The organism is Paenibacillus sp. BIHB 4019, from assembly GCF_002741035.1.
In the GTDB taxonomy this organism is placed as follows: domain Bacteria; phylum Bacillota; class Bacilli; order Paenibacillales; family Paenibacillaceae; genus Pristimantibacillus.
Map to the genome: position 1 here is coordinate 288,223 of NZ_CP016808.1, position 57,671 is coordinate 345,893.

At 49.7% G+C, this 57,671-nt stretch carries 59 protein-coding genes (1 of these 59 running past the window's edge); 15 read left to right on the plus strand and 44 right to left on the minus strand.

The window, feature by feature from the left end:
- From BBD42_RS01270 to BBD42_RS01315, 10 genes are all read right to left on the minus strand, one after another.
- On the minus strand, positions 1-91 hold the 5' portion of the coding sequence (locus tag BBD42_RS01270; protein ID WP_099516663.1) for a ThuA domain-containing protein. 632 nt of this gene lie to the left of the window's left edge; the window shows 91 of its 723 coding nt (coding positions 1-91); its start codon is at positions 89-91; the stop codon falls past the left edge of the window.
- A gap of 266 nt (positions 92-357) precedes the next feature.
- Complete coding sequence (locus BBD42_RS01275; protein WP_099516664.1) at positions 358-840, minus strand: DUF456 domain-containing protein; 483 nt, start codon at positions 838-840, stop codon at positions 358-360.
- Positions 841-847: 7 nt separating this feature from the next.
- Complete coding sequence (locus BBD42_RS01280; RefSeq protein ID WP_099516665.1) at positions 848-1,600, minus strand: Cof-type HAD-IIB family hydrolase; 753 nt, start codon at positions 1,598-1,600, stop codon at positions 848-850.
- Between the two features lie 188 nt (positions 1,601-1,788).
- On the minus strand, positions 1,789-2,661 hold the full coding sequence (locus BBD42_RS01285) for a metal ABC transporter permease (protein ID WP_099516666.1): 873 nt from the start codon (positions 2,659-2,661) through the stop codon (positions 1,789-1,791).
- Complete coding sequence (locus BBD42_RS01290; RefSeq protein ID WP_099516667.1) at positions 2,658-3,596, minus strand: metal ABC transporter permease; 939 nt, start codon at positions 3,594-3,596, stop codon at positions 2,658-2,660. Before BBD42_RS01290 ends, BBD42_RS01285 begins: the two co-directional genes overlap by 4 nt.
- A gap of 7 nt (positions 3,597-3,603) precedes the next feature.
- Positions 3,604-4,383: a metal ABC transporter ATP-binding protein gene (locus BBD42_RS01295; RefSeq protein WP_099516668.1), complete on the minus strand. Its 780-nt coding sequence runs from the start codon at positions 4,381-4,383 to the stop codon at positions 3,604-3,606.
- 28 nt (positions 4,384-4,411) lie between these two features.
- Positions 4,412-5,338 (minus strand): metal ABC transporter solute-binding protein, Zn/Mn family, encoded by a 927-nt coding sequence (locus BBD42_RS01300; protein WP_237163323.1) that lies wholly within the window; start codon positions 5,336-5,338, stop codon positions 4,412-4,414.
- Positions 5,339-5,578: 240 nt separating this feature from the next.
- Positions 5,579-7,639 (minus strand): peptidoglycan D,D-transpeptidase FtsI family protein, encoded by a 2,061-nt coding sequence (locus BBD42_RS01305; protein ID WP_172455354.1) that lies wholly within the window; start codon positions 7,637-7,639, stop codon positions 5,579-5,581.
- Positions 7,640-7,657: 18 nt separating this feature from the next.
- On the minus strand, positions 7,658-8,836 hold the full coding sequence (locus BBD42_RS01310) for a transglutaminase-like domain-containing protein (RefSeq protein WP_099516670.1): 1,179 nt from the start codon (positions 8,834-8,836) through the stop codon (positions 7,658-7,660).
- Positions 8,837-8,889: 53 nt separating this feature from the next.
- Entirely contained in the window at positions 8,890-9,351 is a 462-nt protein-coding gene (locus tag BBD42_RS01315) for a hypothetical protein (RefSeq protein ID WP_237163324.1), read from the minus strand.
- A gap of 227 nt (positions 9,352-9,578) precedes the next feature.
- On the opposite strand from BBD42_RS01315, the gene BBD42_RS01320 reads away from it, so the two are divergent.
- Positions 9,579-10,745, plus strand: a complete 1,167-nt coding sequence (locus BBD42_RS01320; RefSeq protein ID WP_099516671.1) for an MFS transporter — start codon at positions 9,579-9,581, stop codon at positions 10,743-10,745.
- 164 nt (positions 10,746-10,909) lie between these two features.
- Positions 10,910-11,266, plus strand: coding sequence for a ribonuclease M5 (locus BBD42_RS01325; RefSeq protein ID WP_099521389.1), 357 nt, complete (start codon positions 10,910-10,912; stop codon positions 11,264-11,266).
- Here BBD42_RS01325 and BBD42_RS01330 read toward each other — a convergent pair.
- The 3 genes from BBD42_RS01330 to cyoE are packed head-to-tail and all read right to left on the minus strand — an operon-like array spanning position 11,263 to position 13,770.
- Entirely contained in the window at positions 11,263-12,207 is a 945-nt protein-coding gene (locus BBD42_RS01330) for an AEC family transporter (RefSeq protein WP_099516672.1), read from the minus strand. The genes BBD42_RS01325 and BBD42_RS01330 overlap by 4 nt on opposite strands.
- Before the next feature lie 2 nt (positions 12,208-12,209).
- On the minus strand, positions 12,210-12,830 hold the full coding sequence (locus BBD42_RS01335; RefSeq protein ID WP_099516673.1) for an SCO family protein: 621 nt from the start codon (positions 12,828-12,830) through the stop codon (positions 12,210-12,212).
- Between the two features lie 40 nt (positions 12,831-12,870).
- The gene (gene cyoE / locus BBD42_RS01340) at positions 12,871-13,770 is read right to left on the minus strand and encodes a heme o synthase (RefSeq protein WP_099516674.1); all 900 of its coding nucleotides are present in this window, start codon (positions 13,768-13,770) and stop codon (positions 12,871-12,873) included.
- A 212-nt stretch (positions 13,771-13,982) separates the two neighbouring features.
- Between cyoE and BBD42_RS01345 the strand changes: the two genes are divergently transcribed.
- Complete coding sequence (locus BBD42_RS01345) at positions 13,983-14,405, plus strand: cell wall hydrolase (protein ID WP_099516675.1); 423 nt, start codon at positions 13,983-13,985, stop codon at positions 14,403-14,405.
- Positions 14,406-14,458: 53 nt separating this feature from the next.
- Positions 14,459-15,001 carry a spore coat protein GerQ gene (gene gerQ, locus BBD42_RS01350; protein WP_099521390.1) on the plus strand — a complete coding sequence of 181 codons (543 nt, stop codon included), beginning with the start codon at positions 14,459-14,461 and terminating at the stop codon, positions 14,999-15,001.
- Between the two features lie 47 nt (positions 15,002-15,048).
- On the opposite strand, the gene BBD42_RS01355 is transcribed toward gerQ, so the two are convergent.
- On the minus strand, positions 15,049-15,339 hold the full coding sequence (locus BBD42_RS01355) for a hypothetical protein (RefSeq protein WP_099516676.1): 291 nt from the start codon (positions 15,337-15,339) through the stop codon (positions 15,049-15,051).
- Positions 15,340-15,445: 106 nt separating this feature from the next.
- On the opposite strand from BBD42_RS01355, the gene BBD42_RS01360 reads away from it, so the two are divergent.
- The gene (locus tag BBD42_RS01360; protein WP_099516677.1) at positions 15,446-16,432 is read left to right on the plus strand and encodes a metal-dependent hydrolase; all 987 of its coding nucleotides are present in this window, start codon (positions 15,446-15,448) and stop codon (positions 16,430-16,432) included.
- 160 nt (positions 16,433-16,592) lie between these two features.
- On the opposite strand, the gene BBD42_RS01365 is transcribed toward BBD42_RS01360, so the two are convergent.
- A complete protein-coding gene (locus BBD42_RS01365; protein ID WP_099516678.1) occupies positions 16,593-16,799 on the minus strand; it encodes an alpha/beta-type small acid-soluble spore protein in 207 nt (68 codons plus the stop codon).
- A gap of 137 nt (positions 16,800-16,936) precedes the next feature.
- Here BBD42_RS01365 and BBD42_RS01370 point away from each other — a divergent pair, with 137 nt between their 5' ends.
- Complete coding sequence (locus BBD42_RS01370; RefSeq protein WP_046228554.1) at positions 16,937-17,119, plus strand: DUF5325 family protein; 183 nt, start codon at positions 16,937-16,939, stop codon at positions 17,117-17,119.
- Here the strand turns inward: BBD42_RS01370 and trpS are convergent.
- Positions 17,116-18,105: a tryptophan--tRNA ligase gene (gene trpS, locus BBD42_RS01375; protein ID WP_099516679.1), complete on the minus strand. Its 990-nt coding sequence runs from the start codon at positions 18,103-18,105 to the stop codon at positions 17,116-17,118. The genes BBD42_RS01370 and trpS overlap by 4 nt on opposite strands.
- Before the next feature lie 446 nt (positions 18,106-18,551).
- Between trpS and BBD42_RS01380 the strand changes: the two genes are divergently transcribed.
- Both BBD42_RS01380 and BBD42_RS01385 read left to right on the plus strand, forming a co-directional pair.
- Positions 18,552-19,640, plus strand: coding sequence for a permease (locus tag BBD42_RS01380; RefSeq protein ID WP_099516680.1), 1,089 nt, complete (start codon positions 18,552-18,554; stop codon positions 19,638-19,640).
- A complete protein-coding gene (locus BBD42_RS01385) occupies positions 19,637-20,539 on the plus strand; it encodes a TIGR03943 family putative permease subunit (RefSeq protein WP_099516681.1) in 903 nt (300 codons plus the stop codon). The genes BBD42_RS01380 and BBD42_RS01385 overlap by 4 nt, the downstream gene beginning before the upstream one ends.
- A 123-nt stretch (positions 20,540-20,662) precedes the next feature.
- Here the strand turns inward: BBD42_RS01385 and BBD42_RS01390 are convergent, their stop codons facing one another.
- The 3 genes from BBD42_RS01390 to BBD42_RS01400 form a co-directional block, all read right to left on the minus strand.
- Positions 20,663-21,082, minus strand: coding sequence for a hypothetical protein (locus tag BBD42_RS01390; RefSeq protein ID WP_056039207.1), 420 nt, complete (start codon positions 21,080-21,082; stop codon positions 20,663-20,665).
- Between the two features lie 201 nt (positions 21,083-21,283).
- Complete coding sequence (locus BBD42_RS01395; RefSeq protein ID WP_099516682.1) at positions 21,284-22,087, minus strand: (2Fe-2S)-binding protein; 804 nt, start codon at positions 22,085-22,087, stop codon at positions 21,284-21,286.
- On the minus strand, positions 22,080-23,054 hold the full coding sequence (locus BBD42_RS01400) for an alpha/beta fold hydrolase (protein WP_099516683.1): 975 nt from the start codon (positions 23,052-23,054) through the stop codon (positions 22,080-22,082). Before BBD42_RS01400 ends, BBD42_RS01395 begins: the two co-directional genes overlap by 8 nt.
- Positions 23,055-23,195: 141 nt before the next feature.
- Here BBD42_RS01400 and BBD42_RS01405 point away from each other — a divergent pair, with 141 nt between their 5' ends.
- Positions 23,196-24,050 (plus strand): polysaccharide deacetylase family protein, encoded by an 855-nt coding sequence (locus BBD42_RS01405; RefSeq protein WP_237163326.1) that lies wholly within the window; start codon positions 23,196-23,198, stop codon positions 24,048-24,050.
- Positions 24,051-24,180: 130 nt separating this feature from the next.
- Here the strand turns inward: BBD42_RS01405 and BBD42_RS01410 are convergent, their stop codons facing one another.
- From BBD42_RS01410 to yicI, 8 genes are all read right to left on the minus strand, one after another.
- On the minus strand, positions 24,181-24,876 hold the full coding sequence (locus tag BBD42_RS01410; protein ID WP_099516684.1) for a 3D domain-containing protein: 696 nt from the start codon (positions 24,874-24,876) through the stop codon (positions 24,181-24,183).
- A 106-nt stretch (positions 24,877-24,982) separates the two neighbouring features.
- Entirely contained in the window at positions 24,983-25,780 is a 798-nt protein-coding gene (locus BBD42_RS01415; RefSeq protein WP_099516685.1) for a CAP domain-containing protein, read from the minus strand.
- 366 nt (positions 25,781-26,146) lie between these two features.
- On the minus strand, positions 26,147-27,094 hold the full coding sequence (locus BBD42_RS01420; RefSeq protein WP_099516686.1) for a DUF4097 family beta strand repeat-containing protein: 948 nt from the start codon (positions 27,092-27,094) through the stop codon (positions 26,147-26,149).
- Positions 27,091-27,651, minus strand: a complete 561-nt coding sequence (locus tag BBD42_RS01425) for an HAAS signaling domain-containing protein (RefSeq protein ID WP_099516687.1) — start codon at positions 27,649-27,651, stop codon at positions 27,091-27,093. Before BBD42_RS01425 ends, BBD42_RS01420 begins: the two co-directional genes overlap by 4 nt.
- A complete protein-coding gene (locus tag BBD42_RS01430; protein WP_046228543.1) occupies positions 27,648-27,968 on the minus strand; it encodes a PadR family transcriptional regulator in 321 nt (106 codons plus the stop codon). The genes BBD42_RS01425 and BBD42_RS01430 overlap by 4 nt, the downstream gene beginning before the upstream one ends.
- Before the next feature lie 482 nt (positions 27,969-28,450).
- Positions 28,451-29,470: a Gfo/Idh/MocA family protein gene (locus tag BBD42_RS01435; protein ID WP_046228542.1), complete on the minus strand. Its 1,020-nt coding sequence runs from the start codon at positions 29,468-29,470 to the stop codon at positions 28,451-28,453.
- 59 nt (positions 29,471-29,529) lie between these two features.
- Positions 29,530-30,300 (minus strand): sugar phosphate isomerase/epimerase family protein, encoded by a 771-nt coding sequence (locus BBD42_RS01440; RefSeq protein ID WP_056039181.1) that lies wholly within the window; start codon positions 30,298-30,300, stop codon positions 29,530-29,532.
- 265 nt (positions 30,301-30,565) lie between these two features.
- Positions 30,566-32,887: an alpha-xylosidase gene (yicI, locus tag BBD42_RS01445; RefSeq protein WP_099516688.1), complete on the minus strand. Its 2,322-nt coding sequence runs from the start codon at positions 32,885-32,887 to the stop codon at positions 30,566-30,568.
- Positions 32,888-33,037: 150 nt separating this feature from the next.
- Between yicI and BBD42_RS01450 the strand changes: the two genes are divergently transcribed.
- On the plus strand, positions 33,038-34,021 hold the full coding sequence (locus BBD42_RS01450; RefSeq protein WP_099516689.1) for a helix-turn-helix transcriptional regulator: 984 nt from the start codon (positions 33,038-33,040) through the stop codon (positions 34,019-34,021).
- Between the two features lie 237 nt (positions 34,022-34,258).
- The gene (locus tag BBD42_RS01455) at positions 34,259-34,486 is read left to right on the plus strand and encodes a hypothetical protein (protein ID WP_046228538.1); all 228 of its coding nucleotides are present in this window, start codon (positions 34,259-34,261) and stop codon (positions 34,484-34,486) included.
- 244 nt (positions 34,487-34,730) lie between these two features.
- On the opposite strand, the gene BBD42_RS01460 is transcribed toward BBD42_RS01455, so the two are convergent.
- Both BBD42_RS01460 and BBD42_RS01465 read right to left on the minus strand, forming a co-directional pair.
- Positions 34,731-35,795, minus strand: a complete 1,065-nt coding sequence (locus BBD42_RS01460; RefSeq protein WP_099516690.1) for an anthranilate phosphoribosyltransferase — start codon at positions 35,793-35,795, stop codon at positions 34,731-34,733.
- 12 nt (positions 35,796-35,807) lie between these two features.
- Positions 35,808-36,428, minus strand: a complete 621-nt coding sequence (locus BBD42_RS01465; protein WP_099516691.1) for an ANTAR domain-containing response regulator — start codon at positions 36,426-36,428, stop codon at positions 35,808-35,810.
- A 301-nt stretch (positions 36,429-36,729) separates the two neighbouring features.
- On the opposite strand from BBD42_RS01465, the gene nirB reads away from it, so the two are divergent.
- The 4 genes from nirB to cobA all read left to right on the plus strand — a co-directional run bounded on the left by nirB (position 36,730) and on the right by cobA (position 41,286).
- Positions 36,730-39,165, plus strand: coding sequence for a nitrite reductase large subunit NirB (nirB, locus tag BBD42_RS01470; RefSeq protein ID WP_099516692.1), 2,436 nt, complete (start codon positions 36,730-36,732; stop codon positions 39,163-39,165).
- A gap of 18 nt (positions 39,166-39,183) precedes the next feature.
- On the plus strand, positions 39,184-39,495 hold the full coding sequence (gene nirD / locus BBD42_RS01475; protein ID WP_056039167.1) for a nitrite reductase small subunit NirD: 312 nt from the start codon (positions 39,184-39,186) through the stop codon (positions 39,493-39,495).
- A gap of 100 nt (positions 39,496-39,595) precedes the next feature.
- Entirely contained in the window at positions 39,596-40,477 is an 882-nt protein-coding gene (locus BBD42_RS01480; RefSeq protein ID WP_099516693.1) for a formate/nitrite transporter family protein, read from the plus strand.
- A complete protein-coding gene (gene cobA / locus BBD42_RS01485) occupies positions 40,477-41,286 on the plus strand; it encodes a uroporphyrinogen-III C-methyltransferase (RefSeq protein WP_099516694.1) in 810 nt (269 codons plus the stop codon). The genes BBD42_RS01480 and cobA overlap by 1 nt, the downstream gene beginning before the upstream one ends.
- 340 nt (positions 41,287-41,626) lie before the next feature.
- On the opposite strand, the gene BBD42_RS01490 is transcribed toward cobA, so the two are convergent.
- From BBD42_RS01490 to BBD42_RS01560, 15 genes are all read right to left on the minus strand, one after another.
- Entirely contained in the window at positions 41,627-43,333 is a 1,707-nt protein-coding gene (locus tag BBD42_RS01490) for a GMC family oxidoreductase N-terminal domain-containing protein (RefSeq protein ID WP_099516695.1), read from the minus strand.
- On the minus strand, positions 43,326-43,985 hold the full coding sequence (locus tag BBD42_RS01495; RefSeq protein WP_099516696.1) for a hypothetical protein: 660 nt from the start codon (positions 43,983-43,985) through the stop codon (positions 43,326-43,328). Before BBD42_RS01495 ends, BBD42_RS01490 begins: the two co-directional genes overlap by 8 nt.
- Before the next feature lie 149 nt (positions 43,986-44,134).
- The gene (locus tag BBD42_RS01500) at positions 44,135-44,848 is read right to left on the minus strand and encodes a hypothetical protein (RefSeq protein ID WP_099516697.1); all 714 of its coding nucleotides are present in this window, start codon (positions 44,846-44,848) and stop codon (positions 44,135-44,137) included.
- A gap of 131 nt (positions 44,849-44,979) precedes the next feature.
- On the minus strand, positions 44,980-46,086 hold the full coding sequence (locus BBD42_RS01505; RefSeq protein ID WP_099516698.1) for a rhamnogalacturonan acetylesterase: 1,107 nt from the start codon (positions 46,084-46,086) through the stop codon (positions 44,980-44,982).
- A 94-nt stretch (positions 46,087-46,180) separates the two neighbouring features.
- A complete protein-coding gene (locus BBD42_RS01510) occupies positions 46,181-47,437 on the minus strand; it encodes an MFS transporter (protein ID WP_099516699.1) in 1,257 nt (418 codons plus the stop codon).
- Between the two features lie 159 nt (positions 47,438-47,596).
- Complete coding sequence (locus tag BBD42_RS01515; protein ID WP_150131493.1) at positions 47,597-47,983, minus strand: hypothetical protein; 387 nt, start codon at positions 47,981-47,983, stop codon at positions 47,597-47,599.
- Positions 47,984-48,019: 36 nt separating this feature from the next.
- A complete protein-coding gene (locus BBD42_RS01520) occupies positions 48,020-48,595 on the minus strand; it encodes a TetR/AcrR family transcriptional regulator (protein WP_099516701.1) in 576 nt (191 codons plus the stop codon).
- A gap of 57 nt (positions 48,596-48,652) precedes the next feature.
- Entirely contained in the window at positions 48,653-49,375 is a 723-nt protein-coding gene (locus BBD42_RS01525) for an MBL fold metallo-hydrolase (protein WP_099516702.1), read from the minus strand.
- A gap of 203 nt (positions 49,376-49,578) precedes the next feature.
- A complete protein-coding gene (locus BBD42_RS01530; RefSeq protein WP_099516703.1) occupies positions 49,579-50,235 on the minus strand; it encodes an SGNH/GDSL hydrolase family protein in 657 nt (218 codons plus the stop codon).
- 26 nt (positions 50,236-50,261) lie between these two features.
- Positions 50,262-51,080: an AraC family transcriptional regulator gene (locus tag BBD42_RS01535; RefSeq protein WP_237163327.1), complete on the minus strand. Its 819-nt coding sequence runs from the start codon at positions 51,078-51,080 to the stop codon at positions 50,262-50,264.
- 1 nt (position 51,081) lies between these two features.
- Positions 51,082-51,945, minus strand: coding sequence for a sugar phosphate isomerase/epimerase family protein (locus BBD42_RS01540; RefSeq protein ID WP_099521392.1), 864 nt, complete (start codon positions 51,943-51,945; stop codon positions 51,082-51,084).
- 63 nt (positions 51,946-52,008) lie between these two features.
- On the minus strand, positions 52,009-53,079 hold the full coding sequence (locus BBD42_RS01545) for a Gfo/Idh/MocA family protein (protein WP_099516705.1): 1,071 nt from the start codon (positions 53,077-53,079) through the stop codon (positions 52,009-52,011).
- A 41-nt stretch (positions 53,080-53,120) separates the two neighbouring features.
- Positions 53,121-54,281, minus strand: a complete 1,161-nt coding sequence (locus tag BBD42_RS01550; RefSeq protein WP_099516706.1) for a Gfo/Idh/MocA family protein — start codon at positions 54,279-54,281, stop codon at positions 53,121-53,123.
- Positions 54,282-54,526: 245 nt separating this feature from the next.
- Positions 54,527-56,122 carry an extracellular solute-binding protein gene (locus BBD42_RS01555; protein WP_099516707.1) on the minus strand — a complete coding sequence of 532 codons (1,596 nt, stop codon included), beginning with the start codon at positions 56,120-56,122 and terminating at the stop codon, positions 54,527-54,529.
- 85 nt (positions 56,123-56,207) lie between these two features.
- On the minus strand, positions 56,208-57,101 hold the full coding sequence (locus tag BBD42_RS01560; protein WP_056033995.1) for a carbohydrate ABC transporter permease: 894 nt from the start codon (positions 57,099-57,101) through the stop codon (positions 56,208-56,210).
- Positions 57,102-57,671 lie beyond the last annotated feature (570 nt).

Sequence of the window (57,671 nt, forward strand, 5' to 3'; positions counted from 1 at the left end):
GAGCATTATGTATCCCATCCGGATAAATGCGCTGCACCTCTTCGTGCACCTTCTCATGCAAAAACTCATTCCAAACCGTCACCTTAATCATCGATTGTCAGCTCCCCCAATTATAATAAAACGATTTCAAAACGTTGTTGGCCATGTTGTTGATGAAAAGGGCGGAGCGGAGTAAAAGGTTTGGATTTGAGAAGCGGAGCGTTCGTCCAAAGCTTTCCGTAGGAAAGCAGCATCATTAGCAGACTCCTATGCCCCAGAAATTATACCGCTGAGCGGATATATTCAAAATTTCTGGGGCAACAGCTATCGAAAATCAAACCTTTTACGCAGCGCAGCACTATTTTCATCAATCGCCCTTTAAACAACCAGCCAAATAATAAAGAGCACAATCATGATGGATTGCAAAATAACCTTTACCACCACGCTCGACAGCAGCCCGACCAGCGAGCCGAAGCCTACCTTCGTTACATGCTTCCATTCCTGAACGACGAACAGCTCGCCGATAACCGCACCTACGAACGGACCGATTATTAGACCGAATGCAGGAATAACGAATGGTCCCAAAATAAGGCCGATGGTACTGCCGATTATAGAGGCTTTGGAGCCGCCATATCGCTTGACGCCCCAGGCGCTGACCGCATAATCCGCTACGAACAAGGCAACGACGATGAGCGTCTGCAGCGTCCAAAAGACCCAGCCGAACGGCTCAAACGTAATGCACAGCCCGTACGCAAAAAAAGCGGCGTAAATAGCAAGCGCTCCCGGCAAAATCGGATAAACCGTCCCCGCCATGCCGACAATAAATAAAATAATAACGAGCGACCAGCCTAAGATGTCCAAGCTGTTTTCATCCCTTCAATACATAATTCTTAATAATTTCGGCAACGCCATGCTCATTATTCGACAATGTAATGACGTCAGCTGCTTCCTTAACGGCATCTTGGGCATTGCCCATTGCCACGCCAAGACCAGCATCGCGAATAGCAGCGATATCGTTCAAGCTGTCGCCGACCGCAACGACCTGTGACATTTCGATGCCCATTACTTCGCAAAGCTCGCTCAGCGCGCTTGCTTTCGTAATGCCTTTCGGATTCATCTCCCAGTTGCTCGTGGAGGAATTCGTTATTTCAAGCGCATTCCACTCGCTGACTTCCTCGTAAATCTTCTTAAGTACGACATCATCTTCGGTGTAGTAACCGAATTTGAGCCAATGATGAGCTTCATAATCATCCGCTGGCGTAATCCATTTTTCCAAATTATAAATGTCCTTCGTGCTGTACGCCCAAAACCAGGTGCCTGCGTGCTTCTGGGCAATTTTATGCAGCCTTTGCACATAATCTGGATCAAGCAGCGCTCTGCGGTGCAGCACATGCGGCTTCTTCCAGATCTCTCCACCGTTTACTGTAATCATTGGCGTTTCAAGCTGTAATTGCTCGGCAAACGGCAAGGCGCTGCGGAAGCCTCGTCCCGTCGAGAAGCTGACCGTTATACCCGCATCAAGCGCCTTTCTAATCCACAAAGCATTTTCATCGCTAATTTCACTCAGTTCATTCAGCAGCGTCCCATCCATATCGAGTGCTACTAATTTATAATCTGCCATCGTTACCTCCTGCATTTGCTGCATAACATCATATCTTGATGCAATACAGCCATTTTATCATATTTTAAGCGTAAGCCAAACGATCCTGCTCCACTTCAAAAAAATAAAGGCCAACCGCAAAAATCCGGTTGACCTTCATCCCCGCTGCGTTTTTTAACGCAGCTGCAGAAAAGTTCGCATATCGCGTACTATTGTGCTAAACGGCGCAAACGCCATTTTTTCCAAATGACGCCATGGCTAGGCGAGAACAGCAGTGCCAAGATGAACAGCACGCCGGCAGCACTAACGATACAGCCGGCAATCGAAGCATCAAGCACAGTCGCCACGCCATAACCAATGAACGTGCTGACGATGCCGACACCCGCGCTCATCGCGATCATAACGCTCAGCCGTTCCGTTAATAAATAAGCGGTCGCAGCAGGAATAACCAGCAGCCCGACCACGAGAATCGCTCCAACGCTCTCGAAGGAGCTGACCGTCGCCATCGACACGAGCCCCATCAATAAATAATGGAACAAGGCAACGGGAATGCCGCAAGCAGCCGCAAGCGCAGGATCAAAGGCGCATAGCTTGAACTGCTTATAGAACAGCCCAATAACGACTAAAATGACCGTTAACGTAATGCCCAGCAGCCAAACCGCTATCGGCCCCATACTGACGCCGTTCAGCGACCACGTATTCCAATGCACATAGGCAATTTCCCCATATAAAATCGCATCCTGATCGAGATGCACCTGGCGGGCATACAGGCTCACCAGCAGCACCCCGGTAGCGAACATCGCGGTAAATACAACGCCAATGGAAGCATCCGATTGAATGCCGCTTTGCTGAAACAGCTGGATCAGGAACACAGCAAGCAAGCCGCAGGCCATCGCAGCCAGCATCATGACGAGCGAATCCCGCGAGCCGCTGATCAGAAACGCAATCACGATACCCGGCATAACCGAGTGGCTAATTGCATCGCCGATCATCGCCATTTTTCGCAACACGAGGAAAGCTCCCAGTATGCCGCAGCAGCTGGCGACAAGCGAGCCCGTCAGCAATATCCAAAAATCGCTCATAACGCCGCTCCCCCTTTCAGCTGCCGCTCCTTATGCCCTTGCTCCTCCTGGATGGTCCGTGCAACTTTGAGCCGCAGCATCCGTTTGGCGAGCAGCCCTCTGCGAGGGCCGAACAAAATCGATATTAAAAATAATGCCGTTGCCGCAAGCACCGTCAGCGGACCCGTTGGCAAATTCGAGCCAAGCGAGCTCACAATCGTGCCGATTCCGCCGCTCAAAGCGCCAAACACGCCAGAGATGACCACCATAAAGCCGAGCTTATCCGTCCAATAACGAGCCGACACTGCCGGTGTAATAATCAGCGCCGCCACAAGCACAACACCAACCGCTTGAATGCCTACGACTACCGCCACGACCATCAAAAACATAAGCAATTGCTCAATTAAAGCAACCGGATAGCCCAGTCCGCGCGCAAAGCCGGGATCGAAGGATACTAGCTTGAATTGCTTGAAAAATAACGTACAGATGGCGATGAGCGATAAGCTTACAATCGACATCGTAAGCACATCGGAGCCGACCATCGCAGCCGCCTGACCGAATAAAAACTTATCCAGTCCCGATTGATTGCCATATTCGCCATGCTGGATGATCGTCAATAATACGATACCGAAGCCGAAAAAGCTGGATAACACAATCCCCATTGCCGCATCATGCTTAATCCGCGAATTTCGCGTAATCCAGCCGATGCCGAACGTCGCGACAAGGCCGGCTGCCCCTGCTCCGAGCAGAAAAAACAGCAGCGATTTTGTGCCTGTCAGCATAAAAGCTATACATATGCCAGGCAGCGCCGCATGCGCCAGCGTATCGCCCATCAAGCTTTGCTTGCGCAAATAGGAGAAGCAGCCGATAACGCCACTGCTTAAGCCAAGCAGCGTACAGCTTAGAAAAATCCACTGCATATTTGGATCTTGAATTAGTCTCCACAACGTTTCCATCTCAGCCTCACCCTTTCGTGACAGCAAGCCGGGCATTTCCGCCACGCTCAAGAAAGGCAAGCCGACCGCCATAGGTTTGCTGGAGCATTTGCTGGGTAAATACTTGCTCGGTTTTGCCATATGCCTGAAGCTCCACATTGAGCAGCAGCACAGAGTCAAAATATTCCTCGACCGTCGCCAAATCGTGATGGACGACGATAACCGTTTTGCCCTGCCGCTTCAGTTCTTGCAGCAAAGTAATAATCGCCTTCTCGGTTGCCGCATCAACTCCTGCGAACGGTTCATCCATGAAATACAGCTTGGCGTCCTGCACGAGCGCCCGCGCCAGAAATACCCGCTGCTGCTGGCCGCCGGACAGCTGGCTAATTTGCCTTGTGGCGAAATCCGCCATGCCGACCTTCGCCAAACATTCCATCGCAAGCCTGCGCTCCTTCGCGCCCGGGCGTCCGAACAAGCCCAGATGGCCGTAACGGCCCATCATGACCACATCCAGCGCATTCGTTGGGAAATCCCAATCAACCGACTCCCGCTGCGGCACATATCCGATTAGCCTGCGCTGCTGGCGGTACGGCTTTCCGTAAATGAGCACTTCCCCGCTGAGGCGAGGAATAAGGCCGAGCGCCGCTTTCATGAGCGTGGACTTGCCTGCTCCATTCGGCCCGATTACGCCGATCAGCTCCCCTTCTGCTACGGAGAAAGATACGCTGCGCAGCACCGGTTTTTTCTGGTAAGCTACGCTTAAGCCTTCAATGGTCAAAGGAGCTGCCGTTTTCAAATGATTTTTCATAGTCGCCATCGCCTCTCACTGCTTCTTGTTATTTGAGTGCATTAACAATTGTATCTACGTTATGTTTAACCATACCAATATAAGTACCTTCTACCGTTCCCGGATCACCCATTGCGTCAGAGAACAATTCGCCGCCAATCGTTACCTCATGTCCTAATTGGCGTGCACCCTCAATAACGGAATCGATGGATTTGCGCGGAACGCTGGATTCAATGAATACCGCTTTAATTTGTTTTTCAACGAGGAAATCCCTCAGCTCGCTCACATCTTTCGATCCATACTCCGACATCGTATTCATTCCCTGCAAGCCTGTGACCTCTAGGCCATATGCAGCACCGAAATATCCGAAGGCATCATGCGCCGTTACGAGAATTCTGCCATTCTCAGGAATCGTTGCGATTTGCTCACGGGCATATTGGTCAAGCTCTTCAAGCTTTGCGAGGTAAACCTCCGCCCGTTCCTTGTAGCCCGCCTCATTCGCTGGGTCCTTCTCCACTAGCGTATCGCGTATCACTTCGGTGGCCGACATCCACAGCTTTACATTGAACCAGATATGCGGATCATGTGTAGTGGTGTCGCCGTTCGGATTGCCATGCAGCTCCGCTTCTGGAATTTGCGAGGAAACCGCTACCGTCGGTTTTTGCTTCTCCAGCTTCTCGAACATCTCTCCCATTTTCCCTTCCAAGTGCAAGCCGTTATAAAAAATAATATCCGCCTGATCCAGCTTCTTTACATCGCCTTGGGATGCTTTGTATAAATGGGGATCGATGCCCGACCCCATAAGTCCTGTTACAACAACATCGTCTCCGCCAACCTCTGCCGCCACATCCGCAATCATTCCGGTCGTCGCCGTTATGTTTAACTTTCCATCCCCGCTCGCCGTTTCGCTTCCATTGCTGCCGCTTGCACAGCCCGCCATTATAACTGCGGATAAAGCCAAAAACATCAACATCATAATTAACCTCTTTAACGCCGAATTCATTTTACGCTCCTTCTTCATGTTTCCAATCCCCTGCCTATCTATTTGTTTTGTTAGCGTTGATTTATTTTGCCTATGCGAATTTAAGTTAGCTAAGCGCCTCTTTGTTTATATTATACAAAAAAGTTTCTCTAGTGCAACATTTATTTTAAAAAAAGGCCTTTCCAAGCAGCAGCGCTGTTGAAAAGACCCTTTAGAATAAGCTATTCATCTAGATTATTGCACCGTTGTTTCCGTTCCGGCAGCACCTGTCTCAGCCGAAGTTGCGACATCCTTTGCCTTTCCAGGAGTGCCGTTCAGACCAACCTCATAATCATAGGCATCAAAAATTTTGCGGGCAACCGGCGCTGCCGCCCAGCCGCCAAAACCGCCGTCCGGCATAATGACTGCAACCGCGAGCTTAGGATTGTTAGCAGGAGCATACGCGATAAACACACCGTTATCCGCCGTTCTGCCTTTAACGGACGATTGTGCCGTCCCTGTTTTACGATTAAAGGTGTAGCTTACGCCATCGAAGCCTTGCACGCCAACTTTCCCCATGCCTGTCTCGATTTCTTTCCAATACGCATCAGGAAGGTCTACTGTATTGAGCACCACTGGCTCAAACGCCTGCACAACATTGCCCGAGGAATCCTTGATTTCATTCACAAATTGAGGCTTCATGCGCTTGCCATGATTAGCCAGCATCGAAACATATTGTACCAATTGCAAGGCGGTATAACGAGCCTGTTGGCCGAATGAAGCACGAATAAGTGCGGATTGCGCACTTGCCGTCTCAAATTCGTGATAATAATCGACGCTGCCTTTTTTCTCCATGCGAAGTCCGCTTTCTGTAGACACGCCTAACCCAAATTCCTTCATGTATTTATCCCAAACATCGATACCCTCGACACCGGGATATTTTTGGTTCAGCCTGCTGCCGACCATCGCCGCCATGAAAGGATTAGATGACTTTTCAATCGCTCTTGCCGGATCAAGCGCCCCATAGACGTGACCGCCCGCATTTCGGATTGGAACCTCATGGCCTGCTTTACCAAATGTAAATAAACCCGTATCGTTGTAAACAGACTCGGTTGTAAACAACCCTTCGTTTAGGCCAATTAGAACGGAAAGCGGCTTGAGCGTCGATCCCGGCGGGACGAGGGAAGAAGGATGGCTTTTGCGTTCCTCATCCGAATCGTACTTAGGATATACCTCCGTAATCGTTCCGTTGTTTACTACATTTTCAATATTGTCATAATCCTTTTGGCTAATGCTGCCGCCAGCCCAAATGTTCGGATCATAGTCCGGCATGCTAGCCATTGCGACTACTTTGCCCGTCTCTACTTCCATCGCGACTGCAAAGCCGATTTTCGCATAAGGCGCCCGTTCAGCAGATAATGATGAAGTACTGATTTTCCTAATCTGATCCATAATGGCCTGCTCTGTCGTTTGCTGCACGCCCCGATTAATCGTCAGGTAAAGGTCATCGCCTTTTTCCGGATTCGTAATTTGCACAGGACCAACGATAACCTCCTGGTTGTTGACCGGATAGCTCTTCAGCCCATTTTTGCCACGCAAAATATCCTGGTACAATAACTCGAGTCCGTCAAACCCGACCTCTTCATCCTCTAAATATTGGAGCTGCGGGTCTTTTTCCTGAGCTTTCTCCCCATAAAAATCCAAGTTTTCTCTTACACCTTTATATTTTTTCAAGTAACCGACCAGTTGGACCGCAGTCGTATCCTGACTATAGTGACGTACGCTTTCCTCCATAATATCTAGACCGACAAAGCTGCTTTTATTGCCGAGAAAATAAGCAATTTCATCATTCGTCAGCCCCGTTTTAATCCGTCTTGGCGTTGAAATCGTATTGAGCCTAAACCCTAAATCCATCTGCATAATGACATCTTCCACTGTCATTTTCAATTCTGAATCTCCGTATTTATCAAAAACTTCTACGAGCCTGGTCGCTTCCTCAGTAGCAAGCTTCTTAAGCTCTGCCGTTTTATAATTCGGCGGAATGCTGAAATAAAGCGACTGTGTCGAAGTCGAATACGCAATGGCTTTCCCTTCGGAGTCGTAAATATTGCCGCGGATCGGCGCGATTTTCACATTGCGTGTGCTTTTCTTGCTGCCCGCCGCACTAAGCGTCGGTCCTTCCACAAACTGCAAAATTGCCAATTGAATAATCAATACGCTGAACAAACCGAAGACGATAAAGAAAAATAAGTTCAGGCGAAAGGAGAAATGGCGTTTATTATTAATTTCCCTTTTCTGTGGATCATCCGTCAACATGCTCACCTCAATTATGAATTAAATACTCAGCTGCTTATCCCGGATATGCGTCTGTTCAAAGTCCGGCGAATTAAACCAATCGCCCGAAGAAGCCCAAGTGGCATCCAGCGGCAGCCATTTCCCATTAATCAACACTTCATTCCATGCATGGGGGCCAAAGCCGCCCTTCCCATCTGCGCCAAGCCCCGTTACGACCCGTACCTCGACGTCTATCGCTCGCGCCATCATGTCATACAATCTCGCAACATCGATGCAAACACCTTTTCTCGTATCGAATGTGTTTTGCGGCGATTGCTCCTGCCAAATGCCCTGTTCCTCATAATTGCGGGCCTTGTCCCAATCATAAGCAATTCGCGTACCTATCCACGCATACAGCGCTCTTGCCTTCTCCTCATCGGTCGCTGCATCCTTGGCGACCTGCACCGCCGCCTGCTCAATGTCTGCAGGAATGGCATAATCGATCACTTCGTATTTTCGCTGTAAAATGTTTTGGAATTCCGCCTGCATCGCCTCAGCCAAAACAGGACCGCGTCCAGCGAGCATATCGCCCGCAACCGGCTCAAGCAGCACTGCAGCCTGCGTATACAGAGGCGATTGCTTTATCGTCTGTGCCCCAACCCCATTAGGCAGCAAGGATACATACACGAACAGGACGCCAATGATTATGGAGGCACGGCCTGCGCCATGGATGCCTCCTAACACAGCTCCAAAAACGCGGCTTGCCGCCCGCTGCCTCGGAAGCGCCATTCGCCGCTCCTGCTGTTGCCCATCCCCGTCTAGATGAACCCTTCGCCTAAATATAAGCTCAAACAGCGGGTTCAGCCCGGAGGCAGCTACTCGCAGCAGCAAATAAATGAACAAAAACAGCACGACATAACGTAGCAGCGCAAAATCCCTTATGCTCGTTATCAACGTGTACCAAACCTGCTCAATTGACCCCAGCGCTCTTCCAGGGACGATAACATGCTTCCTCAGCATATCGGCTGCGACTGGAGAAAGCTTTCCCGCCCAATGCGACGCGAGAACAAGACAAGCGACGATGACGATGCTTTCCCACACAAAAAAGAAAAGACGCCTCGCCGATCCCGATGCGCCTCTAATCAAACCCTGAATGAGCGAGACGAGGAGCACCAGGAGTACGGCAGCAGTGACAGGCTCCATCATGCTTTGGCCGCCTGTCTGAATCCATTCCGTCATTCCGATAATCCCCCTCGTTCATTGCTCAAAAACTTTATTTATAGTAAAAGTGCTTATTGTTTGTTTTGTTTGGCTTGATCAATAATCGATTGAATCGTCTCGTCAATTTGCAGCTTAAACAAGTCATTGCCGCGGTAAGATACGGAAACCTCATTCGTTCCCGGCACGCCAGTCAGTGCTACGCTATCTGTAGCTACCGTATAGGAGCCATCTTCATTTGTCGTAAACTTGGCGTTCTTCGCTTCGCCGATCATAGCCGAAATCGCTTCCTGCTTAAGGCTTCCCGTTGTTTCCTCCAGCTTTGTGCCAAATGCCTTCAAATCCTCCATCGTATACCCGCTATAGACGATAACGCCAAACACTATGACGGCGACTAAAGCCCATTTCACAACGGTTTTGACGATACGGATAACAAGCAGCAGCACAACAAGGGCAATAGCGAGCACAAACCAATGGTCCTTCAAAAAATCGCTCCAAGTATTCCAATCATAACTTGAAAAATCCAGAAACTCCAACCTGACCCCTCCTATTATAACGTGCGGACACTGCTATTATCAAACATTATACCCCAGCTGCAATCCAGCGTAAACGCTAGACGCCTTGCTTTATGCAGACATATCCTGTCCGACCTTGGCGTACAAGTAAATTATATGGCTCAGGGGCATGGCCTATGAATGGAACGAGCGTTACCGTCATCGATGCACGCCCTGCTAAGCTGATAACAATCTGGAGGTGAAGCCTGATGAAAACCGCCATCTGGCTCTATTTTTTTCTGTTCGTCGCCTTTTTTGATTTGCATGCTCAATATCCGATTTTGACGCCTTTCGCCATCTCGCTTGGCGCAGCGCCCTCGTTCATTGGGCTGATGATGGGCATGTATTCCATTACGCATCTGCCTGGCAATCTCATTGCCGGCTATGGCGTGGACCGCTTTGGCAGCAGGCTGTTTATCGTGTTCAGCTTGCTTGGAGCCGGGGTCATCCTTTTGTTTCAAGCCCAAGTGACGAATCCTTGGCAGCTGCTTGTCCTTCGCTCCATAAGCGGCTTCGTGCTCGCCTTCCTCTCCCCAGCCTGCCTTGCCTTGCTTGCCCGCATGACTAGCAATCGCACCGAGCAGGGCAAGCTCATGGCCGGCAATGGGCTCGTACATACGCTGGCAACCGTCGTTTCCCCAGCAGCAGGCGCTTATATGGTGGCTAAAATCGGCTTCACCACCGCATTTTATATGCTGGGCTGGATATTAATCGTTACTGCGATATGCGCGCTGTTTTTCATCCGCGACATCCCGGCAGCTGCCGTTCCTGTCACTTCTGCCGCAGCGCAATATCAGAAATTGCCTTCCCCAGCAGCCTCCGATTCAAAGTCGGTTTCTTGGCTGATTTATGTATTGCCGGTCGGCATCAGCTGTGCACAGGGCATCCTGTCCTTCGAGCTGCCGCTCATGGCGACGACGACTGCGGGCATGCTGACGACAGGCTTGCTTTTTTCCGTGGTCAGCCTCGGTGCATTAATTACGCTCAGCATGCTGTTTCTCAACCGCTTCTCCGCCTATCGCCGTACTTTATGGGGAGCGCTCGCACTGGCTTTAATTTATTTCACAATAGCCGCTGATTCGCCGCTGCCCTTCGCCGTCATGCTGCTGCTGGTTGGCATGGCCAAAGGCATTGTCATTCCCGCCATTTCAATATTGCTTATTGAGCTAAGTGGCGGGGCACGCTATGGACGAACCTTCTCTACTCTGTCCATTGCCTATTCGATTGGAGCCTTTCTCGGCCCGATGCTTGCTGGTCAGCTGCGCAACTATATGTCGCCGTACTATATTGCATTTCTAGTCCTGATGCTCGCTGTGTCGATTCTCCCTTTCCACCGCCGCAGCCCGCTCGTTACACGAACCCATTTTTCATCATGACCGCTGCAAGCTTTTCCCCTTGTAATTTGATACACTGGAAGCAAGGTGAAACGGCTGTCGCCGTCTTTTGGCGGCGCGGCGCGTTTCAGTCCGGCAAATATAAGCCCATCTATAGTGTGAAGCTTATATGTGGTTATATTAAAAAAAACAAGGTGATCAGCATGATAAACATTGCGATTATTGTGGAAGGCAAAAATGATAAAAGCCGAGTTAGGCGCGTGCTTGACGAAAGCATTCCGATCTATTGCACCTACGGCACCCCGGGAACGGAGCAGCTTGAGAAGCTGCGCAAGCAAATCGCCGAGCGAGACGTTTATATTTTCACAGACAATGATTCCTCAGGAAAACGCATTCGGGGCATGCTGCGTGATGTATTCCCTGATGCCGAACATATTTATACGCGGCGCGGCTATTCAGGCGTTGAGCATACACCCGAGGAATACGTTATCGCCCAATTGGAAAAAGCGGGATTAGAGGAACATATTCTGTATCCTCCTCCCGCTCCTGCCCCGCATGATTAAATATGAAGTATAAAAATAACGAATGATACCGTCACAATACTGAACACCGTTGATAAAAATACCGCCTGTGAAGCAAATTCCGGCTCATTGTCGAATTCCACCGCCAGCAGCACGCTGCTCAGCGAGGTCGGCACCGAGGCCGAAACGATTAGCGCCGCTGTCGTCAGCCTGTCGAATACGAACAGTCCTGTGGCGCTAATCAACCAAATAGCAAGAGCTGCCAGCAGCGGGCCTCCTATTAGCCGAAGCACGTTCGACAGCAGCACATTTCCAAGCAGGCGCTTGTCAAACCGCCACTTCATGCTGCCCAGCTGGACGCCGAGCGTAATGAGCGCTGTTCCAATAAATCCGTTTGCCAAATATTCAATCGGCGTTTGCAGCGGCTGCGGCATCTCTACGTCCAGCCCTTTTAATAAAAAAGCGAGCGGAATGACATAAATAATCGGCATCGAAAAAATCGTCTTCAGCGTATCGCGCCATGACAGCTTATGAGCATTCACGCTGTAAATGCCGAACGTATTCGGCAAAAAGGACTGTGTCGTCATGACCAATATTTGCACCGCCAGCGTCATCGGGTTCCCCGCAAACGCCAGCTGATTGAGCGGTATGCCGTAATTGGCACTATTGTAGAACAGCACGCTGTTGCGCATGGAGCCGCGCATGCCACCTTGCAGCCCTCGCATTTTCACAACGACCTCTACCGCTAAAGCTTGCAGCAGCATGAAAATAACGACAAACAGCAGCACCTTCCATATTAGGCTCATTTCCAGCTCCGTCGTACGCAGCAGCTGAAAAATAACGGCCGGCGAAAAAACATAAAAATTCAGCTTGGATAAGGTTTTGATGTCCAAAGAAAAAAGCCGCTGCATTGAGAAGCCAATAGCTATCATCAATGTAAGCGGCGCAACATTACTCCATAAAATATGATAAAAGATAGCCATCGCTATTCCTTCGCAAGCCGCTTCATATCCGCAACGATGCTTTCCGGCGTCAATTCTTCATCGCTTCCAGAAATCCATTTGCGAATTTGGCCTGTTTTGTCCACCAGAGTAATGACATTCATATGCGTAAAGCCGGTTCCTTCTTTGTCCTTAATGGCACTGGCGCCAAAATCCTGGGCAAGCTTGATGGCCGCCTGCGGATCATCCCCCCGCAAAAACGTCCAGCCTTCATTCAGCTTCGCATAATTGCGCTCCGCGAACGCCTTAATAACCTCCGTCGTATCACGCTCGGGGTCGAACGTAATCGAGATCATTTCGGCATCTGTGCCAAGTATGCCTTCCTTCTCCAACCCTTCCTGCACCTGTGACAACAGGAACGTCGTTGGCGGACATACATCCGGGCAATTGGCAAAATAAAAATAAACCAATCTCGCTTTGCCATTCGTCGATTCCTTCGACACCGTGTTGCCGTCCAAATCCGTAAGCTCAAAGGCCGGCGCTTCTTGCAGAACCGGCATCGGCGCTTCCGGTTTAAATACATTGGTCATTAATAAATAAATGCCCATCCCCAGGCAAAGTGCCAGCACAGCGATTTTGAAGCTATGCTTTTTCAAAAAATCCATAATCCCCATCCTCCCATGAAGCTTGTCCAGAAATGATGCGCTATTTCACCGTATTAACAATCATGACGATGAAAATAACCATTAGATAGTTAACCGAAATGAGAAAATTCGTTTTCGCCCATTTCTCCGTATCCTTCGCCTTCAAGCCGCGAATGGTGTGAACCGCCCACAGCACACTGCCCGCAATGGACAGAATGAGAAACACATATCCAGTGTATCCATAATAAAACATGAGAAAGCAAGTAGGTATAAGCAGCGCTACATAAGGAATCATTTGCAGCTTAGTCCGTCTAATCCCTTTCACAACCGGCAGCAGCGGGAAGCCGGCTGTGCGGTATTCCTCCACCCGTCTAATGCCGAGCGACCAGAAATGAGCGGGCTGCCATAAAAATAATAAAGCGAACATGAGCCAAGCTCCTGCATCCACTTCATTCGTTACTGCGCAATAACCGATAACTGGAGGCATCGCACCGGAAATTCCGCCAACCGACGTGCTCCATGTGGAGCTGCGCTTCAACCAAATCGTATAAATCACGATATATACGAACCATCCTAAAAGTCCAAGCCAGCCTGTAAGCGGATTGACCGCTAAAAACAGCACCAATTCCCCTATGATGCCAAGCACAAGGCCATATCCGAGCACAAACATCGGGCTCATTCTGCCGGTTGGCAAGGCGCGTCCTTTCGTTCTTTCCATCTTCTGATCCAGCTCACGATCCCAATAATTATTAATAACGCAAGCGGAAGCCATTGTGAGCGTGGAGCCAATCAGCATCCAAAGCAGATCAAACCAGGCAATATGCCATTTGGAAGCTACCCAAAAGCCGCCAACAGCTGCAAACATATTGAGCCGGAGCAACCCTGGTTTTGTCAATGCTATCAAGTCTTTAAACACGAAGCGAGCCTCCCAGGTATGTGACACGGCGCACGTTGCGCCCATACATTCATTGGTCAATCGTTCTTAATCATACAGAAAAAACCACGTTATGACAACGCTCAAGCTTATAATTCATCAATTTGCCACTCAAAATGTGACAATAATTTTGGAACCCTTTCTCTGGGCTCACAATACACTAAGTATGTAGTTTAACGCCCATGATCATTCGCCTATCGATCGGCGGAGCGTCATTGAGGGTTGAAAGGAGCCTGCCTGTGGCAGTCATCAAGACAAATGCAGAGGATACGAAAATGCTGGCTAGGCTGATGCGCGCAGAAGCGGAAGGGGAAGGCGAGCTTGGCATGCTGATGGTAGGCAATGTTGGCGTCAACCGCGTTCTGGGCAACTGTCTCGACTTTAGAAATATTCGTTCCATTCCGCAGATGGTGTTTCAAAGCCCCGGAGGCTTTGAGGCTACACAGAAGGGATATTTCTATCAAAAAGCGCGCGATCGCGACATCCGGCTCGCCGAGCGTGTCATTGGCGGGGAACGGCAGCATCCGGCGTCGAATGCGCTGTGGTTTTTTAGGCCGGCCGCAGGCTGTCCTGACACCTGGTACAATCAATCGAACAGCGGCCGCTACAAGGCCCACTGCTTCTTCGTACCTACAGCAGCTGATTGTCCTAGTGTGTATTAGCAATATCGCAAATGGAGCAAATGATTTTTTATTTGGAGAGCGAGGAATTTCACATGACGAATGGTTATGGTTACAAAACAGCAGTTAGTCCGGCAAACACAGGGGGCTATGGCTACCCTTATCAGATGGGCGCGCAGCCGATGCCAATGCCAACACCAATGCCAACACCGTTGCCGGCGATGATGGGTGGCCAAATGCCCGCCATGCAGGTAGCGGGCATGCAGGCGATGCAGACGATGCCGGTTAACGTTCCTAGCGGTTCCTTCGTTACACCTTCCGGAGGCAATGTGGTTACTGTTCCGATCGTAGAGGAATCATACGTAGAAAACATTTTACGGCTTAACCGCGGCAAGATGGCTACCTTCTATATGACATATGAGAACAACCGCGAATGGAACGCCAAAACGTTTCGCGGCATTATAGAGGCAGCTGGCCGTGACCACATTATTATTAGCGATCCAACAACAGGCATGCGTTATCTGCTGCTTTCCATTAACCTTGATTATGTCACCTTTGATGGCCCAATCAATTATGAATATCCATTCCAAGGCGGCAAAATTACAAACACTACACCGCTGAGCACCAGCCGCGAATAAGGCTAACAACCCGCCGCTAATGGCAGCCTTCTATTATCACGCTTCTTTTATTGCGGCGCAGCGACTGGCTTAAACGTCCACACATGCACCTTCGCTGCGCCTCCCGGCACCCAATCGGCCATTTGGGCCCAAGAAGAACGCTCATTCAGGCGTTCTTTTTTTATTTGCTCCGCCTCCTCTGCGCTTTCTGCCTGCCATACCTCAACGAATAAATCAGGCTGATCTGTTCCTTCATAAACACGAAGGGCGGCATTCGCTGTTTTCATTTGCTCTATATAATGTAAATACTCGATTTTGCATTCGGTTTTAATGCGATATTCCGCAAAGCAAATATACATCGTTACATCCCCTTATCATTTCCTAAACTCTCCTTCATAAATCAGCTTTCAGCCGTCGATACTACCGTATACGGACGCTTGAATGAAGATACAGGAGGTTGCTACCGTGGATACAGGAACACATCTAGTTATAGGCATTGGCCTTGCGGGCCTTGCCACCATCGACCCCGTTATTGCAGCGGATCAAACGCTGCATACGGCAGTCTTGATTGGAACGGTTGTTGGGTCGCAAGCTCCTGATGCCGATACGCTGCTGCGGCTGAAGGGCAATGCCAGCTATATCCGCAATCATCGCGGCCTTTCACACTCGATTCCAGCCATAGCCATTTGGACTATCGTTATTACTGGATTATTGGAGCTTTTTTATCGTGGCAGCCTGCCATGGCTCCATGTAGGAGGCTGGGTGCTGCTTGCCGTGTGCGTCCATGTGCTAAGCGATCTATTTAATGCATATGGCACACAAGCGATGCGGCCATTCACGGAAAAATGGATTTCATGGAACATTATACACATTTTTGACCCCGTAATCTTCATTACCCACATCATTGCTATTTTATTGTGGGCAATCGGGGCCTTCAGCCCAACCATCATTTTTCCAATTCTTTATTTATTTACAGCGGCTTATTTTGTATGGCGAACGCTTGCCCAACGGACGATCATGCGGAAGCTGCCTGCGCTGGATAAAGAAAATCTTTCGGCAGACGGATATTTGCTCATTCCGACCGTATCGCTCAGCATATGGAATGTGGTCAAGCTGATGAAGGATGGCAGCTTTGCAGTTGGCGATTTGCGTAATGGCTCGCTCCGCTGGGTCGATCGGGTCAAATGCTCGGATCATCCCGCAGCTGCCAGGTCCAAAAGCGATCCCGCCATTCGCTCCTTCCTTTATTTAACCAAGTTTGCCTGTGCCGATGTTACTGAGCATGAGTGGGGCTATGAGGTGCGCTGGTCCGATGTCCGCTACAGGCATCGCAAGCAATACCCTTTTCTCGGCGTCTTATTAATGGACAAGGAGTACAAAACCTTAGGCTCTTACGTTGGCTGGCTAAGCGATGAACGGCTAATGAAACGGCTGCGAATGAATACTTATTAATAGCCCAGTCTTTATGGGTTGACGGCGGAAAGCTCCTTCCTTCACAATAGAAGGAAAGAGCTTTTCTTTGTTTTGTGCCTGCGTGCCAATGGACGAAGAAGAAGCCCAGGGTTTCCCCTGAGCTCCTGCTTGTGTGTTGCTTTGTGTATAGAAAAAACGATTAACGGTAACCGCCAGACAATTGTTGTTCGGCAATTTGAACTAGTTTTTTCGTAATATATCCACCCAGCGAACCTGCATCGCGAGTAGAAATATTGCCGTAGTAACCGTCTGCCGGAATTTGAACACCAAGCTCTTGAGCTGCTTCTAGTTTCATTTGATTCAGAGCTTGCGTTGCTTGTGGTACCACCAATGTGTTACTTGACATGAGGAATTTCTCCTTTCAGTATGGGCACTGTGATATGTTGCAAGCTTGCAAGCTTATTATGTGCACGAGTCAAGAAACTATTCGGATTTTCAAAAAAATATTATCGGGCGGTTACTGCCCTAGAGGAGACCCTCATTATGTCCAAGCCTTTATCGCTGCTTTTCGCCGTCGTTGCTGTACTTTTGATGAGCGCTACCGCCATTTCCATGAGCTATAATGCTTGGCTCGCCCTGCTATTTGCTGTCCTTACGTTATTTTCAATCGGCGCAGGCTTCATCGTGAAAGCGAGACTTAGACGGCTCAAGCAGCAAAACAACTAGCGCTTCGGCGCTAGGAAGCCCATTCTTTCTTTTACATCGGCTAGTGTACGATCTGCAATTTCAGCTGCACGTTCAGCACCCTGCTGCAAAATATCATGGATTTCGCCCGAAGCGCGAATTTCTTGGTACCTCGTTTGCAGCGGCTCCAGCACGGAGACGACTTGCTCGGCCAACGCTTTTTTGAACGGTCCATAGCCTTGCCCTTCGTAACGCGCCTCAACCTCTTCTATCGTCAAGCCTGCACAATTGGCATAGATGCTCATGAGATTGCTGATTTCAGGCTTGCTGGCTACATCATATTTCACTTCTCGGCCAGAATCCGTTGTCGCACGGCTGATTTTTTTGCGAACGACATCTGGCGGATCAAGCAGGGCAATGAAGCTTCCGGCATTCGGATTGCTCTTGCTCATTTTTTTGCTGCCGTCGTCCAGTGACATAATGCGCGAGCCATGCTTCGGCATGTAAGGCTCTGGAATCGTGAAATATTCCCCGAAACGGTTATTGAATCTGCCCGCAAGATCGCGCGTCAGCTCCAAATGCTGCTTCTGATCGTCACCTACTGGAACTAAATCAGCGTTATACAGCAAAATATCCGCAGCCATCAAGGATGGGTAGACGAACAAGCCTGCCGGAATCGACTCCTTGCCTTGGGACTTATCTTTAAACTGCGTCATGCGCTCCAGCTCGCCCATATAAGAAAGCGTTGTGAAAATCCATCCAAGCTCAGCATGTGACCGCACATGCGACTGGACGAAGATGCTCGCTTTCGCCGGATCGATGCCAGCAGCAATATAACAAGCGGCTACCGCTTCTGTCTGCTCGCGCAGCGCGGCCGGATCTGGCAGCTGCGTAGCAGCATGCAGGTCAACAATCATGAAGAAACATTGCTCGGAATGCTGCAATTTAACGAAGTTTTTCATTGCGCCAATGTAATTGCCCAGTGTCAGCTGGCCGCTTGGCTGAATGCCTGATAATACTTTTTTCATCTTCAATCTTCCTCTCCAATTTAAAAATCAACGCAAAAAATCCCCCGCCGCAAGGGACGAGGGACCGTGGTGCCACCCTAATTCGCTATCCGCAGCCGCCATTATAGGGCGACTTAACAATCGGACCAGCCTTCAATATTCCATAACGGGGAATTTCCGGAGAAGCATCGGCAGCGCGAGTCGCTGCGTTCCGCTTTCGGCTCGGGGGCCCATTCGGCTTCAGGCTTGCACCGGTTCACACCAACCACCGGCTCTCTGGACGCAATTTACCTGCACGTACTTGTTCCCGTCATCGCATTTACAATGATTATACAGCCCTAACAGCCAATGTCAAGCTGCAGGGCAGCCGCTTTTGGCTCATAAAGTTGTCCTATTCTGCTTTTCGGGCGCATAAACTGTGATATAATCGTAATTATTACTATATGAAAAGCGGGTGTGGTTTTTTTATGCCGATTTTTAGATTTCGCTACATAACCGTGCTGTTGGCGCTTGGCTGTGCCGGAATATTGGCCGTCCTTGCTTTTAATCGCCCGTCAGCTTTCACCTTTCTCGATTATGCCCATGCCCAGTCGTTCAAAATTACATTTTTGAGCATTATTTTAGAGGCGATACCATTTATCCTGCTTGGCGTGCTGTTCTCCGGCCTGCTTCAAGTATTCGTGACAGATGAGATGATTCGTAAATTTACGCCTAAAAATCCCATTGCCGGTGTGCTGTTCGGCGGCTTGCTCGGGCTTGCTTTTCCGCTGTGCGAGTGCGGCATGATTCCTGTCGTCAGGCGGCTTATCCGCAAAGGCATGCCCGCTTACATTGGCATTGTTTATTTGCTTGCCGGACCCGTCGTCAACCCGATTGTGTTCACGGCTACCTTTACCGCTTTTCGCTCTGCTCCGGAAATGGCCTATGCCCGCCTTATTCTTGCGTTTGCGGTAGCGGTCATTATTGGGCTGATTATGCATTTATTTATGCGCAAAAGCCCTCTTCGCGACGAACACACGCCGCAGCTGGCTGTGCATTCCAGTCATCATTCCAGTCAAGGAGTTCATCACGGACATCACAGACATCACACACATAAGCATGATCACAGCCACTCTCACGAAAATCATCATCAGAAGCAACGAGGCAGTCTCGGCAGCCGATTGTCAGCCATGCTTGGACATGCTTCGGATGAATTTTTTGAGATGGGAAAATATTTAATTTTCGGCGCTCTGATTACGGCGGCGATTCAGACCATTATGGACAGAAGCGTGCTTGCTTCTGTAGCTGATCAGCCAGTGCTATCTTATCTAGCTATGATGGCCTTTGCCTTTATTTTATCAATTTGCTCTACATCGGATGCCTTTATCGCCGCTTCCTTCGGCAATGTGTTTACAAGTGGCCCGCTGCTCGCCTTTCTCGTATTTGGCCCGATGATTGATTTCAAAAACATGCTCATGCTGCTATCCGCTTTTCGGCTCAAAATTGTACTGGCGCTCGCCCTTCTCTGCTTCCTTTTAATTGGGCTTGGCTCCTGGATTATGGAGGTATCGTTATGAAGCATCACCTGCTTAGAGCTTTCATTTTGACGGCATTTGCTCTACTTATCGTTTATTTATCCCGTTCCAATCAGCTCTCCCTGTATATTGCGCCAAGGATGGAGCTCTATGTAAAGCTGTCTGCTCTCGGATTGTATGCTGCAGCCATCCATCAGCTGTTTCTAGCCTTGAAAATACGGCGCCAGCAGCATCACCATTCGGCTGAATGCGGCTGTGAGCATGCTCCATCGCCATCCGTATTCAAAAACACGGTTATCTACAGCCTTTTTATTTTTCCGCTAGCGCTCGGCTTCCTCTCTCCTGCTGGAGTTTTGGGCAGTACGGCCGCATCGAAAAAGGGTGTAAGCTTTGCCGCTTCTACTACAGTTCAGCCGCTCGGCACCGAGCCTGGCCAGCTCGCCGTCTCCTTGCCTGAACCGCCCGCTTCCCTTGCACCGAAGCCGCTGACTTTGGAGGAGCGTTTCCCTTACGATGAATACACGAAGGCTCACGCCGAATACGGCATGAAGCTGTATCAGAAGCAGAAAATTGCCGTCCCGGAAACGACCTACATCGAGACGCTGACAACACTTGATTTGTATCGCGATAATTTTATGGACAAAACAATAGACATTAGCGGGTTTATTTACAAAGAGGATGACATGGGAGAACAGCGTTTTGCCGTTAGCCGTTTCGCCATGACCTGCTGCTCGGCGGATGCCGTGCCATATGGTTTAATGGTTCAAGTCAGCCATGCAGACGATTATAAGGATTTTGCCCCGGATGATTGGGTAAGCGTCTCGGGCAAGCTGATGACCTCCATGTATAACGGCAACGAAATTTTGACCTTAAAGCTGAACACGATTAAACGAATTGAAGCGCCCGAGTCGCCTTATGTCTATGCGAATTTTGATTTTTAGCCATCCAGCGTGCGAATAATATCAAAAGAAGCCTCCGGCTCATTCCGCTATACGAACAGCGGTTCCGGAGGCTTCTTCAAGCTATTGCCATCAGCTGCTTCAATTTCAGCGCTACACCTTGTTTTATTCGGCACCTGGGTACAGCTCGCGCAAATTCGATTGGCGCGGCTGCTTGTAGCGGTAGCTCCAGTTCGACGTATTGTAATTTGACTCATAACAGACGCTTGCCGACCATGATCCCGCCCCTTGCTTTACAGCAAAATCGTACATAATCTCGCCATGCGTCCAATTGCGTCTATATTTAAGGCCTTCGATCGCCATCTTTCTGAAATCCTGCACCTGCTTAGCGGTCATGCCTGAGTTCAGCTTTTCAAATTGGCCGTTTCTCGTCTCTAGAGGATTATGCCTCATGCCAAATTTCCCAACCGCATTGTTGCGGATATGTATACATACCGTACCTGCAATCGCATTCATTAATTCCTCTTCCAATTGCCGAAATACAAAATCAACTTGTCTTGCTAGTGACATTGATTCCAATTCCATACCCATACTCCTCCTGGTTGTAAAATAGTCATTATATAGAAGCGTTTCCCTAATTATCTCTATATGTGTAGTTCTTGGGACTCATTATAGTTCAAAAATCAGGAAGTTACAATAAGAAAATTCGCAATTTTCAGTTAATTATATTTAACCAAAAAGATCATTGCGGGCCCTTGATGAAAGGGCAGCAATGATCCTTCAAAATCAAATTGTTTTATTCAGCTTTGCCCGATGCTCCATGCGGCGCTGAACCCGCTCCGACTCGCTGCTGCGCGGACACGTATAGCAATAACGGCCGCCTTCAACTTTATAATAATGGCAGCAGGCATATTTCATGCGCATCTGTTTCTCCGGATCATCAATGGCTTCCGTATATTGGAATTTAACATCCAAAGGATTTCTTTTGCGATGAAAAATAGCAGGATCAAGCGCCTTCACCGTTTTATACAGCGAGTCAATGGATTCCTTCACCGCTTCGCTTTCCGAGGAAGCCATGATGACGCCATACTCATACTCCAGCGAGGTGGGCAGCTGCCCCCATAACAAACTCGCTTTAGCCGATCCAGCACGCTCTATGCTGTGAAAAAACGGAGCAATCGTCTCATGAAAAAACGTTTCTAGCTGCGTGCGGACCCATTCTCCAGCCTCCTCCTCCGTAGACGGAGATTGGAGCAGCTCAGCTTTATTAAACCTGAAATACACATTATAATAACCATCTGCTCTGCACACATAAAGCGTCAAATTATCTAACGACAAATTTGGTGCCATGCGGTATTTAGACAGCAAATAGATGAGGGCCAGCATCGGCCTGCGAAACCAGGAAGCTGCATAAACTTCAGCCACAATTTGCTCCTTCCCCATCACAAGCGGCTGGTATATGGCAAGCAGCTTCTGCATCGCAGGCTGTTCAAGCAAGGCAGCAGCAGCACTTGTGTAAACCACTTCATCAGGCTCATCTACGCAAAGATTAAACCGCTCCTTTAACAGCCGATATATGTCTTCATTCATTTGTTGAACCCGGAACGAAGAAATTCATAATTTGATCATGCAGTCCTGGCAAACCTTCGTGGCCAAAATCCGGATAAATTTCCACCCGCTTCGGCGACTGAATTTTATTATAGACCGCAAACTGGGCCGAAGGCGGGCAAATCGAATCGCTGAGGCCTACGCCAAGCAGCACTTCTCCGCGAATCCGCTCCGCAAGAAATTGAATATCAATATAACCGAGCTTTGTAAAAATCTCTTCCTCGCGCTTATGCTGCGGATCGAAATGGCGGAAATACGTACGCAGTTCAGCATACGCATCAATCGCCAAGTCCATCTCATACACGCGGCGATAGTCGCTGAGGAATGGATAAACAGGAGCAAGCTTCTTCACGCGCGGCTCCAGTGCGGCGCAAGCAATCGTGAGCGCACCGCCTTGCGACCAGCCTGTTGCATATACCTCATTTGCATCCACCTCTGGCAAATCCATGGCGATACGAGCGAGCTGTGCCGTGTCCAGAAAAATATGACGAAACAGCATATTATCCGCTTCGCCATCAAGCCCGCGAACAATATGCCCGTTATGCGTCGTTCCTTTGACGCCGCCTGTGTCCTCCGAGTAGCCGCCTTGTCCACGAACGTCCATCGCCAGCACCGAATAGCCAAGCGATACGAAGCTCAGCTTATCAGCCCAGTCTCCTGAAGAACCCGAGTAGCCGTGGAACATAACGACTGCTGGGTGAGGCTGCTGAGCGCCTTGTCTAGGACGAAGATATTTGGCATGAATTCTCGCGCCGCGCACCCCTGTAAAATACAGGTCAAAGCATTCCGCTGAAGCTGGCTGGAAAGCGTTCGGGACCATTTCAACATTCGCATCTGTCGCGTTGAGCTCGGCAAGCGCTCGATCCCAATAAGCCTCGAAATCTGCTGGCTTTGGACTTCTGCCTTGATATTTATGTAATTCATGAACAGGCATATCTAATAACGGCATTATTTCATCCTCCATATTATCTTCTTATCCCATTAATTTTAAGTCTGTGCCCTTCACTTGTAAAGCGGATGAAAGGCGTTATTTAGGGGAAAATAACGTTTATTCCGGCTGTTTGCCAGACCGAATGGAGGACGTCATGCAATGCTCCAGCGCCTGAACAAATTGTTGATTTTGCTGCTGGTTATCGCCACCTTCCTGACATCTTCTGCGGAAGAGCTGAACATCAGCTCCAAGGCTAGCGTTCAGATGGCGGCCATAACAGACAGCAGCGGCAGCCTTAGTCAGGCGGATAAAGCCAAAACAGGCAAAAAACGCCGCTCTGACAGTGTGTCATGGGTTAAGCTGCAGCAGCGTTATCCCGGTGCCTATTTTCTCCATGGGCCGCGGCATAAAAAAGAGGTAGCGTTAACCTTTGATGATGCTCCCGATCCACGCTTCACCCCTAAAATACTGGATATATTGGCGAAGCATCACGTACAGGCCACTTTTTTTCTTGTAGGCACGCGAGCGGATAAACATCCCGAAATCGTAAAAAGAATTCATCGCGAAGGCCATATTATCGGCAACCACTCTTATAATCATGAGGTGATGTCGAAGCTTTCACCGAATGATTTTCACCGTCAAGTGTGGCGTACCGATACGATCATTAGTCGAATCATCCCGTATCATCCGCACTTTTTCCGGCCCCCCTATGGCGAGATGCAGCCTAGTCAAGTCGCTTGGGCCAAAAACAACGGCTATATTGTCGTGAATTGGGATGTCGATTCAGCGGATTGGAAAAACAATCCGTCCAGCACGGTCATTTTACGGAATATGCATAAAACGCTGCGCTCAGGCTCCATCATCTTGCAGCATGCCGGCGGCGGCGTCTCGCAAAGCCTTTCTGGCACTATCGAGGCGCTTCCACAGCTTATTTCCTCCCTCCAGCAGAAGGGCTATCGCATCGTCACGCTGCCAGAGCTGCTCGAACAAAGTGCGGAGAGGCCCATCCGTTAGCCCTGTGTTGTAATGGCCATACAAACAAGCCCAGCGCTCCTCGGGTGCGAGGAACACTGGGCTTGTACATAGGGTTATTGGAGTCAGCGTTAAACTAAATAACGCAACAGACCTATTTCGAAATAACGCTCTACTTTACCATATATACTTTAACGTCTTGAATGCCGAAGCTTTGAGCAGTGGCTGTGCTGCCAGGTACAAAAATATCGATGCGATTGCCTTTGATCGCTCCGCCCATGTCGTTTGCTACCGCAATCATGCCGCCATCAGGCAATCCATCATAATCGTAGCCTGTCACATAAAGCTTCGTTCCAAGCGGAATAACCGAAGAATCTACCGCCACTGTCCCTACTTTAAGCGGATTGCCAAAATAATCGACGGCGCCCCATTTTCCATTTTCCGACGCTGCCGCTGTGTAAGCGGTCGCTTTTACATTCAGCTGCTTGCTGAACGTATAGCTGTTGCCGTTGCTTGCAATAATGCTTTTTGCAGACAGGCTTTCAGCCTTAATCGTTGCTGCTGCTTTTGGCTGCGCCTGAGCGCTTGCTTTAGCTGCACTGTCAGCATTTTCCGCTGCCTTGGCATTCGTTTTCACCGCTGCTGCCGCAACTGGAACAATCAATTTCATGCCTACCCTTATGTTCAGCGGATTAATTTTGGAATTTGCTGCAAGCAGTTTATCTAAATCGACCTTATACTGCTGGGAGAGCTTCCAGAACGTATCGCCTTCTGCCGCTTTATGTGTTTGGGTTGCCGCGTTAGCGGGAGCTGCTGCCAGCGCGCAAGAAAGCACGAGAGCAGCAGCCGTAATACTTAGTTTTTTCATCACAAATATCCTCCAAAATCGTTAAGTCAATAGTTTACCAAGCCGCACAGCACGGAGCTGCACGGCGTGAAAGATATGGCAAGCAATCGCCTGTTTCTGTTCACTTCTAGTTCGTAAATTCTTGTACCCATTGGCCGTTGTAGTAGCCAACACCGATTTTGCCGAAGTTTTTGTTCAAAATATTTTCACGGTGACCTGTGCTGTTCATCCATGCTGTCATAACCTCGGACGGGTTGCGTTGTCCGGCAGCAATGTTCTCGCCAGCGTAAGAGTAGCTGACACCGAAGCTCTTCATCATATCAAACGGCGATCCGTAGGTTGGAGACGTATGGCTGAAATATTTGTTGTCGCCCATATCCTTCGCTTTGGCTACCGCTACTTTTGTCAGCAGCGCATCGACCGTCAAAGCTGGAAGACCAGCGCTTGCACGCTCTTGGTTTACGATTTTAACAACTTCGCTTTGATAAGCGCTTTGATCGACAGTTGTTCCGCTGCCCGAATTCGAGGAGCCAGAGCCTGTTCCTGTCGTTGGCTTCGTTGTTCCCGTTGTGCCAGAGCCTGTGCTTGGCTTCGTGCTGCCAGTGGAACCAGAGCCTGTGCTTGGCTTAGTCGTTCCTGTACTTGGCTTAGTCGTGCCAGTGCTTGGATTGCTTGTACCTGTATCTGTTGGCGTACCGTTAGGGAAGCTGATTGTAATGCCGTTAAAATTAATTTTGCTCAAATCAATTCCGTATTGCTCCGCTATTTGCTTCAACATGTCTTGGTCAATGCTATAGGCAGTAATCTTGGAGTTCGCCTTCACTGCTGGTGCTGCTCCCACCGTGGATGGTGCTGCTACGCCTGCTCCGATTAATGCGGCTGCGGCTACGGCAGCGACACCTACTTTAAATGGTTGCTTCTTCATTATGAAATCTCCTCCTCGAAGTTGTGTGTAATTTGTGTGTGCCGGTCATCCCGACGCAAACTATCGTAACATGGCATTTGGGCGGTTACACGGCTCAAAAAATGGTAAAACAAGCGTTTTTCACGCGAAATAAACCGTTTTCAGCTGTTTATGAGAATCATCTCACTTTGGAAATCCGGGTGAAAGAATAGCCGCAACTGCCTTTTTTCACTCTTCGCCAGCCTGTCATCCAAATGAATGCTCCGCCATATTAGAATCCGCTCATAAACCCCTCATTTTCCAAGCGAAAACCGCTTAAAAAACAGAAAAAAGCCCCGCTGCGCTTGGCTTTGCGGGACTTTCAGCTTGCTGCTTATTTTGCACGCGCTATTTGAGCGTAATATTGCCCGAGCTGGTTTTCAAATCAATTGAAAGGTCCGATCCAGTCCCAATTGTGCCAGCAAAGGAACGTTCATCCTCTTTTTCCGTTTGAACATTGTCCCATTCGACCTTCTGGCTGCCGGATGTTGTTTTCAGCTTAATTTCGGCAGACTGTGGCGGCTGCTTAGCTTCAACGACGATATCGCCAGAGGTAACGTCAAGCTTCATGCTATGGGTAATGGATTCCGATTCAACTCGTATTTTCCCACTGCTCGCTTGGCCGTTCAGTTCTCCCGTACCATTAATAAAGCTTGCATTGCCGCTTGTCGTGTTGAATTCGATCGTCTCCGCCTTATAGTCCTCTAACTTGATGCTGCCGGAGCTGACATCCAGCTTCATGCTCTCAACAGTAACGCCAAGCAGCTCAATTTTTCCGCTTGTCGTTTCAAAATCCATCTCATCCGCAGATAAATCCTCCCCCTTCACACGTCCTGATGAGGTTAGCATCGCCAAGGTGCGGCTGTTTATATCGGATGCGCTGACGTTGCCGCTTTGCGCCTTCAGAGTCACCTCATCCCATTTGCGCTCCGGCAGCTCTACAGTCAGCTTAAATGAAGAATAATTGATACCGACGGTAAAACCCGTATTAAAGCTGCTTTTAATGACTAACTTGTCGCCATTCTGCTCCGTCTCAAGCTTTAGCTTGTTTAAATATTTTGAGCTTGCCCGGCCTTCCAAGTGTACAACAATTTTATCCGAGCTACCTGGCACCACGTCTATATCCATCGAGCCAGCTTCTACCGTCAAGCTGCTTACGCCAGCAGCATCAACTGTTTTCTCCTGCGATACAGGCTTCGTTCCGAAGGACAGCAGCTCATCCCAGCTGAAAGAATATATCGCTCCGGCCAAGCCGATTCCAAGTAATATAAGCGCAACTGCAATTGCCTTTCTCATTGTTTTTTCCCCCTGATGATTTTCGTATTGAACTTCAAATATTTAATCGTTGCAGCGAAAAATCCTTTTGTCAGAGCATTAACGCCTACGCCCAGCAAAATGCTCAATCCAATGCAGACGAGCCCAATAGAAGCTGCTTGGGTTAGTGTAAACATGCCGCTCCACGTGCTCTCCAGCACCGTTGTGACGCCTGCTAATCCAAGCGCTAGGGTAGTCGCCCATAGGGCAATAAGCACGCCAACTGCAGCCACATAAGGCCCCAGTACAAATACGATATTGAAAAATCCCAAGCTCACTGTTGCAAGCACCGCCTTAGACGTATTGCCGAAGCTTTTCTCCGCTTCAGCCCGTTGTACTTTATAACCAAGCAGCAGCTCGCTTGCAATCTGTCTTGGATCGCCTAGCTCCAAGGCAGCCTCATGCTCGCTCTGCCCATTTTCCTCTGCCTGCTGAAAATGACTGTAATAATCGAACAGCCACTCACGGCGCTGCTTATCCGGCACTTTCGCGAGCAGCCTCTCCAGCTCGCTCATATAATTGTGTTTCGTCATCATCATGGACGGATTCCTTCCTCAATAATTTCATTTACGGCTGTCGAGAAGCTCGACCATTCATGAATGAGCCCTCGCATATGCTGCCAGCCCGCCTCCGTCAGTTGATAATATTTCCGCGGAGGTCCTTCATTCGATTCTTTAAGGTAAGTCGAGAAGTAGCCTTCCAGCGTCAGGCGATTGAGCAGCGGGTATACACTCCCAACGGCCACCTCGAATTTGGACGATATTTTCACTGCCAGTTCATATCCGTAACGGTCTCCCTCAGACGTCAAGACGAGAACGCATAGCTCCAGCACACCTTTCTTGAACTGCACATTCATACACGACGCTCCCTGCTTTGCTTAAAATGCAAATGCTTCAGCTATTCGACATTATCGAATAGTGAATTAAACTTCCTTGCTGTTAAGCTAAATTTACCACATGCTATTCTATAATGCTATATACTAAGCTAAAAACAATACCAGCGCCCGAGTGTCTCTCCTCCTTAAGACGGAGAGACGTTAAACATGCTGGTGAAACAAGTTGTCGCGCTGCTGCGCGAAAGGTTTGGCTTACGATCGCTATTGTCTTTGAATTTCATGAATTGCACCGCCAAACGGTTGAAATTCAAAGACAAAAACGAACGCTACCGCTTCTCCAGCTCAAACCTTTCACTCCACGCGCTTACCGTTTTCACTACCATATTTAAAAGCCTTCACCGTATAAGTCGGCGAAGGCAGTTTTTAGAGGGATAACGCGCTTGGCTTGTTATCCCTACCATATAGAGAATGAATAGATCAATGAATCAATCATTTAATAATAATTAGTTGATGTCGATGAATTTGCCTGTTGCTTGGGATTCGAAGGCGCTCAAAATGACTTTAAGCGATTTGCGGCCCTCTTCGCCTGTTACAGGTGGAGTCGTGTCATTGACGATGGAGTCAATGAATTTATCGATAACAAAGCTCGACAGCTGCTTCTCATTTGTGGAGATTTCGCCTGTTTTGTAGCGCTCTACTGTACCGTCGCGCAGTTCAATGATGACTTGATCTTCCGGGTGCGTACCGATTTTCATAACGCCTTTGGAGCCCCACAAAATTGTGCTGTTGTCTTCGCCTTTGTAATAAGTCCAGCTCGCTACAAGCGAACCCATCGCGCCGCTCTTCATGCGAAGCACGCAGTTTGCATTGTCGTCTACATCGCTGTCTTTATCTACTGTGCCGACGAAGCCAGCGATTTGCGCCACTTCATCGTCAAGCAGCCAGCGGATCAAGTCGGATTTGTGCACGCCAAGGTCGCCCATTGCGCCCATGATTGCTTCCGGCTTGCGGAAAAACCAGCTTTCCGCGCCATCAATGCTCCATGCATCCGGGCCCGGGTGGCCGAACGACGTACGGAATGTCAGCACTTTGCCGATAATGCCCGTTTTCAGCAAATCCTTCGCTTTTACATGCGGCGGCATGAAGCGTTGGTTATGTCCAACCATCAGCTTAACGCCGTTTTTCGCTGCCGCTTCAATCATTGCTGCCGCTTCTTCATCCGTAGCTGCCATTGGCTTCTCAACCAATACATGTGCGCCAGCGTTTGCTGCTGCAATCGCTACTGGTGCATGAAGCGCGTTCGGTGTACAAACGCTAACGGCATCAGGCTTAATTTCAGCCAGCATCGTCTTATAATCTGCAAAAGCTTTGCCGCCATGCTTCTCGGCATATCCTTCTGCACGCTCAATAATCGGGTCAACGAATGCGACTAATTCTACATTTGCATTGTCTGCATACTCCGGAATGTGACGATATTTTGAGATGGAACCGCAACCTACTACTGCTACTCTAATTTTGCTCATTATTAATGTATCCCTGCCTTTTCAATAAATAATGGATAAGGTCATTTCCTATTTGCGAATTAAGCGTTCAGAAAATTGTTTTTCAGCCAGTCCATGCTTTCCGCTACTGCTTCAAGCGGAGGATTTGCGCAAGTGTCCTGCTCAACGATCAGCCATTCTGCACCCGCTTCAACCGCGCTATTAATGATAGGAAGCAGCGGAAGATCGCCACGGCCCAGTTCTACCGTATCAATTGGCAATTGGCCATTGTTGTCGCGGTAGTCCTTCAAATGAAGCAAAGGCAGGCGTCCTGCATATTTTGCAATGTAAGCGAGCGGATCTTTGCCGGAAAATTGTACCCAGCCGATATCCATTTCCACTTTCAGCAGCTCAGGGCTGATTCGCTCATAAAGCGCATCAAATACTTCTTTGCCGTCAATTTCCACTTTAAATTCAAAATCATGGTTATGATAAGCAAAATCAATACCCGCCTCGCGGAAACGTTTGCCATACTCCTCAAAAGCTACAAAATGCTTCGCCCAAGCTTCAGCACTGCGCTGGTCATCCAGCAAATAAGGACAGATCGCATATTTTGCGCCGATCGTTTTCAAGTAAGCGATTTCTTCATCCAGTTGGCTTTCCAGCAAATGCAGGCCGATATGGCTTCCGATTGCTTTAAGTCCAAGCTCTTGGAGCAAGTCACGCATTTTTTCCGCTTCAATACCGCCGTAGCCTGCAAACTCCACGCCTTCATATCCCATTGCCGCAACCTTGCGCAGCGTGCCCTCGAAGTCTTCCGCTGTTGCGTCACGGAGCGTATACAATTGTAAACCAATTCCGATTTGTCCCACTTTGGCCGCACTCCTTTATATTGTGAATTTAGTTTCTCAAGTCTTGTACCTTACATTTCAAATTATATAGAAGGAGCGCTGCAAAAAACAGCTGCCTTATTAGTCTTTTTATATGTTATTTTGTTGAATGCTGTCTTTTGCTCTTAGAAAAAAACGCCCTGCGACGGCTGTTAATGCGGTCGTCACAAGGCGTTGGTCTGTTTTTGAAGCACTTCCGGCATTATGCCGTTTGCTTCTTTCCATTTTTATTCAGTGTTTATTTCAATTACTTCAGCGTAATCGTCAATGCGGTTTCTTTCGCACCAGCAGCAATTGACACCGTGCCGTCTTGAAGCGAAGCAGCGCCATCCACTTTAGCAATTTCGCCAATGCCGTGTAGAGCCAGGCTGAGCGCTTTACCGCTGCCTTGTACCTTAACGGCTACTTCCTTGCCTTCGCGCTTCATAGTAACGAGCAGCTCGGCAGCGCCTTTAATATCGCGAACTGTGGATGATGCAGATGCTCCATCAGCAAGGCTGTACGCCGTCAGCTTCACGCCGTCAGCAAAGTCATAATCCGGCTTCGTATCATTTGCACCGATTGCGATGATCGAATTTGGACGGACGAACAATGGAAGCGAGAGGAAGTCATGCGTTTCCTTGAGCCATTTTCCGCCTTCTACGATTTCGCCAGTCAGAAGATGCGTCCAGCTGCCTTCCGGCAAATAATATTGTACAAAGCCGTTTTCGTCGAATACAGGAGCAACCATAATGGAATCACCCAGCATGTACTGGCGATCAAGGAACTCGGAAGTTGGATCTTCCGGGAATTCCAGCACCATCGCACGCATCGACGGCAAGCCTTGCTCTACCGCTTGCGCAGCTGTATTAAACAGGTAAGGCATCAGGCTGCATTTGAGCTTCGTGAAGAAGCGGGTAACATCAACCGCCTCTGTATCATACGCCCAAGGCACCCGGTACGATCTGCTGCCATGCAGGCGGCTGTGGCTGGAAAGCAAGCCAAATGCAAGCCAGCGCTTGAAGACATGGGCTGGAGCTGTACTCTCAAACCCGCCGATATCGTGGCTCCAGAAGCCAAAGCCGGACAAGCCCAGCGACAGGCCTCCGCGCAGCGACTCAGCCATCGACTCGTAATCTGCGTAGCAATCTCCGCCCCAGTGAACCGGGAACTTTTGACCGCCAACGGTAGCGGAACGCGCGAACAGCGCAGCTTCATTTTTGCCCAGCTTCTCTTCCAATACCTCAAATACAACCTTGTTATATTGGTACGTATAGAAATTGTGCATTTTCTCAGGGTCAGAGCCGTCATGGTACACCACATCGGTCGGAATGCGCTCGCCGAAGTCCGTTTTGAAGCTGTCAACGCCCATATCTACAAGCTCGCGCAAATAGCCTTTGTACCATTCGCATGCCGCAGGATTCGTGAAGTCCACAATAGCCATGCCAGGCTGCCACATATCCCATTGCCATACGTCGCCATTTGGCTTTTTAATCAAATAGCCATTGTCTCTGCCCTCTTCAAACAGACGGGAGCGCTGCGCGATGTAAGGGTTAATCCATACGCAGATTTTAAGCCCCTTCTCTTTCAGGCGTTTGAGCATGCCGACAGGGTCCGGGAATATCCGCTCATCCCATTTGAAATCCGTCCAATGGAAATCGCGCATCCAGAAACAGTCGAAGTGGAATACATGCAGCGGCAAACCGCGCTCTTCCATGCCATCGACGAAGGAATTAACCGTTGCTTCATCATAATTGGTTGTGAAAGAGGTCGACAGCCACAGGCCGAACGTCCATGCCGGCGGCAAAGATGGCTTGCCTGTCAGTGCGGTATATTTTCCAAGCACCTCTTTAATCGTTGGACCATCAATGACGAAATATTCAAGGGATTCGCCAGGCACATGGAATTGAACCTTCTTCACTTTCTCCGAAGCAATCTCGAAGGAAACGAGATCCGGCTGGTTGACGAATACGCCATAACCTTTGTTCGTTACATAAAACGGAATATTTTTGTACGCTTGCTCGGAGCTTGTGCCTCCGTCCTGGTTCCAAATATCGACGACCTGGCCGTTGCGCACGAAAGGCGTAAAACGCTCGCCGAGGCCATAAACCCATTCGCCTACACCAAGATCCAATTCTTCACGCATATAGGCTTGCTCTTTGCCTTCCGTAATATACGCCATCGACTTCTGCCTGCTTCCGGTAATACGATCGGAGCCGCGGTAGAAATCAACTGACCACTCGGGACCTTTACGAATATGGACGCTCAGGCTGCCGCTTGTCAGGATTGCTGCTTCTTCTGTTTCTTCTATAGTAACGAAAGTTCCTGTTTCCTTCGTCAGCTCGAATACGGGACCGCGCTCACGCACGCCCATGTGATGAATCAGCTTAACGCCGACAACACCCGGCATCGGAGAATGAAACCGAACCGTAAGCAGCATCGTATCTAACATATTGGAACGTGACAAAATAGGACGCGGAGACGCATATGCCGTAAGCACGCCATCCTTTTGCTCGAAATCATGGGCTTGTACCGCGCCCAGAAGGTCATACTGTTTACGCAGCATCCAGTTGCCGTCAGTAAATTTCATAATAGAACCGACCTTTCTGCTTTTATATAGGTTATTTGACTTTAAAATCGTTCTATTTTGCATTATACTGATAAGCAAAGCAACAAACTAACAGAATTATGCCCGTTTATAACACCATTCTGATTTCTTCATCACCGGAGGTTGACTGCAATGGATTTGACGCTGCGTCATTCGCTCAGGGAAGACCGCATGCATGGCGATGTTACCTTTCCTCTTGCTGCTTACTGGATGGAATATGCACCTGGCGAGGTAAATGTAGATTGTCACTGGCATGACGAGGCTGAGTTTCTAGTTGTGCTGGAGGGCGAGATGCTCTTCCAGATTGACACCGAGTATTTTCCCGTTCGCGCTGGCGAAGCCGTCTTCATCGACAGCGGAGATATTCATGCCGGACACTCTTTAAATGGCTCCTCCTGCACCTATTGCGCCATCGTATTTGACGTTCGCTGGCTGGATAGCACTAGCTACGATGCTGTACAGGAAACCTGCGTTCGTCCGTTTCAGGAGAAAAAAAAGACGTTTCCGAGACATATATCACCGGACAGTGGTTGGAAGCGGCAGCTGCTCTTCCTGCTCCGCTGCATGATTAACTGCTGCAGAGCACCCTATGCCGGATTCGAGGCTGCGGTGAAAGGGTATTTCTACTTAATGCTGCATGAAATCGCTATTGAAAACCGGGCATGCAATCGCAGCGAAGCAAGAACGGATGACAGAACCCGAATAGAGCGGCTTAAGAAAAGCATTCTCTATATCCAGCTGCATTATCGCAGGCAAATACGCATTGGCGAGCTGGCGGAGCAAATTCCGATGAGCGAAGGACAGTTTTTCCGTTTTTTCAAATCAATGACGAGGCAGACGCCGGTTGAGTATTTGAACGCCTATCGGGTAAACCAGGCGGCCGAGCTGCTGCTGCACACAGAACGCAAAATTTCAGACATCGCGCTGGAGGTCGGTTTCGACCATATCAGCTATTTTGTTAAAGTGTTTCGCAAGACGTTGAACTGCACCCCGTCCGATTTTCGCAAACAAAAGCGGAATCCGGCCCAAAATGGCGCATTACAAGGTGAAACGGCTTTCCCCGTCCTCTTGCGGCACAGCGCGTTTCAGTCCGAGAAATATAAGCCCAATTTATAAGTGCAAAACTTATAAATTCTTATATTTCAAGCAAAAACGACTTCGTCGTCCTTCTAGGACGTGGGAAGAGCTTTGCCCTAGAATTCTAAGCGGATATAAGGATGAATCTTATAAATGCTTAGAATATTAGAAAAAATTACGATTTTGTAACCTTTTCATAACTTTTTTTTAAGATTCGCTTAAGATTCATCAAGTAAAGTAAAATTAAAATTAACCAATGAGCGGAGGAATTCCTTTATGAAAACAATGCTGTTGTTTCAAAATAAAACGATTCCCGTCTATATAACGGATACGAATAAAAAAGCTGTCGAAAAACTTACCGATGTACTGAACCGCAAGCTGAATACTGGCAAAAATGCGCTCAAGCTCTGTATCAAGTCGCTGATCAGCGTCGAAATCGTCGGCAGCGAAGCTACGCTGCATTCGTATCATGAGAAAGATACGTTAACAATTTCCCTTTACTAAGCTAGAGTATGCTGATGCAAGCTGAGTCCTTGCTGCTCTGGCAATTGGACAAGCTGTGATTTTAGGTTTTGATTGTGTACGTTCAAGCAGGCGATCCGGCATCGCCTGCTTTGCTGCGCTTAGACGGCTAAACGGCTTGACTAGCTTTTCCCATACCAAAAAGCAGCCTTCAAATTGCCCGCGACGCGAGCTTGAAGACTGCTTTTTTCATGTAAACCTTAAGTTCGATACATGCTATGTGCGACTAGGGCGTCGTAACTGTCGCCTTATAAAGCCGCTGCTGCTCGGAGACAAGCAAGCTAACCTTCCACTTCTCATAAAACTCCCACGCCACTCCATTGTCGATCAAGTCCTTGCACGTGTACAAGCCCTCTTCAATGGAATCGACTCGCTCTGCCAAATGAAGCCGGACCGCTGCGTTAAGCAGCACCTGATTCATAAAGGCGAGATGCCCGCCTCCATTAAGCACGGCCTCCGTCACAGCCATTTGCTCGGCGGGCGTCCATTCCACTTCGGGTACGGGCAGCTCCAGTCCGTAGGCATCCGGGTCAATAATTTGCAGGCTCGCTTCGCCATTTTCTACCTGATACGTTCTAGTTGGCCGCTCGATGAACAAATCCTCCGAGCCCTCCGTCCCTTGGACAATGAGCGCCTTCTTATAATTCAAATTCGTCAATAGCTTCGACATGCGGTCAAATACCGTATTGTGATAAACGCCGAATGCGAGATAAGGCGAATGTCCATAATCCACAAGCTTCTCGGCTGTGTTCAATACCGTTCGCATGCCCAATTCCTCGCGCAGCCCGTGCAGCCGCTTAAGCGGCGGGCACCACTCTTCTGCGGGTACGAACAGAATGCCCGTTTCCCTTGCAGCTACAAGCGATGCCTCCTGCGAAAGCAGCTTCGGATTTATGCCCATTTCGAGCAGCAGATCCTGCAGCGTAATGCCCCATTTTGGAGGAAGGGAAGCTGTACCGTGCAGCGTGACCGGCAATCCGGCAGCCGCTAAGACGAAGGAGGTCGCGAATGTGGCGTAAAATGATTTTTTCCTTCCGTCGTATGGCCCTGCGCAGTCAATTCCCTCCTGCACATGCTCGCGGCGGGCCTGGCTCCGGCAAACGTTGACGAAAGCTTCAAGCTCCTCAACGCTTTCCATCTTAATTCGCTCCGCCATAAAAAAAGCACCGATCTGCGCCTGAGTCGCCTCCAGATTCACAATCCATTCGGCTGCTTGCACCGCTTCATCATAGGTCAAATCACGCGCGCCCCTCTTCCCGCGCCCGACTTCCTTCAATAGATTGGTAATCATCGGTACTCCCCCTTATTTCTGCTCCTGCAGCAGCTGATATACCTTTACAATGGACGTCGCTACATCCACGAGGCGTTTGCGCTCATTCATAGCCTGCTTGCGCAGCAAATCATAAGCCTCCGCTTCGGAAACTTTTTTAATGTCACATAAAATGCCCTTCGCCATATCAATCCATTTCCGTTCTTCCAGACGGCCCTCCAGCTGCTGGCGTTCCAAATGCCACTGTTGCCGCTCACTGCATTGCTTGGCGCCAAAATGGAATGCCCAATGCAGCTCCTGCTCGCTCATAAGCGGCGTTATGATGCCATCCACCGGAAGATCGTCCTCGCAAAAAGCATTCGAAAGCGCCGCGGTTTCGGCACTGCACCACCAAAGCATAGGAATTTTTTTCCAGCCCAGCAGTTTAGTGCCCCAGTACTTTACCTCGTTTAATGGGAGATTCAATACAACCGCATCCGATTGGGCGATATGCTTGCGCGCAAGCTCCTCGCTGCCGCCATGCAATACAAAATAACCGCCGGACTCCAATATAACTTCGGGCAAAAGCCTGCTTAAATCGCGGTCTGCCTGGTTTATCTGTCTTACAGGCTCCCGATCGACAGCTTTATGTTCAATAAGTAATAAAGAACGCATTCAGGAGCGCCCCCTCCTATTTGACTGTTGTGAATATTTATAACACAAACCCCTTTAATTTGTCGACACCTCAATTTATGCAACAATTTACGTTAGGTATATTGACATGATATAAAAATCCAGTGTATAGTAGCACTATCAACTATAACGTTTTTCACGAGTACAATGGCGTATTCGATTGAACCGGCAATGGAGCCTGGTTTCGTTCTACCAAGGAAGCACAACTGTGTCCTTGGGAGCGAAATCAGGCTTTTTATATTTATCCAGACAGAGCTGCCCTATTTGAGAGGAGAGAACCATGATGACAGTCCCTAAAAAATTAGTCCTTATCGGCAACGGCATGGCAGGCGTTCGTGCAATCGAGCATTTGCTCAAGCTGGCCCCAGATACTTATGAGATTACGATTTTCGGTGCGGAGCCGCACCCTAACTATAATCGTATTATGCTGTCCACTGTCTTGGCAGGCAGCACCGAGCTTAAAGATATCGTTATTAATGATTGGGATTGGTACAAGGACAACCATATTACGCTTCATACGAATCAAACGATCAAAAAAATTGATACGCAGCGCAAAGTCGTCATCTCCGAAAGCGGCATGGAGGCCCCTTATGATGAAGTCGTTATCGCAACAGGCTCCAAGCCGTTTATGCTCCCTATTCCCGGCGCAGATAAAGAAGGCGTCATTGCCTTCCGCGATATTCAAGATTGCGAGAAAATGTTCAGCGCAGCCAAATCGTATAAAAAAGCAGCCGTTATCGGCGCTGGCCTGCTCGGCTTAGAAGCTGCCCGCGGCTTGCTCAATCTCGGCATGGAAGTCACCGTCATTCATAAGCATCCTTATATAATGGAACGCCAGCTTGATGAGGCAGCCTCGCTCATGCTGAGAAAGGAACTTGAAGCTCAAGGCATGAAATTTCTGCTCAGCAAGCACTCCGCTTCTATTACAGGCCGCGGCAGAGTCAAGGAGCTGCAATTTACCGATGGCAGCCATTTGGCTACCGACCTGATCGTGATGGCCGTCGGCATACGCCCGAATGTGGATTTGGCGAGAAGCTCCGGTATTGACTATAACAACGGCATACTCGTCGATGATTTTATGAATACGAATATGGCCCATGTATCGGCACTTGGCGAATGTGTTGAGCATAGGGGCGTTGCTTATGGCCTTGTGGCTCCCTTGTATGAGCAAGGCGCGGTGCTCGCTAAACGACTTGCAGGCGTCGAAACGGCTGGTTATGCCGGATCGGTCACTTCCACCAAACTAAAAGTATCCGGCGTCGATGTCTTTTCAGCAGGGCGCTTTATTGAAACGGAAGGCTCGCGGGCGCTGCGGATTCAAGATGATATGGCGGGCACTTATAAAAAAATCGTTATCCGGGGCGGCAAGCTGATTGGTGCGGTTTTGTTCGGCGATACAGCGGACGGCGCCTCGTTGTTTGCTTCTATAAAAAGCGGTGAATCGATTGAGGGCCGCGAGAAGGAGCTGCTGCTCGGCATTTCGAACGATCTGCTTGGCAAATCAGGCGGCAGTGCTAGCCGGCTGGAAAACATGCCCGACGATGAAATTGTCTGCGGCTGCAACGGCGTCACTAAAGGTGCCATCGGCGATGCAGTCCTTAACAAAGGCTGCCATACCTTCGGTGAGCTGAAAGCCTGCACGAAAGCATCCGCATCCTGCGGCGGCTGCAAGGCCGATATCGAAGGATTGCTGCACTTGTTCGCAGGTGACGCAGTCGGCGAATCCGCGAAGGAAGGCATTTGCGGCTGCACATCGCTTAGCCGTGACGAAATCGTAGAACAAATCCAAAGCATGCGCCTGATGACGATCAAAGAAGTGATGCATGTGCTCGACTGGAATAACAAAGAAGGCTGCTCGAAGTGCCGCCCATCCCTCAACTACTACCTCGGCATGCTGTTCCCAGAAGATTATGTAGATGAGAAGGAATCCCGCTTCACGAATGAGCGTTATCACGCGAACATTCAGAAGGACGGTACTTATTCCGTCGTCCCACGTATTTATGGCGGAGTGACAACTCCAGCAGACTTGATTAAAATCGCTTCGGTAGCCGAAAAATTCAATGTGCCGCTAGTGAAATTTACAGGCGGCCAGCGCCTAGACCTGTTCGGTGTTAAAAAAGAGGATTTGCCCAAAATGTGGGAGGAGCTTGAAATGGCTTCAGGCCATGCCTACGGCAAAACGCTCCGGACCGTAAAAACATGCGTCGGCAATACGTTCTGCCGCTTCGGCACACAGGATGCCATGGCCATGGGCATTAAGATGGAAAAAGCTTTCGAGCGTCTGAACGCTCCGGCAAAATTCAAGCTGGCGGTCTCCGGCTGTCCCCGCAACTGTGCGGAAGCAACGATTAAAGATTTGGGTGTTGTAGCGATTGACGGGGCATGGGAAATTCATGTTGGCGGCAATGCTGGCGTGAAGGTAAGGGCTTGCGATTTACTGACAACGGTGAAAACAGAAGACGAGGTTATGGAATGGACGGGTGCTTACCTGCAATACTACCGCGAAACAGCCCAGTGGAATGAGCGTACCGCCCACTGGATCGACCGTGTTGGCCTAGATACGGTCAAAAAAGCGTTGGAGAAGCAAGAAGACCGCCTCGCGCTCGTTGAACGTGTACAGAAAACGCTCAGCCTGACGACAGATCCTTGGAAAGAAATTGTGGATAACGACGAATTGCGTAAAAACTTCGAACCGATTGCCGGCCCACTGCCGGTTTAACATCAGGAGGGATGAAATATGAGCAAACTGCTGATTGGCAAATTATCTGATATTGATGTTCGCGGCTCGCGCACCGTGCGCGTGAAGGAGACGGAAATTGCTTTATTCCGTCTTGAGGACGGCAGCGTGCTCGCTATTGAAAATCGTTGTCCGCATAAAGGCGGACTTTTATCCGAAGGCATGGTATGCGGTACGGTTGTCCATTGTCCGCTGCATGATTGGAAGGTTGACCTCCATAGCGGTTTGGTGAAGGACCCGGATGACGGCTGCGTAACGACTTTTGCTACTGAAATTGATCCAGATAACGGCGCTATTTACGTGGTTATATAATTTATATCTTTTATAAATATTACTTATTTCCAATTCTCATCGCTTTACTTCTATAATAAAGAGCATGTTAGGCGATTCCTAATCTTAAGGAGACATCATTATGTCCTATATCAAACCCGCAGAAGTAATAAATACAATGATTGATACTGGGACTGCAAAAGCTAATGCGAGCACGCTGCAAATGGTCATTCGCGGTTTTCTCGGAGGCGCAATTTTGGCCTTTGCCACAACGCTTGCGTTTACGGCTGCCAGCCAAACCTCGCTTGGCCTTGCAGGCGCTCTCGTATTTCCCGCTGGGTTCGTGATCATCGTCCTCCTTGGATTGGAGCTTGTGACTGGCAGCTTTGCACTAAGCCCTCTATCTGTCTTTGCCCGCAAGACGACCGCAGCCCGCATGCTGTCCAATTATTTCTGGGTCATTGTCGGTCATTTGATTGGCTGCGCTGCATATGCGCTGCTGTACGGCTTAGTCATAACAAAAATGTTCACTGATATGAGCAATCCGCTCATTCAAATGATTATTCAGCTTAGCGAAACGAAAACACTCGGCTACAAGCATATGGGGTCTGAAGGCATGATGCTTGTTGTCATTAAAGCGATTTTGTGCAACTGGATGGTGACACTCGGCGTCGTAATGGCGATGACGTCCAAATCAACAGGCGGCAAAATCATTGCGATGTGGCTGCCCATCGTTATTTTCTTCGCCCAAGGCTTTGAGCATGCGGTCGTCAATATGTTCGTCATTCCCGCAGGCATGCTGCTTGGCGCTGACGTCAGCTTTGCTGATTGGTGGGTATGGAATCAAATTCCGGTACTCATTGGCAACTTTATTGGCGGTGCAGTATTTACGGGGATGCTGCTGTATTTGTCCCATCATTCGCCGACAAGCACAAGCACAAGCCAAGCCTTGAACGCTAAAGCAACGATAAAATCCGATCCAGCAGCAGTTGGAGCTGTAACCCCCAAAGGAAGTGGACTATGATGAAGCAGCCAGCAGGCACGGTTTACATTGTCGGAGCAGGTCCGGGCGATCCCGAGCTCATTACCGTTAAAGCAATGCGGCGCATCCAGTCGGCTGATGTTATTTTGTATGACAGGCTCGCTACCACAGAGCTGCTCGATTATGCCAGCAAAAACGTCGAGCTCATCTATTGCGGCAAAGCACCAAACGCCCACGCTATGCCACAGGATAAAATTAATCAACTGCTTATACAATACGCTAGCCAAGGAAAAAATGTCGTTCGCCTGAAAGGCGGCGACCCCTTCGTCTTCGGACGCGGCGGCGAGGAGACGCTGGAGCTTGCCAAGCATGGCATTCCTTATGAGGTGATACCCGGCATTACGTCGGCAATCGGAGCTGCGGCAGCGGCGAATATTCCGCTGACTCACCGCGAGCATGCTTCATCCTTCGCCTGCGTCACTGGCACCCGCTGCCATGGCGATAAAGCTCCTGTACGCTGGGATCTGCTCGCACATAGCGTAGATACATTAGCCATCTATATGGGAGTGAGCCAGCTTGGCGCCATCCGCGAAGAACTGCTGAAGCATGGAAAAGCCGCTTCGACGCCCGTTGCGCTAATTGAGCGAGGCACCACCTCGAGGCAGCGTACCTTTACTGGCACACTTGAGCATATTCATCATTTAGCCGCTTCCGTACAGCTCAGCAACCCTGCGTTAATTATTATCGGTGAGGTTGTCAAAGTACGAGAGCAGCTGCTTATGGCAGAGCAGCTGGCGGCACAGCAAGTGAAGCAGCAAGAAGAGCAGCAGGCTGAGCAGTTGATTGGCTGACAGAATAGTTTAAATAAATGAGGCCTCGGGGAGCATTGCTCTCCGGGGCCTCATTTGCATTTAGAGCAGCGCTTGCTGCCACTTATTAGGTTGGTTTTGCAAACGATAATCGGAGTAACAGAAACTTGGCGGACACAGCATCCGCTATTTCAACAAAATAACGGTTTTGAACAATCCCGCGGACTCAGGAGCCTCTAATACGCCACCAATTGCCGTTTTGACACAATTATGAGGGCAATAGCGGAATCTCTGTCCATCAAAACTGAGAGAGGGTACCTGCCTGCGTGATCAACAAAATGTGCTTGGGGATGCATCCAGATGCTAACTAACAAATTTAGCGTTATGCAAAATATTGATTAAAAATCTTTTCTGCCGTTCGTGTGGCCAGAGCTTGTGTTGTAAGCGTCGGATTCGGTCCGCCGATTCCATTGAAGTGCACACTATTATCGGCGATGAACAGCCGTTTGACTTGCATCGCTTCGCAGTTCGTATCCGTCACGTACCCCATTCGCATCGTGCTTTCAATATGGAGCATGAAGCTGAATGGCGTATCCGAACGAATAATCGTTTTGGCTCCTGCCTGCTTCAGCGTCTCGGAAGCATATCTGGCTAATTTGTCGCGTCTTTGCAGCGTTTTTTTGCTGGGAGTATAATAGACAACCGGAATCGGGCCGTTCTCGTCCTTCAGCAGCGGATCCACCTCAACCCTATTGTGGTAAAGCGTTTCGTCATCTGTGAGCAGCAGCATCGTCATCGTCCGCGTATAGTTCATCATCAGCTCTTTCAGTTGCGGACCGACGACCCGGCCGCGAATATCCCAAGGCGCACCTGGCTCGGGAGGATTAAGGGCGTTATAGCCTGCCTCGCTGAAGCCGTAAGTCAAATAAGACATCAAGCCAGGGCTTAGGCAGGACACTTGGAAAATTCCTGTTCCCGGAATATCAACTCTAGCCCCCGAAGTGTGTCCCGCATACGGATAGACAGACGGCATGCCCAGCACTTTCATCAGTTCCTTTTCATCAAAAACGCCTGAAACCCAATCGAAGCAATGATTCGTCAATCCCCTGCCTACCCAAGCATTATGGGGCAGTCCAGAATTTAGCCACAGACGCGGAGATTCGATGCAGCCTGCAGCCATGACGACCGTTTTTGCATGAAGCTCTCCGATTTCCCCTGTCCACGTATCACGAAATTGCACACCTGTTGCACGAAGCCCTTCTTTCGGGTCCTGCTCGGTCAAAATTTTAATCGCGAAGGAATTGGGACGAATGGCAACGTTACCGGTTTTGAGAGCGAGAGGAATGTAGCTGACGAGGGTGCTTCTCTTGGCGATTTTATCGACGGACGGTCCGACCGAGCAGCCGTTGACACAATTCCCCTTCAAGGTGCACCCTTCCATGTGGGATAATTGCTCCAATGAATAATTGGGGTCCATCAGATGCTCATTTGTCGGGAGTATGGCGTTTGGATTCGGGCGATAACCCGGCGTCGTCACATTGAGCGTAGGTATGAGCTGCCAGCCCGCCTTTTTAGCCCCATAGTAAAAAAGCTCTTCTTTCGGAGTCGTCGGTGAAAACTGGACAGGCAATGTGGCTTCGGCTTTCTCGTAATAAGGAATCAGCTCCTTATAGCTAATTGGCCATATCCCATCAACTGCAATCGGAAAAGCCCGCGGCGACTGCGTCCAATAATGCTGGGTCGTTCCTCCAACTCCTGAAAGCTGCCAGATATCACCCTTCTGGCGCATAACCCTATGCCAAGGTGTGCGCCTGCGGTCTGCCGGACCGAAGCGGAACACGCCGGATACCCCATCATTCATATTGTTCTCATACCCATTGTACAGCTTCTTATAGAGAGCCACATCCAGATCATTGTAGCTGGAGCTCCATTCCCCTCCACGCTCGCTGTTCGGGTTTTGCCAGTTTTTATTTCCATACCATGGGCCAGCTTCCAGCACCAATACTTGCAGTCCAGCCTCTGCGAGCTCCTTTGCAGCAACGGCACCTCCGCCGCCGGATCCGATTACGATTACATCCGCATCATACAATGGTAGATTCCCCTCCCTCACGAACGATGGTCAACTTATAGCCGAGCAGCGCCCGGTAACCCGGAACGACGCCTGGGTAACCGACCTGCTTCCAGCTGATCGGGAAATATTCCAATCTTCGCTCGGTAGGCGTAGCGAGCCGGGTCGTACCGTACGCGGACCACTCCGAGTAATTGCCAAACATCGTCTGCCTGTTGAGAAAGTCAACCATAAAGCGGACAATGCCTCCATCATACTGGTACGGAGGGGGCAAGCTCCCAAGATCAACATCAAGCTGCTCAAGCATCGCTAGAACCCGTATCCTATCGATAGGAGAAAGTGCGGCATAGGGGCTGCTTTCCCAAACCGCATGATTTGGAGCATGCTGCGCGCGCCCAGAGGTGACGAGTTGAACCGCACCTGCATTGAGCAATTGGGCCGTTGGGGCAGCTAACGGAACGACGGTAAGATGTGTGCCTAAAAAAAGCGAAAGACTGTGATCCAATTCCCATATCATATACTCATGGATGTGCAAATCTACTGCTCCAGCCGTTTGCTCCGCTCCGTAAACGGCAAGCGCAGGTGTGTTTGGCACTATGGCTTCGACCAGCGCCCGAAACGTTGCAACTGTAGAAAGATCAATGGAATTAATATATGATTTTGCTCGATGCATGTCGGATTCCACCCTTTGCAAGCAAAGATGTTAGCATTTGGACTCAATATAACAAAATCTATTCCATTAGTTTGTCTATTATTCTTTCATAAGCAAAAAGGAAAGAGCAGCCATTAGGGCCGCTCTTTCCTTTTTTCACTTAAATGTCCTTATGAAGTTGCTGTAGGAGATGCTTCTGCCGCAGCATCAGAGCCTTGGCCTGCTGCACCACCACCACCTTGGCCGCCTGGACGGCCTCCTCCCATTCCTCCACCCATCATGCCGCCGATTTGAATCGTCGCCGCATCCTGGGTGCCGTCGGTTAACGTGTAAGTAACAATGTCATCGGCTTTCAAGTCGGCAAGCGTCTTGGCCGTCTCCACACGCTGGTTGTTTTCGAAAGTAACGGCTGTAATCGTTGTCGCATCGGTCACCGTCACTTCCACCGTCTCCTCGGTGAACATGTTTTCCATATTCATCCGGCCACCACCCTGGCCCTCAGCAGCTTGTCCACCATCTTGTGCCGGCGGCTCCGGCTGGGTTCCATCTGGCGCTGCTCCCGCATCACCTTGCTGTGCATCGCCTTGCGCTGGCGGCTCGCCGCCTCCTTGGCGGTCTCCCGGCGTGAAGGAGGATTTGTACAGCGTAATGGTCTGCCCATCAATGGATTTGATTTTTCCCATTGTGCCTCCCATCATCATGCCGCCTTGGCCCGGACCGCCCTGCGCTTGCCTATCACCAGCATCCGCTTGTGTGCCACTCTGCGCAGCGGCCGCTTCCGTTCCGGCAGCAGCGGACGTATTCGTTGCTGTCTGATTGGCGCTGCATGCCGCCAAAGTGGCTGTTATGACAAACGTACTTAGTAGTGTTTTCCAATTCTTCATAAGGGTTCGCTTCCTTTCAATAAGCCTTGCTTGATTGTACAAGCACAGCTTATCAAACCATTATGAACAACGTATGAATGCCGCCTGAACGTCCGCTGAATGTGCGGGGCGCACTTAGAGACAACAAAATGCTAGCGGAATGCGACTTGAATTGCCCCTAGCCTCAATTGCTTCAGCTGCTCCACTACAAGGCCCGCAACTTGCAGCGCTCCGCGCTCCTGAAAATGCGTATTGTCCTCTACGCCATTGGGAAAGTTCATAAACTCGCCAGGCGCCGCCCACATAAATACCGATTGGGTCGCTTCCGGCCCAAGCTCCTCGAACAGCTTGCGGCTTTCCTCTGCCAAATCGATTAACGGTACGTTTTCCTCCTCGGCAAGCTCCTTCATCGCAATTAAATAATCGCCATGCGTATCGACGAGACTACCATCCGCTTCAAAAAATCGCCGCTGTACGGACGTCACCAGCACGGGAATCGCCTCGCGATGCCGAGCCCCGTCTATGTACTGTTTTAAATATTCCTTATAAGTGGTAAAAGGCTCCGTCCGCCGCTCCTCATCCGGCTTCTGGTCATTATGTCCGAACTGGATCATCAGCACGTCCCGCGGCTTCATCCATTGAAGGATTTCATCAAGGCGGCCTTCTCCGATAAAGCTTTTGGAGCTGCGCCCAGAAACCGCCCTATTCTCAATGGCTACATCCTGCTTGAACCATTTGGGCAGCATTTGGCCCCAGCCAGCATAGGGATAGCCATCCTCGCGCTGATCCGTAACGGTTGAATCTCCAGCAAGAAAAAGGGTCGGCGTTTGGCTGGAAGGCAGCACCTCAAGCGCATTAATGCGCGGCGCCAATCCCGTAAAGGCCAGGCGGATTTGCCCATCTCTTATGGACAAGGAAAAGCTGTAGCGGATAAACTCGCCTGCTACCGTCCTCAAACGCTGTGCCATGAGCCGGCCACAGCCGGCTTTAATCGTCGTCTCCGTTGCGGTTATGGCATCGCCGATTAACAAATTCACGGTGTAGACACCATTTTCGACATCAAGCAAAAAAGATGTTTCCACGGGAATGCAGAAGTCGCTGCCCATGCCCTCCGCTTCCACACGACTCTTCGCCGCTACCTTCGTGACCGAGCTGAATCCGTAGCCTTTGCCTGGCTCGTACAACGTTGAGTCCGTTACCTTCACATGCCCGTCCCTCGCAGCTCCAATACCAAAATCAAATCGAAATCCATCAGTCATTATTTTTTTCCTCCCTTAAATAATCATCAGCCGTTTCCCTTCCTGGTTGTAAGCGTTCTCTAAGTTGTATGCAGGGCAGCGGTTCTGCTGCCCCTTACTCTCCTAGCGTAGTGCCGTTTGAAAGCCGCGTCCCCGCTCGCTTGCGGTTGCCGATTATAAACAGCAGCGTGCCGACCCAGCCAAAAATAGCAGCCCCTATAAGCAGCGTACTCAGCGGCACACTGTCCGAAAAGCCCGCGCTCAGCAATGGCCCCAGCGTGCCCCTCACGCCAAACAGCATCAGATGGATACCGAACACGACCGCCTCACGCCCCGGAGCAAGCCTGAAAATATAAGAAAGGATGCCAATATCCCAAATCGCTTCGCCAATTCCCTGAATCCCATTGCCGAGTATGACCGCCGGGTAGGTGCCTATCAGCCCATAAAGCATCGGAACGATAGCATATGCTGCAATGCCGCCCAATATCGTATAGCGGATATCAAAACGATCAATCATCCAGCCTGCTATAAAATAAGTGACCAGCAGTCCAATAAAATAAGCGACGCGCGCATAACCAATCTGCACATTGCTTAGTTCAAGCACCTGTACTTGAATGATCTGGTATAGCGGAATCGACAGCATATTGCCGAAGCCAGCAAGCGACGTTGCGGCCAGCAGCACAGCCAGCTTCTTGTTGCCCAACACGAGCTTCCACTGGTCGCGCAGCGAAAAACGGGTGACCGATGCGCCGGGAGCTACCAGTTTTTTAAGCGGGATTTTCGGCAGACGCAGCGTCTGGAACAGCAATATAGACAATGTGCCTGCTGCTGCTGCGCAGACGAGCGGCCAGGCCGTACCGGACGCATCGGCCCATTTTCCGACCAAATAGGCGAGCGGGATCATAATGGCTCCCATGGCTACTCGCACATACCCCATCAGCCTGCCTCTTACATCGGGCGGATACATGCGGGACACTAGTGCCGCATAAGCCGGAGCTTGAATACCCATCAAAATTTGAAAAACGAGCGCCGTTGCCACAAACACCGAAGGATGAGCAAACAACGCCGGAAGCAGCAGAAGCAGCCTGCCAATTAAGTTTGGAATGACCACAAATGGTTTGGGATTGTTGCTTTTCTCGATCCAGTTCGCCCACAGCGGCGAGAAAATAAGGCCGATTGCCGGGGCTGCCGACAATAGCCCTACCTGAAAGTTCGTCGCCCCCTGCTGTATTGCAAACGGCATGTAAAACTGGTTAAGCACCACATTAAACAAGCTGAACAATAATGAAGCGCCCACATCAATTTTGGCGTTATACCATACGCGAGGAGTCATTTGCATGCCAAATTTTTGCAATCGGGCTTTTGTTTCCATCTTCTGCTGCTTCCTTTCGAATCTCTTCCTTCTCCCGAAGAGTACTCATTCATTTACGTTACTTTCATTAGAGCAAAATTCAACCAGAAGCGCAACAGAAGATTTTTGCAAAAAAAAGAGAAAGCTCCGGCCGCTGCTTGGCTTTGAGCCTTCCCTATCTTATAATGTTGCGGCGATGAGCACAAAGCAGACAACGGAAATGCCCGTGTACAGCCAGGCGTTCGTTCTGCTGCAGGTTTTGCTGGTCCAAATTCGGTATAAATAAATGATGGTAACGATGACCGAGATAGCCGTAATGCCGCTTAGCAGCAAGCCCACCCAATCTGTTCCCGAGCTGGCCGCTTCGCCGTGATGCCTATGCATGCTGCTTTCCACTGCTATACTCCCTGTCAACAGCAGTGGCAGCAGCAAATGAATGCCGTGAATGACAAGGGGAAGCAGCATCCCTCCAATAGACAATAGCGAGCTTCGCGGCAGCTGTTGCTTCGTAATGGGCAGCCCTCTCCCTTCTGGAAAAATAGAACATACGCACTTCCCTATCATCATACGCAGGATGCGGCCTATTTTATGCCCGGACGAGGGTTAATCTTCTTTGACTAAGTTTTGAATACCTGACAAATACGTTTGCAGCACAAGCTGCATCGATTCGTCCAACTGGTAGGGCAAGCCGAAGCCGCCTTTCTGTTCAATGGAGCTAAATCCATGCAGCAGGCTGCGCAAGCCGCGGACGATATGAATCGCTATCTCCTGCTTTAATTTGTAGCTATCCAGCAAATTAATAATGAGCCCCATCAGCTGCTCGCTAACCGCTTTAAATTCATCATTATCCTGTGATTGGGACGGTATTGTCGCCTCATAGACACCCGGATTCGAGCGGGCAAAAGCAACATAGGCATTGCCCGCCGCATAGACGGCCTCTTCCCCTGTCAGCCCTTCTACCGCTTTACTCATCTGCTCGTTCATTTCGCGCAAGCCATAAATCGCAAGCGCCAGCTTCACTCCACTCAAACCGTCTATATGGTTGTATAAGGAGGGAGAGCGAATACCCAGCTTCTGCGAAAGCGAAGCCATCGTCACGGCTTCCAGCCCTTGCGTATTGGCTATTTCTGCGGCTGTCCGAACTATTGTCGGTACATCCAAGCCTATTCTTGGCGACATGTCATCTTCTCCTTACTGTTGTGAAATCCATACAGATAATATCAGCGCGCTTTTTCTTTAATGTACCGCAGCAGCAGAGAGCTTGCGTTCAGCCGCTTTAATGGCCTGCTCCATTGCGGCCACCGGGTCAACAAGCAGGTTGCCATGTCCGACTGCCAGCAAGGACGGCTTCAGCGCAAGCAGGCGCCTCGCACTAATCAGCGACTGCTGCTTATTCCAGGTTGCCCATGCCGGAAATGGAAACAACGGCCGAACATGTCCGCTTACCGCAACGCCCCCGCGCAGTTGAAAAGCATCACCGACGATCAGCTCGCCGCCTCTCGTATCGAGAAAGGCCATGGAACCGGGCGTATGTCCCGGTGCTGCAACCGCCAGCAGCGAGCCGATACGGTCGCCATCTTGAAGCAGCAGATCCGGCTTCGTTGCTACTTTTTTCGGCACACCGCCTCTGATTGGAGTAACCGGCTCTCCCGGTTCCAAGGAGCGGTCTCCTCGCAGCAATCGCGCATCCCTCGCCGAAATCGCTACGACTGCATCCGGCAGCTGTGCTTTGAGCGCATCCAGCGCTCCGATATGATCATCATGCGCATGCGTCAGCACGATTCGTACAATCGGCTTGCCCAGCTTGCGTGCGGCCTGCATAATCGCTTCGGCATTATTCGGCAGCGCTGCATCGACCAGCGTCAAGCCGTCCTCTTCTTCGACCAAATAGCAATTAACAGGAAATACATGCGGTAAATAGGTCAACTGATAAATATGCTGATGTTTAGTCATTCTCACAATACATCGCTCCTCGGTATTTTGCGCTTGCTGCGCAAAAAACTAATATCATTAGTTTTATAATAACTAATGATATTAGTTTTTGCAATACGTTTATTCGTCTACTTTCATCATCTATGATCATCATGCACTCTTATGAACGGCTTATGCGTCATTAAAATCAAAAAAAGCCTATCCTCGACGGATAAGCTTTTCACCCACTTTTATTTCGTCCAATCGAAATCCATAGCCTGCAAAAAAGCTCTCGCCAGCACCATATGGCCTGCTGCCGTTGGATGCACGCGATCCCACGCCAAAGTAGCGGAATAGAGATGGGCCAACACTTTATTAAATGCCGCCTGTGTATCAATAAACAGACAGCCCGTCTCAACTGCTATTCGGCGTACAATTGCACCATATTCGTCCATCGTGCGGCGCATCGCATCCTGCTCATTGCTTTCCAGAAAGAAAGGCGTCATCAGCACGATGCCGCTTCCGGCCACCGGCTTCGCCAGGGCGACCAGTTCGCGCAGCGTTTGCTCGTACTCCTCGATATAGACATGCCATTCCGTAATGAACGGCGTATCATATTGGCGCCATACGTCATTGGTGCCGATCATGATCGAAAGCACATCCGGTTTTTTATCCGTCACATCTTCCTGCCATCTCGCTTTTAAATCACGGACCGTATGCCCGCCCGTTCCCATGTTCACTACGCGAATGCCGAGCTCCGGATAAACCGCCTGCAGCAGCGCATCTACCTGTGCTACGTAACCTCTGCCAAGCGCGCCGAACAGCCCCTCGCCATCCTGCTTGTTCCGCTCGCAATCTGTAATCGAGTCTCCAATAAACAACAGCTTCTGCCCACGTTCCAGCCTCACCCGAATCATTCCCCCTATTTATACGATTAGCCCTGCGTCCCGCGCCGCTTGAACTGTTCTGGCGAAACACCGACGAACTGCTTGAACATTCTGCTGAAATGGGCCAGATGCTTGAAGCCCAGGCGGTAGCAAGCTTCTGTAACCGTGACGGACGGCTCCATTAAAAACATGATTTTCGCCTCATTGATTCGCCTTCTATACACATAGTGAAACACCGTTACGCCCGTCACATCCTTAAACAGCCTAGCAATGTACGACTTGCTTAAATGCAGCCGTTCCTCCAACTGCTCCATATGCAAATCGTCCGTATAGCTGTGCTCCAGCAAGGAAATGATGCGCTGCACCGTCTGCTCCTTATCCGAGGAAAATTCTTGCCGGTCCCTTAGCGGCTGCTCGCACAAGCCAAAAATAAAATACAATAAATCAACAAAGGCAAGCAGCAGGCGGTTGCTGCCGATAGCATCGCCCCGCTGCTGATGCACATGCATTTGAGCCAAAAGCCGCTCCGCCTCGTCCTTATGCTCGCCTCTGAGCCGCAGGCGGTGATTGCGCAGCTCCTGAAACGGCTCCATGACATTCAGCGCCTGCGGCAGCTCCAGCAGTGGCCGAAGCAGCGAAGGCTCAAAATGCACAATCGTCCGAATATACGGAACGGAAGGGTCGATTTTGGCGCAATGCAGCGTCATACCGAACAATATCATCAAATCGCCCGGCTGCATATGATAAATTTGATCGCCAATCAAATAATTGCATTTTCCTTCATGAAAATAATAAACCTCGTAATACGTATGCGAATGAAAAATCGGTTCGAGCGGCGATTGAATTTGATAGCCGAAATCGATCATTTTAACCGTTCGACTGCAGCCCATTAATATAGCGGACAAAATAACGCAGCATTTCTGGAGACTCCGCAAATTCCTTGCTGAAATCTTCAATGCCGAGATAGCCGTCGTAGCCGACAGCCTGCAAATCCTCGATGATTTGCTTCCACGGCACTACCCCTTTAGCGAGTCCCGCCCAGTCTGCCCTCCAGCTTATGCTGCCATCAGTTTCTTCTGGGCCAGCTTGCCAGCTGGCATTTTTCACATGCACATGGGCCAAATACGGACCTAGCAGCTCTAGTCCCATCCGGTAGTTTTCGAAGCCTTCGTAAACCATATTGCCGGGATCGTACAGCACGCCAATATAATCCGGGTCCAGCCCTTCGCAGAGCCGATAAGCGGCGGAAGCGCTTGCCGCAATCGTCTGATGATGGGTCTCGATTAAGCCTTTAACGCCATACATCCGGCACAGCTCCTGCGCTTGCTGCAAATACGTCCGTGCCAGCGTGAACAGCTCGCCGAACGACCGGCTGCGATCATAAATCGGAACGCCAAGTCGAATAAAGGAAGCCCCTACCCGCTTCGCCGCTTTCAGCACCTGTTCGGTTGCCTCCAAATCGCCAGCGGTGAGATATGGCGTCAGGCTGAGCGTTGTCAGTCCATGATCAGCCGCAGCCTTTCCGAAGCGATCCAGCATTTCATCTCCGCCTGAAGGGAAAATCGTACAGCGGTTGTTGCCCCAGAAAGAAGGCTCCTGATTCGCCACAGCTGCATCCGGTGCTTCCTTGTAACGCCATTCTACAGCATGAATTCCTGCCTCTTGCGCGGCGGCTGCCAGTTCCTCAGGCCCCAGCTCCGGTGTTGCTACCGTAAATACAGACAACTTCATCATCGATTCACGTTTCTCCCTTCCTCTATCCATATTGTATGTTTCGCTTCCTCTGCTCTTTCCCTACTCGACCCGGACAGCCTGTAATTGCGCCTGCAAGCACAGCTCTGCCGCTTTAAACGTATGCGCCTGCGGCATCGCAAGCTCCGTGCCATTCAAGCAATCAAGAATAAGCGCTCCAAAATAAGGGAAGCCGACCTTGTCCTTCACATCAATTTTTTGCTCGCCATCTCCGTTCACTAGGTACAGATGGTCGCTGCCGCCTCTCGTCAAATCGACGTATTTGCGCAGCTCGATATAACCTTTTGTCCCGAGAATAATCGTCCGGCCATCGCCCCAAGTAGACAAGCCATCGGGCGTAAACCAGTCCACGCGAAAATAATGCGTAGCCCCGTTGTCGCCGATAAGCGTAGCGTCGCCAAAGTCCTCAAGCTCTGGGTATTGCTTGTTATTGTAATTCGCTATTTTACTGGATTGCACCGTCGCATCCTTACAATCGGCGAAATACAAAAACTGTTCAATTTGATGGCTGCCAATATCGCAAATAATGCCGCCGTACTGCTCCTTATTGAAAAACCAGTCTGGCCTAGCCGCTGCATTCAAGCGATGCGGCCCCAATCCCATTACATTCAGCACACGCCCGATAGCCCCGTCCTTCACGAGCTGCCCAGCATATTCCGCGCATTCCACATGAAGGCGCTCGCTGTAATAGACCGCATAAATTTTACCCGTTGCTGCCTGTACTTGACGCGCCTCAGCCAGCTGCTCAAGCGTTGTAAACGGCGCTTTGTCCGTAAAATAGTGCTTGCCATGCTTCATGACCTCGACGCCAAGCGGCCCGCGCAAATTCGTTATCGCTGCTGCTGCAACGAGCACCACTTCCGCGTCCTGCAAAATTTGCTGCTTCGATTCTGCTGGGCGAACCTCAGGATAGGTGCGTACAAATGCTTCTACCTTCTTCGGGTCTGGATCATAAACCCACTTGAGCGTGCCGCCCGCTTCCCGAAGCCCATTGCACATGCCATAAATATGACCATGATCCAGCGACAAGGCCGCGAATACAAACTCTCCTTCTTTGACAACTGGTTTGGGCTTGCCTTTCGGGGCATAATTCATTCCATTTGCTGTTGACATAAATGTTGCCTCCCTCTCGCTTGCTCGTCAGTGGTTATTGATTAGTGGGTACCTTTCACATCCAGCGTCTCATAGCTGTCCGCATCCTTGTGCTTATCCGAGCTGCGTATTCTCTCTTGCAGCTTCTCATAAAATAAATCCTCGTTAATCGGAAGATCGACCCATCCATCTGTCCATGTAGAGAGCAGCATCGCATTGGACAGCTCCAGTCCCCTAATCCCCTCTTCGCCTGGAGCAAGCAATGGCGTGCCATGCAGAATCGCATTTACCCAGTCTTGGGTAATACCCATGTGATTGCCGCCATCGCTGACCGGAATTTCGAATTTCCAGCATTCCGGCTGGCCGAAGCCGCCTTTAAAGCTCGCATTAAATTCGGTCTCAGAAACGCGCAGCCGCCAAAACGTCATTTTGTCATTTTCAATGACGATTTTGCCGCGTTCGCCCGAAATTTCAAAACGGTTCGTTCCCGGCGACTCAAAGGTCGAGGTGACAAACACACCCGTTGCTCCGTTTTCATATTCCACGTAAGCCGTCACATCGTTCTCCACTTCAATATCACGGTGTTTTCCAAAGGAGCAAAAAGCCCGCACGCGCTTCGGCATCATTCCTGTCGTCCACTGCCACAGGTCAAGCTGATGCGGGTCCTGGTTCAGCAGTACGCCGCCGCCTTCGCCAGCCCACGTTGCACGCCAGCCGCCCGAATCGTAATAGCTCTGTGAGCGGTACCAGTTCGTAATAATCCAGTTCGTGCGGCGAACTTCCCCGAGCTCCCCGGATGTAATTAAATCGCGAAGCTTCGCGTACAGCGGATTCGTGCGTTGATTATACATAATGCCGAACACTTTATTGCTTTGAGCCGCCGCTTCATTCATCTCGCGAACCTGCTTCGTATAAACGCCAGCTGGCTTCTCAATCAATACATGCAGCCCGGCCTTCAGCGCTGCGGCTGCCTGCTGCGGATGATCATAATGCGGGGTGCAGATGAGCACGCCGTCCACCTCGCCTGAGTGAAACAGTTCCTCAGCCGTCGAATACAGCTTTAGTTCTGTCCCCCATTCCTGCGCTGCCAGCTCCAAACGTTCAGAACGCACATCCGACACCGCAGCAAGCACGGCGCCCTCTACTCTTCCTTCAATCAAATAACGGGCATGTCCCGTTCCCATATTCCCAAGGCCTAATATGCCGATTCTGACTTTATCCAATGATTAACATCCTCTCTAAACCTGTTATAAGAAGGATCACTATAGCTATATTGTAGCATAGATCATTATGTAAGCGTTTGATTCAAAAGGCCGAATATCCGCTTGTCATTTGACTGTCATTGTACTAAAGCATCCGCGCCTAATCCCTTTCTTATCGCATAAGAAAAGCGGCGGTTATGTCCCTCAGGGACACACCACCGCTTTACCGCCTTTACCTCGAGCTGCCTCTGGTACGGCTTTGTCGCTTATTTAATATTTTTCTCAGTTACATAAGCTTGCCATTGTTTCATGTACTCGGCTTGTATTTTCTCAAGTCCAGCTTGCTTCGCTTTGTCCATGAATGTTTTCAAGCCTTCTTCGATATTGTCCACGAGACCAGCTTGCAGCGGGAACAGGTACTGCTTCTCCACTTGCTCAAGCGCTGCTCTCTCGGCTTGGTAAGAACTGTAGTCTTCGGCAAAGCCGTTGAATTTGTCTGGAACTTGGATTTTGTCCAGCTCGTCGAAGATCGCTTTTACGCCGTCATAGTTTTTGTCAAACAGCATGAACTCTGGATTTCTCCATGCCCAGCCGTTCATGCCTTCACGAGCAAAGCCGTTCGAGCTTGCGTCGCCGATCATTTGGTAGTAGCCATCTTTAACTTCATAGTTTTTGCCTTCAACCCCGTATTGAGTCAACAGGTTGTAACGCTTATCCGTAACCATTTTTTCATAGAATGCCAGTGCGCGCTCTGCGTTTTTGCTGCTTGTTGGAATCGCAAAGCCGTTGTGAATCGCATGTACTGGTGTTGCAATGCCTGTTGTAAGCGGGAATGGGTAGTATTTCAGCTCCCAATCCGGGTGAGCCGCTTGCACTTTAATAACCGAATCATTGAAACGAGTTGGGTTGTCGCCGAAAATCGTTGCTGCTTTGCCGCTTGTCAGCTGCTCCTGAATAACGTCGTTGATGTTCAGTACGTTTTTCGGGATGTAGCCGTTTTGCTGCCAGCGCTTGATCAGCTCCAAATCCGCTTTTTGCTCATCCGAGCCCCAGTATGTGTAAATGTTGCCTGGCTCGAAATAGTTCACGCCAAGACCGTAAGGCAGCGCGCCGATTGCTTTGTGCTCGATATCGCGAATTTGGTTCACAAGGCTGCCGCGAACGTCTGCACCAAGTGCGATTGGACGCATGCTTGGCTCATTGGCTTTAATGCCCGCCAAATACTCTTCATACGTTTTCAAATCCTTTGGCTCAGGCAGGTTGTATTTTTTACGAAGATCTTCACGCCATACGAAGCCATTCGTTACATACTCTTTGTACGTTGCCGGAACGGTAAAGATTTGGTTGTCGATTTTAACCGCTTCCCACATATCTTTCGGCACGAACTCATTCAGCTTCGGCGCAGCTACAGGAAGCAGCTTGTCGAGCGGCTGGAATGCGCCTTTTTTCGCATAGGACTGGTATTGCGTCCATTCTGCTGTAAAGATCAGGTCAACCTGTTGGCCGGAGCCAAGCAGCAATTTATATTTTTGCTCCCAATCGGTCCATGACGTGTAGTTGAATTTGACGGTTGCATTCAAATCCTGAAGCGCCATTTCGTTGATTTTGTCTTGAATGGTAGCGAGATCCTTCGGCGCATCGCCCAGCATATAAAATTGCAATTCTACTTTTTTGGAAGTATCGATACCCGTTTTCTCGCCTGCTTGCGCATTGTCCGGCGATGCGGTAGCTGCTCCGCTATCTGCTGGACTGCTGGATGCTGCCGTATTTCCGCCACCATTGCCGCTGCAAGCTGCGATCATGCTCATAAGCAGCATTACGGTGAGAAGCATGACTAAACCTTTGCTCTTTTTCTTCATCATGTGAATCCTCCCTTTTATAAGTTGAACCTATATATGTTAGCTGGACCCTAGTAGCAAGCTTGCCGCTATGCACTCTGGTACAGTTCTAACCTTTGACAGCCCCAATCGTCAAGCCTTTTACAAAATAACGCTGAACGAAAGGGTAAAGGAACAAAATCGGGCCAGTTACAATAATCGCCATCGCCATCTTGGTCGACTCCATCGGCATATCGCCGCCAAGTGAAACGCCTGTGCCCGCTCCCATCTGTGACAGGAAGCTCATCGCATTAATGATGTTGTAGAGATAATATTGAAGCTGGTACATTGTCGTGTCATTGATAAACAGCGAGGATGTAAACCAGTCATTCCAGTAAGCCAGCGCCAGAAACAATCCGACGGTTGCGATGCCCGGCATCGACAATTGCAGCACGATGCGAGCGTAGATTGTAAAATCATTCGCGCCATCGATTTTAGCCGATTCCGTTACCTCATCGGGAACGGCGGAGCGGATGAAGTTTTTCATTAATATAATGAGGAACGGCGTCATAAGTCCTGGGAGAATGAGCACCGCATACGTATCGGTGAGCTGCAAATATTTCGTCAGCATAATGTACCACGGCACAAGCCCGCCCCCGAACAGCGTCGTGAAGTAAATAAAGAAGGAGAAAAAATTCCGATATTTAAAATCTCTGCGCTGCAGGACGTAACCGGCCATTGTAATGAAGAACAGACCGAGAAATGTGCCGACGACTGTCGTTATGATCGTAACGGTGTAGGCGTTGATGACCTGCTGCGGGAATCTCAGCACCGTTGTGTAGCCTTCGAGTGAAAATACCTGCGGGATCAAATGATACCCGTCGCGGAGAATCGATTCGTTCTGGGTGAACGATGCTGACACAATGAGCAGAAACGGAAACAGGCAAGCGACGGACGTGAGCAAAATAACTACGAAAGCAATAATACGGAACAGCAGCATATAGCTGTCGTCTTTGATTTTCATAAAGTAACCTCCATGTTCTCTTTGTGTCGGTGATTAGAATAAGTGCGCTTGGCGAGGGTAGGTTCGTCGCTGCGCAAAAGGTTTGGCTTCCGATCGCCATTGCCCGTGGAAATTTTCAACTATACCGCCAGCGGTAAATTTCCACGGACAAAAGCGAACGCGTTCGCTTCTCCAGCTCAAACCTTTTACTCCGCTCAGGCCCCCTTCACCAACACCCTCCTTCTAAAACACAAACCACAAAGATCGAATTCATACAGCAGAAAAACAATTGATTTGACGCTTATAAATGTCTGCATCTCTGTGATTAAGGCTTCTTCGCTCCCATGCTTAAGCACCTGCTTAATCACAAGTCTGTGCACGAAGGCAAGCGCACTTGCCTTGCTCTAACCCACGAAGGTATAATGCAAACGCAAATGCAGCAAAGAATTTGTTACTGGTCTGGCTCTTGGTTCTTGGTTTTGAACTTAAAGGTATGGCGCAAGCGCAAAAGCGGCTAAGCAGCTTTTCCCTCCCCCTAGGAGGGGGGATGAAAAAGGCGAAGTGGAATGAAAAGGTTGAGTTGGAGAAGCG

Bases quoted from the DNA above. Each gene is read 5' to 3' on its own strand.
- BBD42_RS01405 (WP_237163326.1), top strand. From the start codon at position 23,196: ATGCTCCAGCGCCTGAACAAATTGTTGATTTTGCTGCTGGTTATCGCC.
- BBD42_RS01385 (WP_099516681.1), top strand. From the start codon at position 19,637: ATGAAGCATCACCTGCTTAGAGCTTTCATTTTGACGGCATTTGCTCTA.
- BBD42_RS01455 (WP_046228538.1), top strand. From the start codon at position 34,259: ATGAAAACAATGCTGTTGTTTCAAAATAAAACGATTCCCGTCTATATA.
- nirD (WP_056039167.1), top strand. From the start codon at position 39,184: ATGAGCAAACTGCTGATTGGCAAATTATCTGATATTGATGTTCGCGGC.
- nirB (WP_099516692.1), top strand. From the start codon at position 36,730: ATGACAGTCCCTAAAAAATTAGTCCTTATCGGCAACGGCATGGCAGGC.
- BBD42_RS01355 (WP_099516676.1), bottom strand. From the start codon at position 15,339: ATGTATATTTGCTTTGCGGAATATCGCATTAAAACCGAATGCAAAATC.
- BBD42_RS01545 (WP_099516705.1), bottom strand. From the start codon at position 53,079: ATGTCAACAGCAAATGGAATGAATTATGCCCCGAAAGGCAAGCCCAAA.
- BBD42_RS01500 (WP_099516697.1), bottom strand. From the start codon at position 44,848: ATGAAGAATTGGAAAACACTACTAAGTACGTTTGTCATAACAGCCACT.
- BBD42_RS01540 (WP_099521392.1), bottom strand. From the start codon at position 51,945: ATGAAGTTGTCTGTATTTACGGTAGCAACACCGGAGCTGGGGCCTGAG.
- yicI (WP_099516688.1), bottom strand. From the start codon at position 32,887: ATGAAATTTACTGACGGCAACTGGATGCTGCGTAAACAGTATGACCTT.
- BBD42_RS01495 (WP_099516696.1), bottom strand. From the start codon at position 43,985: ATGCATCGAGCAAAATCATATATTAATTCCATTGATCTTTCTACAGTT.
- BBD42_RS01435 (WP_046228542.1), bottom strand. From the start codon at position 29,470: ATGAGCAAAATTAGAGTAGCAGTAGTAGGTTGCGGTTCCATCTCAAAA.
- BBD42_RS01305 (WP_172455354.1), bottom strand. From the start codon at position 7,639: ATGTTGACGGATGATCCACAGAAAAGGGAAATTAATAATAAACGCCAT.
- BBD42_RS01460 (WP_099516690.1), bottom strand. From the start codon at position 35,795: ATGATTACCAATCTATTGAAGGAAGTCGGGCGCGGGAAGAGGGGCGCG.
- BBD42_RS01295 (WP_099516668.1), bottom strand. From the start codon at position 4,383: ATGAAAAATCATTTGAAAACGGCAGCTCCTTTGACCATTGAAGGCTTA.
- cobA (WP_099516694.1), top strand. From the start codon at position 40,477: ATGAAGCAGCCAGCAGGCACGGTTTACATTGTCGGAGCAGGTCCGGGC.
- BBD42_RS01310 (WP_099516670.1), bottom strand. From the start codon at position 8,836: ATGACGGAATGGATTCAGACAGGCGGCCAAAGCATGATGGAGCCTGTC.
- BBD42_RS01290 (WP_099516667.1), bottom strand. From the start codon at position 3,596: ATGGAAACGTTGTGGAGACTAATTCAAGATCCAAATATGCAGTGGATT.
- BBD42_RS01535 (WP_237163327.1), bottom strand. From the start codon at position 51,080: ATGATCGATTTCGGCTATCAAATTCAATCGCCGCTCGAACCGATTTTT.
- trpS (WP_099516679.1), bottom strand. From the start codon at position 18,105: ATGAAAAAAGTATTATCAGGCATTCAGCCAAGCGGCCAGCTGACACTG.
- BBD42_RS01425 (WP_099516687.1), bottom strand. From the start codon at position 27,651: ATGATGATGACGAAACACAATTATATGAGCGAGCTGGAGAGGCTGCTC.
- BBD42_RS01520 (WP_099516701.1), bottom strand. From the start codon at position 48,595: ATGTCGCCAAGAATAGGCTTGGATGTACCGACAATAGTTCGGACAGCC.
- BBD42_RS01510 (WP_099516699.1), bottom strand. From the start codon at position 47,437: ATGGAAACAAAAGCCCGATTGCAAAAATTTGGCATGCAAATGACTCCT.
- BBD42_RS01450 (WP_099516689.1), top strand. From the start codon at position 33,038: ATGGATTTGACGCTGCGTCATTCGCTCAGGGAAGACCGCATGCATGGC.
- BBD42_RS01555 (WP_099516707.1), bottom strand. From the start codon at position 56,122: ATGATGAAGAAAAAGAGCAAAGGTTTAGTCATGCTTCTCACCGTAATG.
- BBD42_RS01395 (WP_099516682.1), bottom strand. From the start codon at position 22,087: ATGAATGAAGACATATATCGGCTGTTAAAGGAGCGGTTTAATCTTTGC.
- BBD42_RS01370 (WP_046228554.1), top strand. From the start codon at position 16,937: ATGTCCAAGCCTTTATCGCTGCTTTTCGCCGTCGTTGCTGTACTTTTG.
- cyoE (WP_099516674.1), bottom strand. From the start codon at position 13,770: ATGGGCGCAACGTGCGCCGTGTCACATACCTGGGAGGCTCGCTTCGTG.
- BBD42_RS01390 (WP_056039207.1), bottom strand. From the start codon at position 21,082: ATGGAATTGGAATCAATGTCACTAGCAAGACAAGTTGATTTTGTATTT.
- BBD42_RS01465 (WP_099516691.1), bottom strand. From the start codon at position 36,428: ATGCGTTCTTTATTACTTATTGAACATAAAGCTGTCGATCGGGAGCCT.
- BBD42_RS01285 (WP_099516666.1), bottom strand. From the start codon at position 2,661: ATGAGCGATTTTTGGATATTGCTGACGGGCTCGCTTGTCGCCAGCTGC.
- BBD42_RS01320 (WP_099516671.1), top strand. From the start codon at position 9,579: ATGAAAACCGCCATCTGGCTCTATTTTTTTCTGTTCGTCGCCTTTTTT.
- BBD42_RS01505 (WP_099516698.1), bottom strand. From the start codon at position 46,086: ATGACTGATGGATTTCGATTTGATTTTGGTATTGGAGCTGCGAGGGAC.
- BBD42_RS01415 (WP_099516685.1), bottom strand. From the start codon at position 25,780: ATGAAGAAGCAACCATTTAAAGTAGGTGTCGCTGCCGTAGCCGCAGCC.
- BBD42_RS01430 (WP_046228543.1), bottom strand. From the start codon at position 27,968: ATGAATGTGCAGTTCAAGAAAGGTGTGCTGGAGCTATGCGTTCTCGTC.
- BBD42_RS01560 (WP_056033995.1), bottom strand. From the start codon at position 57,101: ATGAAAATCAAAGACGACAGCTATATGCTGCTGTTCCGTATTATTGCT.
- BBD42_RS01330 (WP_099516672.1), bottom strand. From the start codon at position 12,207: ATGGCTATCTTTTATCATATTTTATGGAGTAATGTTGCGCCGCTTACA.
- BBD42_RS01280 (WP_099516665.1), bottom strand. From the start codon at position 1,600: ATGGCAGATTATAAATTAGTAGCACTCGATATGGATGGGACGCTGCTG.
- BBD42_RS01480 (WP_099516693.1), top strand. From the start codon at position 39,596: ATGTCCTATATCAAACCCGCAGAAGTAATAAATACAATGATTGATACT.
- BBD42_RS01420 (WP_099516686.1), bottom strand. From the start codon at position 27,094: ATGAGAAAGGCAATTGCAGTTGCGCTTATATTACTTGGAATCGGCTTG.
- BBD42_RS01380 (WP_099516680.1), top strand. From the start codon at position 18,552: ATGCCGATTTTTAGATTTCGCTACATAACCGTGCTGTTGGCGCTTGGC.
- BBD42_RS01335 (WP_099516673.1), bottom strand. From the start codon at position 12,830: ATGGATTTTTTGAAAAAGCATAGCTTCAAAATCGCTGTGCTGGCACTT.
- BBD42_RS01410 (WP_099516684.1), bottom strand. From the start codon at position 24,876: ATGAAAAAACTAAGTATTACGGCTGCTGCTCTCGTGCTTTCTTGCGCG.
- gerQ (WP_099521390.1), top strand. From the start codon at position 14,459: ATGACGAATGGTTATGGTTACAAAACAGCAGTTAGTCCGGCAAACACA.
- BBD42_RS01365 (WP_099516678.1), bottom strand. From the start codon at position 16,799: ATGTCAAGTAACACATTGGTGGTACCACAAGCAACGCAAGCTCTGAAT.
- BBD42_RS01300 (WP_237163323.1), bottom strand. From the start codon at position 5,338: ATGATGTTGATGTTTTTGGCTTTATCCGCAGTTATAATGGCGGGCTGT.
- BBD42_RS01400 (WP_099516683.1), bottom strand. From the start codon at position 23,054: ATGCCGTTATTAGATATGCCTGTTCATGAATTACATAAATATCAAGGC.
- BBD42_RS01515 (WP_150131493.1), bottom strand. From the start codon at position 47,983: ATGATGATAGGGAAGTGCGTATGTTCTATTTTTCCAGAAGGGAGAGGG.